Raw genomic sequence first — 56,007 nt, forward strand, 5'->3', positions numbered from 1 at the left:
TTCCTTCGTACTCACCCTCTCGGGCTTTCCTCCGGGCGCTTCCCTTCGGTGTTTCCGACTCTATCAGATCTTTCCGATCCGATTTCCTCGGTGCTTTCCAGGTTCCCGCTTCCGCGTTTCCCTTTCCGGCGGTTCCGACTCTATCAGATCCTTTTCGGCCTGATCCCCAGTCAGCGGGGTTTGTCTTCCCGGCCGTTGGGCCGTTCCGACGAGTGAGACTTTAGCGGATTCCCTGCTCCCGAGCGAATCGGGGGCTGCGTCCTTTCGAACGCGGATTCCTCATTCCGTGAATACACACGCCGACGACACGACGGCAGACGAATTGCACGACTGTCGTCGAGTTGCGGTTGGTACCTACGGAGTGGCTGTCCGGGGACCGACCGGAGTCGGCTCTCACGTCGGACAACTCGGAGAACACTACGGATCCCGCCGGGGTGTGTCAACTCGCTGCGGGAGGGGCCCCGAGGGCGTAGCCTGTTCGCCATGACGACGCGTACGTACACCCAGCAGTGGTGGCCCGCCTGACGGCGGCCGCCTCTCACGTACGCATACAACGGCCGCCGCCTCGGCGGCCGTTCTCGTTTCTCCCTCAGAGCTCCTGGGGCCGGCCGTCCGGGGACGGCGGCCACGACCAGGAGATGGAGTGGAGATGACACGGGTCTTCAGTGGGGTCAAGCCGACCGGGCACCTGACGCTCGGGAACTACCTGGGCGCCCTGCGCCGGTGGGCCGAGGTGGACCAGCACCAGGCGGACGCCTTGTTCTGCGTCGTCGATCTGCACGCACTGACCGTGGACCACGACCCGGCGCGGGTGCGCAGGCTCAGCCGGCAGGCGGCGACGCTGCTGCTGGCGTCCGGGCTCGATCCCAAGCGGCGCACGGTGTTCGTGCAGAGCCATGTGGACGAGCACGCGCGGCTGTCCTACCTGCTGGAATGCGTGGCCACCGACGGCGAGATGCGGCGGATGATCCAGTACAAGGAGAAGGCCGCCCGCGAGCAGGGGCGGGGCGGGAGCGTACGGCTGTCGCTGCTGACGTATCCGGCGCTGATGGCGGCGGACATCCTGGCGTACGACACGGACGAGGTGCCGGTCGGGGAGGACCAGACGCAGCACGTGGAGCTGGCCCGGGATCTGGCGGTGCGGTTCAACCATCGGTACGGGCACACGTTCGTGGTGCCGAGAGCGACCGCTCCGAAGGTGGCGGCACGGGTGATGAACCTGCAGGACCCGATGTCGAAGATGGGGAAGTCGGACGACTCCGGGCCGGGCATCGTCTATCTGCTGGACGAGCCGGAGGTGGTGCGCAAGAAGGTCATGCGGGCCGTGACCGACAGCGGGCAGGGCGTCGTCTACGACCGGGAGGAGCGGCCAGGCGTCGCGAACCTGCTGGAGATCCTGGCCGCCTGCGAGGGCGGGGATCCGGAGGCCCTGAGCGGTGCCTATGCGTCGTACGGCGCTCTGAAGAAGGACACCGCGGAGGCCGTGGTCGAAGTTCTCAGGCCGGTGCAGGAACGGCACAGGGAGCTGTGCGCGGATCCCGGTTATGTGGACGGGGTGCTGCGGGCGGGCGCGGAGAAGGCCAGGGAGATGGCGCGGCCGACGGTGGACGCGGCGTACCGGGCGATCGGGCTGTTGCCCGCCTGAAGGGGTCCGGAAGGGGCCGGCCCGGGCGGCAGCCGCCGCCCCGGGCGCCGGAGGGTCAGTTGTTGCCGGAGGCCAGCTCGCGGCTGCGGTCGCGGGCGGCTTCCAGCGCGGCGATGAGGGCGGCGCGTACTCCGTGGTTCTCCAGTTCACGGATGGCGTTGATCGTCGTGCCGGCCGGGGAGGTGACGTTCTCGCGGAGTTTCACGGGGTGTTCCCCGCTGTCGCGGAGCATCACGGCGGCGCCGATGGCGGACTGGACGATCAGCTCGTGGGCCTTGTCGCGGGGCAGGCCCAGGAGGATGCCGGCGTCGGTCATGGCCTCGACCAGGTAGAAGAAGTACGCCGGGCCCGAGCCGGAGAGGGCGGTGCAGGCGTCCTGCTGCGACTCGGGGACGCGGAGCGTCTTGCCGACGGCGCCGAAGATCTCCTCGGCGTGGGCGAGGTGGCCGGCGGTGGCGTGGGTGCCGGCGGAGATGACGGACATGGCCTCGTCGACGAGGGCGGGGGTGTTCGTCATGACCCGGACGACGGGGGTGCCCGCGGCCAGGCGCTCCTCGAAGAAGGAGGTGGGGATGCCCGCCGCTCCGCTGATGACCAGACGGTCGGCGGGAATGTGCGGGGCGAGTTCGTCGAGGAGGGTTCCCATGTCCTGCGGCTTGACCGTGAGGATCAGGGTGTCGGCGGTCTTGGCTGCCTCCGGGTTGGTCACCGGGGTGACTCCGTGGCGGGCACGGAGCTCCTCGGCGCGTTCGGGGCGGCGGGCGGTGACCAGGAGGTCGGAGGGGGCCCAGCCGGCCCGGATCATTCCGCTGAGCAGGGCTTCGCCGATCTTGCCGGTGCCGAGGACTGCGACTTTCTGGCTCATGGAACTCATCCTCGCACCGGCGGTGCGCGCGGCGGTGTGTTGTCCGTCAGACGGAACGGCGGGGCGGGCGGCGCCCGTGTGTCGCGCGGGGGCTATGCCGTGCGTCGCCGGAGGGTCGCCGCTCCCAGGCACAGGACCAGCAGGGCGCAGCCGGCCACGATCAGTACGTCCCGGACGAAGGTGGCCGTGACGTCGGTGTGGCGCATGACCTGGTTCATGCCGTCGACGGCGTAGGACATGGGCAGGACGTCGGAGATGGCCTCCAGGACGGGGTGCATGCGGGAGCGCGGGGTGAACAGGCCGCAGAGCAGGAGCTGGGGGAAGATCACGGCCGGCATGAACTGGACCGCCTGGAACTCGGAGGCCGCGAAGGCGGAGACGAAGAGGCCGAGGGCCGTGCCGAGCAGTGCGTCGAGGAGGGCCACCAGGAGGAGGAGCCATGTTGAGCCGGTGACCTTCAGGCCGAGGACCCAGAGCGCCAGGCCGGTGGCGAGGGCGGACTGGACGATCGCGATGACACCGAAGGCGAGGGCGTAGCCGGCGATGAGGTCGCCCTTGCCGAGGGGCATGGCGAGGAGGCGTTCGAGGGTGCCGGAGGTGCGTTCGCGCAGGGTGGCGATCGAGGTCACGAGGAACATCGTGATGAGCGGGAAGATGCCGAGCAGGGAGGCGCCGATGTTGTCGAAGGTGCGCGGGCTGCTGTCGAAGACGTAGCGCAGCAGGATCAGCATGACGCAGGGGACCAGCAGCATCAGGGCGATGGTGCGGGGGTCGTGGCGGAGCTGGCGCAGTACCCGGGCCGCGGTGGCGGTGGTGCGGGCGGCGCTGAGGGCGCGGGTCGGGGCGGGGGCCGCGGTGAGGGCGGGGGTGGTGCTGGTCATCGTGCTGTCTCCTTGGCGCGGCCTGCGGCGACCGCCTCGTCCACGAGGTGCAGGAAGGCCGCTTCGACGGTCTCGGTGCCGGTGCGGGTGCGGAGTGCCTGCGGGGTGTCCTCGGCGAGGATGCGGCCCTCGCGCATGAGGAGGAGGCGGTGGCAGCGCTCGGCCTCGTCCATGACGTGGGAGGAGACGAGGAGGGTGGTGCCGCGGGTGGCGGCGATGTCGTGGAAGAGGTTCCACAGGTCGCGGCGCAGCACGGGGTCGAGGCCGACCGTGGGCTCGTCGAGGACGAGCAGTTCGGGGGTGCCGAGGAGGGCGACCGCGAGGGAGACGCGGCTGCGCTGGCCGCCGGAGAGGTTGCCGGCGAGAGCGTCTCCGTGGCTGGTGAGGTCGACGTCGTCGATGGCTCGGGTGACGTTGTCGTGCCGGCGTTCGGCCGCGGCGTGGCCCGGGTCGAGGACGGCGGCGAAGTAGTCGAGGTTCTGGCGGACGGTCAGGTCGTCGTAGACGGAGGGGTGCTGGGTGACGTAGCCGATGCGGGTGCGCAGGGCGGGGTGACCGGCGGGGAGGCCGAGGACGTCCAGGGTGCCGGTGACGTTGGCCTGGGTGCCGACGATGGCGCGCAGGAGGGTCGACTTGCCGCAGCCGGAGGGGCCGAGCAGGCCGGTGATCCGGCCGCGGGGGACGGTGAAGTCCAGGCCGTGCAGGACGGTGCGGGGGCCGCGGACGGCGGTGAGGCCGTCCGCATGGACGGCATGGGCGTCGTAGCCGTCGTGGGCGGCGTGGGAGTGCGGGTCCGGTGGCCGGGAGGGGTCGTCGACATTATTCATCATGTGATGATTAAGGCGCGTCACGGCACCCTCGTCAAGGGGTGCCGTGGAGGTGGTGGGGGTCAGGGCTTGGTGGCGACGAGGAGGAGGACGTCGTAGGTCTCCTCGACGACGCCGTCGGGGAAGACGTTCAGCAGGTGGTCGCGCTCGGCGGCGAGGAAGGCGGTCTTGCGTTCCTCGGGGCAGACCAGGAAGACCGAGTGGCTGGCGATGTTGGCGAGGTGGGTGTCGAGGGGGACGCGGCGGCTCCAGCGCACCTCGCGGCGGATGAAATGGAGACGGCCGCTGGGGTCGGCCAGGTCGGTGCGGGCGGCGCGCTGTTTCTCGGCGGGGACGTCGATGCCGAAGAAGCGGCCGACGCGGCGGCCGGCCTCGGCGATCCACTCGATGTCGAGGGCGTCGGTGTTCCACCACAGCGCGAGCGCACCGCCGGGGCGCAGGACGCGCAGGGCCTCCGGCACGGACCGGGTGGTGTCGGTCCAGTGCCAGGCCTGGGCGTAGGTGAGGAGGTCGGCGGAGGCGTCGGCGAGCGGGAGGGCGTCGCCGTTGCCGCGCACGATCGGGATGCGGGGGTGGGCCCGTCGGAACTGGGCGGCCATGCCCTCACCGGGTTCGACGGCCAGCACCTCGGCGCCGCGCTCGTGCAGGAGGGCGGTCGCGATGCCCGTACCGGCGCCGATGTCCGCGACGCGCGCACCGGCGAGGGGACGGCCGGCCAGTTCCTCGACGGCGTCGAGAAGCGCGGGCGGGTAGGAGGGCCGGTTGGCGGCGTACTGGGCGGCGGCGGCGTTGAAGGAGTGGGCCCGGGCGGAGTGCAGCGGCACGGAGCCGTGCGCGGACGACGGGGAGGCCGGAGACGGCGACGATGCCTGGGGTGACGGGGATGCGGTCATACGGCCATGATCTGGCGGTGGTGCGGCCGTGGACAGCTCTTTTCCTGGCGGACGCCGGACGCGGGCGGAGGCGCCTGGCGCGGGAGGCCCGGTCAGGAGCGGCGGCGCTTCTTCGACGGGTTGCCCGAGCGGCGGCCGGCCTGGCGTTCGTGGCGCTCGCGGGCCTCCTGGTACTCCTGGCGGTGCAGGCCCTCGCCGGGGGCCTCGGTGAGGGAGCGGAAGAAGTAGGCGAGCAGGGAGCCGATGAAGCCGATGGCGAGCAGGCCGCGCAGGGAGGCCTGGCGCTCGGGGTCGGGGCGCTTGGTGAAGCCGTCCCAGGTGTGTCGGAAGGCGAGCGCGCTGCACACGGCGAACATGACGACGACCAGCAGCGTGACGAAGGCGCCGGAGCCGGCGATCTGGAGCCCCTCGTAGGCGAAGCGGAGCACGAAGCAGGCGGCCGCGGCGGCCAGCAGCGAGCCGACGGCGACGCCCGCACGGCGCGCCGCGTACCCGTCGTCGTGGCTCACCCAGCTGGTGCCGAAGAAACGCAGGGGCTCGGGCCGGGGACCGCCGGAGTCGGTGGGGGCCGTGGAGCCCGCGGTGGTGTCCGGGGTGCCGTTCTCGTCGCTCACGGGACGATTATGGCTCCGACGCGGCCGCGGGCTCCGGGCGGGCTCAGGCGCAGCGGGGGGCTACGTAGCCGTCGCTGCCGGTGTGCACGTAGGCGTCCGAGACGAACTGGCCGTTGCCGATGTTGTCCCAGATGTTCGACGTGCCGTAGTAGCCGGAGACCGTGGTCCCCGGGGTCTGGCAGTAGATGGCCACCTGCGCGCCCTCGGGCAGCACCCGGACGAGGCTGTAGCCGGTCCCGGGTCCGCTGCGGACGTTGAGGCGGACGCCGGGGGCGACCGAGTAGTAGCGCACGGCCGCTGCCGTGACCTGCGTCTGGGCCTCCTGCTCCGCGCCGTCGTCTCTGACGTCCTCGACACGCTCGACAGACATGCGAACCCTCCCCCGTCGAGCCCCATGGCCGTCATGGGGCTTCGTGGACTGCCTGGTTTTCCTTGGATCGTGCGATCGTGATCGCGCCATGGGACGCATGTACGCGATTCGCACGCGAACGCTAGCAAGCCGCCTCGGTCCTGTCCGAGTCTTCGACTAGGCTCCGTGCGTCGCGCGCGCGGACGAACAGCACGGGGGTGGTCCATGACGCCACAGCGCAACACCGGAGCGGGCGCGGAAGCGGAACTTCCGGAATACGCCGGGCACTACCGCCTGGAGTCGTGTCTCGGCTCGGGCGGCATGGGCGTGGTGCACCTGGCCCGCAGCACCTCGGGACTGAAGCTCGCGGTGAAGGTCGTGCACGCCGAGTTCGCCAAGGACCCCGAGTTCAGGGGGCGTTTCCGGCAGGAGGTGGCGGCGGCCCGGCGGGTCAGCGGAGCCTTCACCGCGCCGGTCGTGGACGCCGATCCGGAGGCCGAACGACCGTGGATGGCCACCCTGTTCATCCCTGGCCCCACGCTGTCCGAGCAGGTGAAGCAGCACGGTCCGATGGCACCGGCCCAGCTGCGGCGGCTGATGGCCGGACTCGCCGAGGCGCTGCGCGACATCCACCGGGTGGGCGTGGTCCACCGGGATCTCAAGCCGAGCAACGTGCTGCTCGCCGACGACGGGCCCAAGGTCATCGACTTCGGCATCTCGCGACCGAAAGACAGCGAACTGCGCACGGAGACCGGCAAGTTGATCGGCACGCCACCGTTCATGGCACCCGAGCAGTTCCGGCGGCCCCGGGAGGTCGGTCCGGCGGCGGACATCTTCGCGCTGGGCTCGGTGCTGGTGCACGCGGCGACCGGACGGGGGCCGTTCGACTCCGACAGTCCGTACGTCGTCGCTTACCAGGTCGTGCACGACGAGCCGGACCTTACCGGTGTGCCGGAGGACCTGGCGCCACTGGTGCTGCGCTGCCTCGCCAAGGAGCCCGAGGACCGGCCCACCCCGGACGAGTTGATGCGGGAACTGCGGGCGGTGGCGGCCTCCTACGACACCCAGGCGTTCGTGCCGGATCAGCGGGCGAGCGGGCCGTTGCGGCCGGAGCCCGAGCCCGTCGTCGGGCGAGCGGCGCAGAGGGGGCTCCTGCGGCGCTTGCGCACACGGACCGTCCTGGTGTCCGCGGCACTCGGTCTGCTCGTGGCGGGTGCCTTCGGCTCGGTCCAGCTGCTCGGCGACGACAGCCCCACGGCCTCCGGCACCGCGCCTCGAACCACGCCCGCCGGGTTCGAGGCGTGGCAGGAGAAACCGGTGTCCGCGCAGCCGGGGGTACCACAGTGCTCGTTCGGCACCGGCAGGTTGTTCTGCGCGCGCTCCGGCGTGGTCTTCGCCCTCGATCCGGCCGACGGCGCGGTGCTGTGGCGGCGCCCCATCACCGGGGCCGGCAGGCTGACGCCCGTGCTCTCGGGTGGCCTGGTGCACGTGGCCACGTCGGGCGGCCGGCGTCTGGCTGCGCTCGATCCCTCGTCGGGGAGGACACGCGGGGAGCGGGACATGCCCGCCCAGGGCGGGCGGGTCTTCGCGGGCGGCATGCTCCTGCTCGCCCGTGCCGACAGGACGGTCACCGGCGTGGAGAGCGCCTCGGGCTCGACCCGGTGGAGCCGGCGGATCGCGGGCTACAGCCTGCCGTCCCTCGCCTCGTTCCCCGGGAACCCGTCGGCGTATGCGACGAGCACCTCCGACGACGGGACCCGCACGCAGATCACCGCCGTGGACCCCGGGACCGGCGCCGTGCGCTGGGAGGCCCGGCTGCGGGGGTACCTGACGCCGGTCGGCGCCCAGGGCGGGTCCGTCTTCCTGCTCGACCTCGACAGGGTCACCGGAGACGCGAAGGCGGTCGTCCGGTACACGACCGCGTCCCGCAAGACGCGTCGGGTGGCGCTGCCCGTACGTCTCCAGGGTGCGCAGGCCGGCGTACGGGGCGGCGTCGTGAACCTCATGGCCTCCGGTGGGGCGTTGGAGGCAGTGGACACGGACGCCGGAAAGCAGCTGTGGCACCTGGAGTCGGCGGTGAGCCGCGGCTCGGCACCGGTCTCGGACGGCCGGCATGTCTACGTCGTCGCCGCCGACGGGCGGCTGCTCGCCGTGGACGCGCGTACGGGCCGACTCGTCGGGCAGACACCGCCACGGCTCGGCACCCACGCGGACAAGGTCGTGGGCGACTTGGCACCACCCGTCCTCGCCGCCGGTCACGTCTACGCCGGCGCACCCGACGGCACCGTCTTCGCCGTGGACGGGCGGGATCCGGCGAGCTGGTGAGACGCGACAAGGGCCGCCCCCGTGAGGGAGCGGCCCTTGTCGTCGGGTCGGCGGTGGTCAGCCCAGCTTCGTCACGTCCCGGACCGCGCCCTTGTCCGCGCTGGTCGCCATCGCGGCGTAGGCGCGCAGGGCGGCGGAGATCTTGCGGTCGCGGTTCCGGGGGGCGTAGGTGCCGTTCAGGGCCTGCTCGCGGCGGGAGAGTTCCTGCTCGTCCACCAGGAGTTCGATGGTGCGGTTCGGGATGTCGATGCGGATGCGGTCGCCGTCCTCGACGAGGGCGATCGTGCCGCCGGAGGCCGCCTCCGGGGAGGCGTGGCCGATGGACAGGCCCGAGGTGCCGCCGGAGAAGCGGCCGTCGGTGATCAGGGCGCAGGACTTCCCCAGGCCGCGGCCCTTCAGGTACGAGGTCGGGTAGAGCATCTCCTGCATGCCGGGGCCGCCCTTGGGGCCCTCGTAGCGGATGACGACGACGTCGCCCTCCTTGACCTGCTGGGTGAGGATCTTCTGGACGGCCTCCTCCTGCGACTCGCAGACGACCGCCGGGCCCTCGAAGGTCCAGATCGACTCGTCGACGCCGGCCGTCTTCACCACGCAGCCGTCGACGGCCAGGTTGCCCTTGAGGACGGCCAGGCCACCGTCCTTCGAGTACGCGTGCTCGACGCTGCGGATGCAGCCGCTCTCGGCGTCCTCGTCCAGGGCCTCCCAGCGCTTCGACTGGGAGAAGGCCTCGGCGGACCTCTCGCACCCGGGCGCCGCGTGCCACAGTTCCACCGCCTCGGGGGACGGGGAGCCGCCGCGGACGTCCCAGGTCTTCAGCCAGTCCGCCAGGGACGGGCTGTGCACCGCGTGCACGTCCTCGTTCAGCAGGCCCGCGCGGTGCAGTTCGCCGAGCAGGGCGGGGATGCCGCCGGCGCGGTGCACGTCCTCCATGTAGTACGTACGGTTCTTGGCGACGTTGGGCGCCACCTTCGCCAGGCACGGGACCCGGCGGGAGACCTCGTCGATCTGCTCCAGGCCGAAGGGGACGCCCGCTTCCTGGGCCGCCGCCAGCAGGTGCAGGATCGTGTTCGTGGAGCCGCCCATCGCGATGTCCAGGGCCATCGCGTTCTCGAAGGCCTGGAAGGTGGCGATGGAACGCGGCAGGACCGTGTCGTCGTCCTGCTCGTAGTAGCGGCGGGTGAGGTCCATGACGGTGCGGGCCGCGTCGACGTAGAGCTGCCGGCGGGCGGTGTGGGTGGCGAGGACCGAGCCGTTGCCCGGCAGGGAGAGGCCGATCGCCTCGGTCAGGCAGTTCATCGAGTTGGCGGTGAACATGCCGGAACAGCTGCCGCAGGTCGGACAGGCGTTCTCCTCGATACGGAGGATGTCTTCATCGGAGATCTTGTCGTTGACGGCTTCGGACATCGCGTCGACCAGGTCGAGGGTGCGGACGGTGCCGTCGACCAGGGTGGCGCGGCCGGCCTCCATGGGGCCGCCGGAGACGAAGACCGTCGGGATGTTCAGGCGCAGGGCCGCCATCAGCATGCCCGGGGTGATCTTGTCGCAGTTGGAGATGCAGACCAGGGCGTCGGCGCAGTGGGCCTCGACCATGTACTCGACGCTGTCGGCGATCAGGTCGCGGGAGGGCAGCGAGTACAGCATGCCGCCGTGGCCCATCGCGATGCCGTCGTCGACCGCGATGGTGTTGAACTCGCGCGGGATGCCGCCGGCCTCCTTCACCGCCTCGCTGACGATCCGGCCGACCGGCGCCAGGTGGGTGTGGCCGGGCACGAACTCGGTGAAGCTGTTGGCGATGGCGATGATCGGCTTCCGGCCGATGTCCGCACCGGGTACACCGGAGGCGCGCATAAGGGCGCGAGCGCCCGCCATGTTGCGGCCGTGGGTGACTGTGCGGGACCTCAGCTCGGGCATCGTCGCTCGCTCCTTCGGAGAGTTCTGCCTCGGGGTCCTGCCGGGAGACCGGCAGGCCGTGGCGTGGCATGGCATCGTGGCAGAGTTCTGACGAAGTCGAGCGTACGCCGGTCATCCACGAGGCGGGACGCGCTGTCCGGAATGCGGGACGCGTGTCTCGGGTGGGCCGGGTGGACGTGCCTCGGAGGGGCCGGACGGACGTGTGCCGGGCCGCCGGGTCACGGGCCTGCGAGGTGCCTCTGCACGGCCGGTGCCACACGGGCGATGATCTGCTCCACGTCCGCCGACGCCAGCGGCTCCAGCCTGATCACGTACCGCAGCATCGCGCACCCCACCAGCTGCGCGGCCGCCAGTTCGGCGGTCAGCTCCGCGTCCGGCTGCTCGAGCCGGCCGGCGAGGCGGCGCAGCAGCTGGGAGGCGACCAGGCGGCGGAAGACCGCGGCCGCGGTGTCGTTGTTCACAGCGGAACGGACGATCGCCAGCAGGGGCGTGCGGGTGGTGGGGTTCTCCCAGATGCCGAAGAAGAAGCGGGTCAGGCGTTCGCCGACCCCCTCCAGCGGGGCGTCGGCGATCATGTGCGACGCGCTCAGGGCGGGCGCGAAGGCCACCTCGATCGCCGCTTCGAACACCTGCTCCTTGGTGCCGAAGTAGTGGTGGACGAGGGCCGAGTCGACTCCGGCCGCCTTCGCGATGCCGCGCACGGACGTCTTCTCGTAGCCGCGCTCGGAGAACTCCTCGCGGGCCGCGGTCAGGATGCGGTCGCGGGTGTCCCCCGCCTCCTCCCGCCTGGGGCGCCCACGGCCCCGGCCGCTCCGGCCGGTCGTGCCGGATCCGGGGCCGGCGGTGCCGGAATTCCGGCCGGTCGTGTCGGTCATCGCCTGGGCACCCGCATCGCCGAGGCCAGGTGCAGCCGGGTGAAGGCCAGGGCCTCGGCGAGGTCGGACTCGCGCTCCGCGCTGGACATGGCCCGGCGGGTGTTGACCTCGATGACGACATGACCGTCGAAACCGGAGGTGGCGAGACGTTCCAGCAGCTCGGCGCAGGGCTGGCTGCCGCGGCCGGGCACGAGGTGCTCGTCCTTCGCCGAGCCCTTGCCGTCGGCGAGGTGGACGTGGCCGAGGCGGTCGCCCATGCGCTCGACCATCCCCAGCGCGTCGGTGCGGGCCGTGGCCGCGTGACTGAGGTCGATCGTGAAGTGGCGGTAGTCGTCCTTCGTGACGTCCCAGTCGGGGGCGTAGGCGAGCATCTCGCGGTCGCGGTAGCGCCACGGGTACATGTTCTCCACCGCGAACCGCACATCCGTCTCGTTCGCCATCCGCCAGATCCCGTTCACGAAGTCACGGGCGTACTGGCGCTGCCAGCGGAACGGCGGGTGCACGACGACGGTGCTCGCGCCGAGCTTCTCCGCGGCCGCCCGGGCGCGCTGGAGCTTGACCCAGGGGTCGGTGGACCACACCCGCTGGGTGATCAGCAGACAGGGGGCGTGCACGGCGAGGATCGGTATCCCGTGGTAGTCACTGAGCCTGCGCAGCGCGTCGATGTCCTGGCTGACCGGGTCGGTCCACACCATCACCTCGACGCCGTCGTAGCCGAGGCGCGCGGCGATCTCGAAGGCCGTCGCCGTCGACTCCGGATACACGGAGGCCGTCGACAGGGCGACCTTCGCATCCGGGATGCGCACGACGGGTTCCACCACGAGGGACAGGTTACGGGGTGCGGTTGGGTGACGCGGGGTGCCTGCTGGCCGGTGAGGTGTATGTCTCTATGCCGGGCTGCCGGGCCGCAGCCTGCGCCCCGCTCTCCACGCCACCGCCGGTCCCTATGCCGACCCCATGTGATCCAGGCGCCGGAGGATGACTCCCTCCCGCAGCGCCCAGGGGCAGATCTCCAGCCGTTCCACGCCGAAGAGGTCCATCGCGCCCTCGGCGACCAGGGCGCCGGCCAGCAGCTGGCCCGCGCGGCCGTCGGAGACTCCGGGCAGCTCGGCGCGCTCGTCGGTCGTCATGGCGGCCAGGCGCGGCACCCACGCCTCCAGGGACTCCCGCTTCAGCTCGCGCTGGACGTAGAGGCCCTCGGCGGAGCGGGCCGCCCCGGCGATGCGGGCGAGCTGGCGGAACGTCTTGGAGGTGGCGACCACGTGGTCCGGGGCGCCGAAGCGGCTGAACTCGCCGACCGTCCGCGCGATCTCCGCGCGCACATGGCGGCGCAGTGCCCTGACGTCCTCGGGGTCGGGCGGGTCGCCGTGCAGCCAGCCGGCGGTGAGGCGGCCCGCGCCGAGCGGCAGCGACACGGCCGCGTCGGGTTCCTCGTCGATGCCGTACGCGATCTCCAGCGAGCCGCCGCCGATGTCCAGGACCAGCAGCTTCCCGGCGGACCAGCCGAACCAGCGGCGGGCGGCGAGGAAGGTCAGGCGCGCCTCCTCCTCGCCGCTGAGCACCTGGAGCTCGACGCCGGTCTCGGCCCGCACGCGGGCGAGGACGTCGTCGGCGTTCCCGGCCTCCCGCACGGCGGAGGTCGCGAACGGCAGCAGGTCCTCCACGCCCTTGTCCTCGGCGGCCTGGAGCGCGTCCTGGACCACGGCGATCAGTCTGTCGACGCCTTCGGGGCCGATCGCGCCCTCCCCGTCGAGGAGCTGGGCGAGCCGCAGCTCGACCTTGTGCGAGTGCGCGGGCAGCGGGCGTGCGCCGGGGTGGGCGTCGACCACCAGCAGATGCACCGTGTTCGAACCCACGTCGAGGACACCGAGTCTCATGTACGGAACGCTACTGCCACCTGCGCCGCGCTCCACCCCGGATGCCCGGTCCGGTTCCGCCGCGGGCACCCGGTCCGGCTCCGTCCCAGGTGTCCGGTCCGCGGCGGTCCCGGTGCGGGTGCCGGGCGACTTACTCTGGACGCGTGCCAAAGACGAAAAAGGCGAAGACCGATAAATCGGCGGCCTCCGCGGGCTCGGGGAAGGCGGCGAAAGCCGTGCTGCCGGAGCCGAAGCGGAAGAAGCACTCGGAGCCCGACGAGAAGGGGCTGGACTTCGCGCGGGCGTGGGTGGAGTTCCCGGACCCTGCGGACGACGAGCAGGTCTTCCGCTGTGATCTGACATGGCTGACCTCTCGCTGGAACTGCATCTTCGGCAGCGGCTGCCAGGGCATCCAGGAGGGCCGCGCGGACGACGGCTGCTGCACGCTGGGCGCCCACTTCTCCGACGAGGACGACGAGCAGCGCGTCGCCGGGCATGTGGCCAGGCTCACACCCGACATCTGGCAGAACCACGCCGAGGGCACGAAGAACGGCTGGGTGACCGAGGACGAGGAGGGCTCCCGGCAGACCCGCCCCTTCCAGGGGTCGTGCATCTTCCAGAACCGGCCCGGTTTCCCCGGCGGCATGGGCTGCTCGCTGCACATCCTGGCGCTCCGGGAGGGCCGCGAGCCGCTGGAGACCAAGCCGGACGTGTGCTGGCAGCTGCCGATCCGGCGGACCTTCGAGTGGATCGACCGTCCCGACGACACGCGGGTGCTCCAGGTGTCTATCGGTGAGTACGACCGCCGGGGCTGGGGTCCGGGCGGCCACGACCTGCACTGGTGGTGCACCTCGGCGACGTCGGCGCACGGCGCGGGCGAGCCCGTGTACGTCTCCTACCGGGCGGAGCTGACCGAGCTGATGGGCAAGGCCGGTTACGACCGCCTGGTCGAGCTGTGCGAGGAACGGCTGGCCTCGCGGCGGCCGCTGTCGGCACCGCATCCGGCGGATCCCGCGTGATTCCGTCCGGTCCGGTCCCGCCTGGTTCCGTCCGGTCCCGCCTGATCCCGCCTGATCCCGTCTGACCCCGCGGACCGTACCCCCGGCTTCCGGCCAAGGGCTGTCCGGCGGGCTCCGCCGAGGCCTGTCCGACCGGATCGGCTAAGGCCTGTCCGGCGGGTTCGGCGCGCCGCCGCCGCTGTCCGGTGGCGGGGTGGGGCCGTCCGGGCCGGACGTTGACGATCCGGTGGGCGTCGGGCTCGGGGTGGGGCTGGACGACGGGCCGGGCGACGTGGACGGCGGGTCGCTCGGCGTCGGGCTGGAGGGGCTCGTGGGGACCGTCCGTGTGGGCGTCGGGTGCGGGGCGGTGGTCGGGGGCGGGTCGGCCGGGTGCGTGGTGGCCGGGGCGGAGGGGCGAGGTGCCGTGCCGTAGCCGTCGATGGAGACCACGGCTCCGGCGGGTGCGATCGCCACCCGCGCGCTCCAGTGGCCCGACGGCTCGCGCAGATGGTCGACGTACACCTTGATCGTCAACGACTCGCCGGGCTTCAGGGTCCCCGAGGAGCGGCTCAGGTAGAGCCAGGGCGCGCCCGTGGACGCCGACCAGCGGACCGGTGCCGGACCGGACGCGGTCAGGGTGACGAGTGTGGTGTCGCCGGCGCCGGTGGCGGTCACGGTCAGGTGGCCGGCCTTGTGCCCGGCGCCACCGCCCCGGACGCTGACGACCTCCACGGAGACATCGGGCCTCGCCCCGCCGAAGCCGGCGTCGGGTCCGGGGCGGGCGTTGCCCGCGTTCTCGTAGCCGTCGCGGGTCTCCTCGCCGGCCAGGGCGCCGTGGTCATGGGCCTCGCGCGCGGTGGCCGACGGGCCGCCCTGTCCCTCCCCGGTCGGGGTGCCCCGGTAGGCGGCCCACAGGGCCACTACGGGAGCGGCGACGACCGTGGCGACCACCGTCGTCGTGACGGCACGCGCGCGCAGACGGTCCCTGCGGGCCGCGCGGTCCTTGGGGTCCATCGGGAAGCCGCGCCGGTCGAAGCGGGGAACGGCGCTCCGCGCGCGCGGGTGGTGCGCCATGGCGACGTGCAGGGCCGTGCGGGGGGCCTGAAGGACGGGCAGCTCGGCGGGGGTGACGCTGGAGCCGGGCCACCGGCCGGGGATCGCGCGCTCGGCGGTACGGCGGCAGCGCGGACAGTCGTCGACGTGCCGGACGAGTTCGCGTCGCAGCGCGGCGCTGAGCACGAGCGGGCTGTCTCCGGTGAGCGCGCTCACGCCCGGGCAGCCGCCGGTCTCCACGACGGCGAGCGCCGCGCGGGTGCGCTCCACCTCGCAGGCCGCGGAGGCGAGCAGTTCGCGGGCGGCGGCGAGGTCCATGCCGAGGACCGCGGCGACCTCGTGGCCGGCGAGGCGGTGGCGTACGGCGAGTTCGAGGGCCTCGCGCTGCTCGGGGCTGGTGCCGGCGGCCTCCGGCCAGGCCAGCAGGGCCAGTTCGCTCCGCCGCTGCTCCCGGACGTCCTCGGGAAGGGGCGCGGCGGACGGGGCGGACGGGGCGGCCCGGCCCGTGCCCTGCCGCCCGTTCGTGCCCTGCCGGGAGCCGGGGCCCCGCCCGGCGTCGGCGTGGCGGCCCGCGGCGTGCGTGGCCTGACGTTTCTGCTTGGCCTCGGCCAGCTTGCGCAGGCATGCCCAGCGGGCCAGCGCGTACAGCCACGCCCGCCGGTCCTGCGGGCTCGGCACGACGCGCTGCCCGCGCCGCTCGGCGAACGTCAGCGCGTCCGCGAGGGCGGCGGTCGCCGTGTCGTGGTCGCACAGCACGGACAGGCAGTAGGTGAACAGGCCGTCGAGATGGGGTTCGAAGCGCGCGGGCGGGTGCTGCGCCAGGGTGCGCGCGGCAGCGCGGTCGCGCGCCTCGCGGTGCGCCCGGTGCGCACCGGTCGTACGGGTCGAGGTCTCCGGACTGCTGCTCATCACCCGTGCGACCGTAGGCGGCGAGGGTTCGTCCGTTCTTCCCCGTTGCGCACTTTTAATCCGTACGGGTGAAACGATCCCTCATAAGAGCGCAGGAGCCTTCCGCGGTCTTCCGCTCCGCGTCCGGGGCGGCCTGGGCCCCTGGTTGTCAGTGCCTGCGGCTACGGTTTCCCGCATGGCTGCCCGTACGAAGACCACCAAGGACCGCCCGTCCTACCGCTGCACCGAATGCGGCTGGCAGACGGCCAAGTGGCTCGGCCGCTGCCCCGAGTGCCAGGCCTGGGGCACGATCGAGGAGTACGGCACACCCGCGGTCCGTACGACGACGCCGGGCCGGGTCACCACCTCGGCCCTGCCCATCGGCCAGGTCGACGGCCGCCAGGCCACCGCCCGCACCACCGGTGTGCCCGAGCTCGACCGCGTCCTCGGCGGCGGGCTCGTGCCGGGGGCCGTCGTCCTCCTCGCCGGAGAGCCCGGCGTCGGCAAGTCCACGCTGCTGCTGGACGTGGCCGCCAAGGCGGCGAGCGACGAGCACCGCACGCTCTACGTCACGGGCGAGGAGTCCGCGAGCCAGGTCCGGCTGCGTGCCGACCGCATCGGCGCCATCGACGACCATCTGTACCTGGCCGCCGAGACCGACCTGGCCGCCGTCCTCGGCCACCTGGACGCGGTGAAGCCCTCGCTGCTCATCCTGGACTCGGTGCAGACGGTGGCCTCCCCGGAGATCGACGGCGCGCCCGGCGGCATGGCGCAGGTGCGGGAGGTGGCGGGGGCGCTGATCCGCGCCTCCAAGGAGCGCGGGATGTCCACCCTGCTCGTGGGTCATGTCACCAAGGACGGCGCGATCGCCGGCCCGCGCCTGCTGGAGCACCTGGTGGACGTGGTGCTGCACTTCGAGGGCGACCGGCACGCGCGCCTGCGCCTGGTCCGGGGGGTCAAGAACCGCTACGGCGCGACGGACGAGGTGGGCTGCTTCGAACTGCACGACGAGGGGATCACGGGCCTGGCCGATCCCAGCGGCCTGTTCCTGACCCGCCGCGACGAGCCGGTGCCGGGCACCTGCCTGACGGTGACCCTGGAGGGCCGCCGCCCCCTGGTCGCCGAGGTCCAGGCGCTCACCGTCGACTCCCAGATCCCCTCCCCGCGCCGTACGACGTCGGGCCTGGAGACCTCCCGGGTCTCGATGATGCTGGCCGTGCTGGAGCAGCGGGGCCGGATCAGCGCGCTGGGCAAGCGGGACATCTACTCCGCGACGGTCGGCGGGGTGAAGCTGTCCGAGCCGGCCGCCGACCTCGCCGTCGCCCTCGCCCTGGCGTCGGCGGCGAGCGACACACCGCTGCCGAAGAATCTCGTCGCGATCGGCGAGGTGGGCCTGGCGGGCGAGGTCAGACGCGTCACGGGTGTGCAGCGCCGCCTCGCGGAGGCCCACCGCCTGGGCTTCACGCACGCCCTGGTGCCGGGCGATCCGGGCAAGATCCCGCCGGGCATGAAGGTCCTGGAAGTGGCCGACATAGGGGACGCGCTGCGGGTGCTGCCGCGCTCGCGTCGCCGAGAGGCCCCACGGGAGCAGGAGGACCGCCGGTAGACTTTGCCCTGGTCTCGCCCGTCCGTACGAACCGAGTGTGCGAAATGGGAGCGCCTGGAGAACCTGCGACCAGTGAGCCCGTGGGGGCGCCCCGGAGGCGAACGAGCATCCAATAGCGGAGGAGTGCAGTGGCAGCCAACGACCGGGCGGCAGCTCCCGGAAAGTCCGGCGGGAGTTCCGGCGCCGATGGCCTGATGCGCGCCTCACTGAGCGCCGTGGCGCCCGGAACGGCCCTGCGGGACGGTCTGGAGCGGGTGCTCCGCGGCAACACCGGCGGGCTGATCGTGCTCGGCTCGGACAAGACCGTGGAGTCGATGTGCACGGGCGGCTTCGTCCTGGACGTCGAGTTCACGGCGACGCGGCTGCGGGAGCTGTGCAAGCTGGACGGCGGCATCGTGCTGTCCTCGGACCTGTCCAAGATCCTGCGGGCGGGCGTGCAGCTGGTCCCGGACCCCACGATCCCCACGGAGGAGACGGGCACGCGGCACCGCACGGCGGACCGCGTCAGCAAGCAGGTCGGCTTCCCGGTCGTCTCCGTCTCGCAGTCGATGCGGCTGATCGCCCTCTACGTCGACGGCCAGCGCCGGGTCCTGGAGGACTCCGCGGCGATCCTCTCCCGCGCCAACCAGGCCCTGGCCACCCTGGAGCGCTACAAGCTCCGCCTGGACGAGGTCGCGGGCACGCTGTCGGCGCTGGAGATCGAGGACCTGGTGACGGTCCGCGACGTCTCGGCGGTCGCGCAGCGCCTGGAGATGGTGCGCCGGATCGCCACCGAGATCGCCGAGTACGTGGTGGAGCTGGGCACCGACGGCCGCCTTCTGGCGCTCCAGCTCGACGAGTTGATCGCGGGCGTGGAGCCCGAGCGCGAGCTGGTCGTGCGGGACTACGTCCCCGAGCCCACGGCCAAGCGCTCCCGCACGGTCGAGGAGGCGCTGGCCGAACTCGACAAGCTCTCCCACGCCGAACTGCTGGAGATGTCCACCGTCGCCCGCGCCCTGGGCTACACCGGCTCGCCGGAAACGCTGGACTCGGCGGTCTCCCCCCGCGGCTTCCGCCTGCTGGCCAAGGTCCCGCGGCTGCCCGGCGCCATCATCGACCGCCTGGTCGAACACTTCGGCGGCCTGCAGAAGCTCCTCGCGGCCAGCGTCGACGACCTCCAGACGGTGGACGGCGTCGGCGAGGCCCGGGCCCGCAGCGTCCGCGAGGGCCTGTCGCGGCTGGCGGAGTCGTCGATCCTGGAGCGGTACGTCTAGGTACGCGGGCACGCAGGTACGTTCAGCCGGACGGTAAGCGGTCCGGCGGTGAGTCCCGGACCGCCGACGCCCCCTAGTCCGCCGACAGCACGAACGACGTCTGGAGCTTGCCGTACCCCGGCACCTTCGCCTCCACCAGGTACGTCCCCGCTCCGGCCGAGCCCGCCGGAGGCGTCGCGCACTGCGGAGCGCTCGGCTTGCGGTCCCAGCGCACGGTGTAGGTGATGGCGCTGCCCGCCGGCACCCGGTACAGCAGGTTTCCGGCCGTCTTCGGACAGTCGTCCGAGGACCAGTAGTCGGTGCTGCTGTCGGCCTTGCTGATCGTCAGCACCGCGGACTTCGGCCCGAGGTCGACCTTGCAGTCGGTACCGGAGGAGTTCTTCGCCGTCAGCTCGAAGGTCGGTGTCTGACCGGGCGCGTAGGTGTTGTGGACACTGCGCAGGCTCAACGAGACGGCCCCCGAAGCGCAGTTGGGAAGCGTGCTGCCGGCCGGCAGCACGGCGCCCGCACCGGCACCGGCACCGGCACCGGAACCCGAGCCCCCACCGGCACCGGAGCCGGAACCCGAGCCGTCCCCGCCCGGAGCGCCGGAAGCGGTGCCGCCGCCCGAGGCGGCCCCCGATCCGCCGGAGTCCCCGCCGCCGGAATCGTCACGTCCGCCGGGGTGTTGGCTGATCGCTGGACCGGAGCCGGAGGGCCCCGGGGTGATGGTGGAGGGGGTGGGATGCTTGCCGTCGGAGGCGCTGCCGCTGTTGTTCCGGCCCCCGCCGCCGCCCGAGGTGACGATCCAGACGACCAGCAGGGCCAACAGGGCGACCAGGGACAGCAGTACGACCCTCCGTCGCCAGTAGATGGAGGAGGGAAGCGGCCCGACCGGATTGCGCAGAGATCCCACGGCCCAAACTGTACGAGAGATCCCGGCCTTCCCCCGCCCCACCCGCCGCGCCGACCACAACTTTTCCGGATCATCATTCGAGCAACATCCGTACAGGCGGCCTCGTTTGCGGTCGCCGTAACCGAACAGTGACGGTCGGTGACGACACCGAGCCGCGCGGGGTCACGCGGCCGTCCATCCGCACGTGGCAGGATCGGAAGCGCCATGACTGCGCCCACACTGCCCCCGCACAGCCCCACCACCCCGGCCACCCCGGCCACCGACGCGGACGCCGACGCCGTCACCGACGACTGCGCCGTCGACGCCACCACCACCGGCGATGCCCCCGCCACGGCGTCCGGCACGTCCGGCGCCCCGCACGGCGCGCCCCTGCACACCCACGTCATCACCTGGTTCGACGCCAACGCCCGCGACCTGCCCTGGCGGCGCGCCGACGCCGGTGCCTGGGGGGTGATGGTCAGCGAGTTCATGCTCCAGCAGACGCCGGTCAACCGCGTCCTGCCCGTCTACGAACAGTGGCTCGAACGCTGGCCGCGCCCCGCCGACCTCGCCAAGGAGGCGCCGGGCGAGGCCGTCCGCGCCTGGGGCCGGCTCGGCTATCCGCGCCGCGCCCTGCGCCTGCACGGCGCCGCGGTCGCCATAACGGAACGGCACGGCGGTGACGTGCCCACCGAGCACGCGCAGCTGCTCGCCCTGCCCGGCATCGGCGAGTACACGGCCGCGGCGGTCGCGTCCTTCGCCTACGGGCAGCGGCACGCCGTGCTGGACACCAACGTCCGCCGGGTCCTGGCCCGCGCGGTCACCGGCGTGCAGTACCCGCCGAACGCCACCACCGCCGCCGAACGCCGCCTCGCCCGCACCCTGCTGCCGGAGGACGAGCGGACCGCGGCCCGTTGGGCCGCCGCCTCCATGGAGCTCGGCGCGCTGGTGTGCACGGCGAAGAACGAGTCGTGCGATCGCTGTCCGATCGCCGGGCACTGCGCGTGGCGACTGGCGGGCAAGCCGGAGCACGACGGTCCGCCGCGCCGGGGCCAGACGTACGCCGGTACCGACCGGCAGGTGCGCGGCAAGCTGCTCGCCGTGCTGCGGGAGGCTCATACGGCGGTGCCGCAGGCGGTGCTGGACCGGGTGTGGCACGAGCCGGTCCAGCGGGCCCGGGCCCTGGACGGGCTCGTCGCGGACGGTCTGGTGGAGCCGCTGCCGGGCGGTCTGTACCGGCTGCCTCTGACCTGACATCACGTCACCGACCGGGCTCCACAACGGCGGTGACGTCCTCGGGGGGCGTCGCGGGCGTCCGTGTCACACATCCGCGCGCCACCCGAGGGTTCAAATCCCCCCATATCAGGACCAATCGGAGCACCCCCTTACCCCGCCCCTGCGTCCGTTACACAACCGACGCACAGCCGAGGGCTAGCCGCAGGCTGCTTCGGACAACGCCGTGACAACCCCTCCGTACCTTCAGTTGCGTGCCCGACGGGCACCGGGCGGCTGCCGACCACAGCCGGCCCGTACACAGCGTGGGATCCGGCAGCAGGCGGGCCGGGAAAACGGGGAGCGGAGGCGGTTGATCATGGCGCAGGGTGAGGTGCTCGAGTTCGAGGAGTATGTGCGCACCCGGCAGGACGCGCTGCTGCGCAGCGCCCGCCGGCTGGTGCCGGACCCCGTCGACGCCCAGGACCTGCTCCAGACCGCGCTCGTGCGGACGTACGGCCGCTGGGAGGGCATCGCCGACAAGCGGCTCGCGGACGCCTATCTGCGCCGGGTCATGATCAACACACGTACGGAGTGGTGGCGGGCCCGGAAGCTGGAGGAGGTTCCCACCGAGCAGCTTCCGGACGCCAGCGTCGAGGACTCCACCGAGCAGCACGCCGACCGCGCGCTCCTCATGGACATCATGAAAGTTCTCGCTCCGAAGCAGCGCAGTGTCGTGGTGCTGCGACACTGGGAGCAGATGTCCACGGAGGAGACGGCCGCCGCCCTCGGCATGTCCGCGGGAACGGTCAAGAGCACGCTGCACCGGGCGCTCGCCCGGCTCCGCGAGGAGCTGGAGGCCCGCGATCTGGACGCACGCGCGCTGGAGCGTGAGGAGCGGGAGCGTTGCGCGGCCTGAGCGGTGCGGCCGAGGTCGGCCCGAGCGGCGGTGCCGAGACCGACCCGAGTGGTGGGGCTGGCGCCGGCCCGAGCGGCGGGGCCGGTCCCGGCGTCGAGCCCACCCCGGCCCGGGGGACCTTCCAGGCGGTGATCGCGGCGGTGGCCGTGCTCGCCGCCCTCGGCCTTTTGGTGTCCGCCTGCGGCACGGGCGGCACCGGCGCCCGCGACGAGGGGCCGGCCGACGCCAGCTCGGTGGCCGGCGCACCCTCGCCCAGCGCCTCCGCGAGCCCCGCCGACACCCCCCGGCCGGTGGACCCGGTCCGGCTCGTCAAGGACGACCCGAAGGTCTCGGCCGCCGTCAAGCGCGGTCTCAAGCCGTGCGCGGGCGACCAGTACCCCGTCGACGTGGCGTACGGCAAGCTGACCGGCGGCTCGGTCGACGATATCGTCGTCAACGTGCTGACCTGCGAGGACGCGGTGGGCATGGGCTCGTATGTGTACCGAGAGCGGGGCGACGGGTACGAGGACGTGTTCCGGGCCGAGGAGCCGCCGGTCTACGCCGAGATCGACCGCGGCGACCTCGTCGTGACCAAGCAGGTGTACGAGAAGGACGACCCGGTGTCGAACCCCTCCGGCGAGGATGTGATCACCTACCGCTGGACCGGGAGCGCGTTCACCAAGGAGTTCAGCACGCGCAACGAGTACAGCAAGGCCGTCGGAAAGGCCGCGTCGCCCGTTCCGTCCCCCGACAACTGACGCGAGACAATTCCGGTGGCGGGAACCGTTCGCCTCGGCGGTCCGATCCGCCGGCGGACCCCTCGCGGGTGAACGCATCACGCGCCGGACACGTCCACACAGTGGGCGCACCCTCTGAAGCACACAAGGACTGAGAGCACCGGGATGGCAGAGCAGACCCACGTCCTGTTCGTCGAGGACGACGACGTCATCCGCGAGGCCACACAGCTCGCCCTGGAGCGGGACGGCTTCGCGGTCACGGCCATGCCCGACGGCCTGTCGGGCCTGGAGGCGTTCCGGGCGAGGCGCCCCGACATCGCGCTGCTGGACGTCATGGTCCCCGGCCTGGACGGCGTCAGCCTGTGCCGCCGCATCCGCGACGAGTCGACGGTGCCGGTGATCATGCTGTCGGCGCGGGCGGACTCCATCGACGTCGTGCTGGGTCTCGAGGCCGGCGCCGACGACTATGTGACCAAGCCGTTCGACGGCGCCGTCCTGGTCGCCCGGATCCGCGCGGTGCTGCGCCGCTTCGGGCACGCGGGAGGCGGCCGCGCCGAGGCCGACGCCTCCGCGGTGGACGGCGGGATGCTGACCTTCGGCGACCTGGAGGTCGACACCGAGGGGATGGAGGTGCGCCGGGCCGGGCAGCCGGTGGCGCTCACCCCCACCGAGATGCGGCTGCTGCTCGAGTTCTCCGCCGCGCCGGGCACTGTCCTGTCCCGGGACAAGCTCCTGGAGCGCGTGTGGGACTACGGCTGGGGCGGTGACACCCGGGTCGTCGACGTCCATGTGCAGCGGTTGCGCACGAAGATCGGCCAGGACCGCATCGAGACGGTCCGTGGCTTCGGCTACAAGCTGAAGGCCTGAGCGGGGCGGCATGCGGGGGAACACGCGGCGCCTGCTTCCGGGGCGCCTGGAGCACGCGGACATCCGTACGGGGCTGAGGTGGAAGCTCAGCGCGGCCATCGCGCTGGTCGGCGCCCTGGTGGCGATCGCGCTCAGCCTGGTGGTGCACAACGCCGCCCGGGTGTCGATGCTGGACAACGCCCGCGACCTGGCCGACCAGCGGCTCCAGCTCGCGCAGAGCATCTACGACCGTCCCGGCCGGCGGCCGGCTCCTGCCACCTTCAAGATCGACGATCCGACGCTGCCCGCCGCGCTGCGGGAGAAGGTCGCGGACGGCCGGCGGGCCACGTTCGTCACCGACCACCCGGGCGGTGTGCCGGACATCTGGGCGGCCATGCCGATCAAGGGCGGGCACGTGCTCTCCCTGCACACGCACTTCACCGACCGCAGCACGGACATCCTCAAGGACCTCGACCAGGCCCTGGTGATCGGCTCCATCGCCGTCGTGCTGGGCGGCAGCGCGCTGGGTGTGCTCATCGGCGGCCAGCTCTCGGGCCGGCTGCGCAAGGCGGCGGCCGCCGCGAACCAGGTGGCCAAGGGCGAGTCAAACGTACGGGTCCGGGACGCCATCGGCGGGGTCGTACGGGACGAGACCGACGACCTCGCACGCGCGGTGGACGCCATGGCGGACGCGCTGCAGCAGCGGCTGGAGGCGGAGCGGCGGGTCACCGCGGACATCGCGCACGAGCTGCGCACTCCGGTGACGGGGCTGCTGACGGCCGCCGAACTGCTGCCGCCGGGCCGCCCCACCGAGCTGGTCCTGGACCGGGCGAAGGCGATGCGCACGCTGGTGGAGGACGTGCTGGAGGTCGCGCGGCTGGACGGCGCATCGGAGCGGGCCGAGCTGCAGGACATCGTGCTCGGCGAGTTCGTCGCCCGGCGGGTGGCGGCGAAGGACCCGGACGTCGAGGTGCGGGTGGTGCACGAGTCGGAGGTCACGACCGACCCGCGGCGTCTGGAGCGGGTGCTGTTCAACCTGCTCGCCAACGCCGCCCGGCACGGCAAGCCGCCGATCGAGGTGACCGTGGAGGGCCGGGTCATCCGGGTGCGCGACCACGGCCCCGGCTTCCCCGAGGCGCTGCTGGCGGAGGGCCCGAGCCGGTTCCGCACCGGCAGCGCGGACCGCGCGGGGCGCGGCCACGGCCTGGGCCTGACCATCGCCGCCGGCCAGGCCCGGGTGCTGGGGGCCCGCCTGACGTTCCGCAACGTACGGCCCGCGGGCGCCCCCGCGCACATTCCGGCCGAGGGCGCGGTCGCGGTCCTGTGGCTGCCGGAGCACGCCCCGACGAACACGGGCAGCTACCCGATGCTGCCGCAGCAGGTGCCCCAGCAGGGGAAGTGACAGACGCCGGGAGGCCCTAGGGGGCCCACTCCTTGTCCAGGTCCAGGCCACCGTCGCGCCGCTGGGTGAAGGAGAACCAGTTGCCGGAGTCGTCGCGGAAGAGCGCCTCGGTGCCGTAGGGGCGCTCCTGCGGCTCCTGGAGGAACTCCACCCCGCGGTCCTTGAGCTTCTTGTAGTCGCCGTGGATGTCGTCGGTGACCAGCACGCCGGCGCCGAGGGCACCCTTGGCGACCAGCTTCTTGACCATCTCGGCGGACTCGGGGTCCATCGCGGGCGGCCCGGGCACCATGAGGGTCAGCTCGACGTCGGGCTGGTCCGGGGAGCCGACGGTGAGCCAGCGCGCGCCGCCCTCTCCCATGGTCATGTCGGTGCGGACCTCCAGGCCGAGCTTCTGGGTGTAGAACTCCTTGGCGCGGTCCTGGTCGAGGACCCAGACGGTAGTGATGGCGATGCCCTTGATCATGGCTTCTCCGGGGGTTGCGAGGTGCTGTTGCGCTGCCACGGTAGGCAGGACGGCGCTCAGCCCGCTTCTCGGGAATTGCTCTCTCGCTCCCGGTCCGTGCCGGAGCGGAATCCGCCGGCCCAGAGCATGGCGTAGCAGCCGGGGATGAGGGCGGCGCCGCGGCCGACGTGCCGGGCGCGGTACTCGCTCGGGGTGAGCCCGGTCCACGCCTTGAAGCGGGACGAGAACGTGCCCAGGCTGCTGAAGCCGACCAGGTGGCAGATCTCGGTCACCGTGAGGTTCGCGGTGCGCAGCAGGTCCTGGGCCCGCTCGATGCGGCGGTGGGTGAGGTACTGGCGGGGCGTCTCGCCGTACGCCTCCTTGAAGGCCCGTATGAAGTGGTAGCGCGAGTAGCCGGCGTGAGCCGCCACCGTGTCCAGGTCGAGGTCCGGGTCCGCCCAGTCCCGGTCCATGGCGTCCTTGGCCAGGCGCAGCTGCCGCATCCTGCCCGCCACTGCTTCCATACGGCCGATGGTGGCACGGGGCACTGACAACGGCCCGCAGGCCGTGTCGGGGAAGACCTCCGGGAACGGGCCATGAGTCGTGACGGGAAGTCCCCCAGGCCGCTGGACCGTACGGCGAAGGCCCCCGGCTTGTGCCGGGGGCCTTCGTGATGGGGGATGTCCGGGGAGGCTCAGACGGCTTCCGCGACGCCCGCGGGGGCCGCCGCGTCGCTCGCGCCGTCCTCGGGCTTGGCCTTGGCCGGTCCCGCGCCCTTCAGCGGCACCTCCTTGACGAACACCGCGGCCACCAGGGCGACGATGCCGACCACGGCGCCCAGCAGGAACGCCGAGTGCGTACCGGCGGACACCGCGTGCTGGTAGGCCTCCCGCGCCGCCGCGGGCAGCATCTCCAGGTGCTTGGCGTCCAGCTGCGCGGACTGCTCCGTGATCTTCGAGCCCAGCGCGCCGGCCCGCTCCGACATGACGTCCTGGACCCGGTGGTTGAACAGCGCACCCATGATCGCCACGCCGAAGGACGAGCCGAGCGTACGGAACAGGGTGGTGGACGAGGAGGCCACGCCCATGTCCTTCATCTGCACGCTGTTCTGCGCGACCAGCATGGTGATCTGCATCAGGCAGCCCATGCCCGCGCCGAGGACGGCCATGTACAGGCCTGAGGTGAGGCGGGTGGTCCCGGTGTCCATCAGGGACAGCAGATACAGGCCGACGACCATCAGCACGCTGCCGACGATCGGGAAGACCTTGTACCGGCCGCTGTTGGTGGTGACCCGGCCCGCGATCATCGACACGACCAGCATCGCGCCCAGCATCGGCAGGAGCAGCAGACCGGAGTTGGTCGCGGAGGCGCCCTGCACCGACTGCTGGTACAGCGGCAGGAACAGCACCGCGCCGAACATCACGAAGCCGGTGATGAAGCCGATCAGCGACATCAGGCTGAAGTTGAGGCTGCGGAAGATGTGCAGCGGCACGATCGGCTCGGCGGCCCTGGTCTGCCAGAAGACGAACCCGACCAGCGCGGCCACGCCGATCGCGATGAGCTCCATGATCCGGGCGGAGGTCCAGGCGTACTCCGTGCCACCCCAGGTGGTGACGAGCACGATGGAGCTGATGCCCAGGGTCAGCAGCGCGGCGCCCAGGTAGTCGACGCGTGCCTGTGCGCGCTTCTTCGGCAGGTGCAGTACGGCGCTGACCGCCACGAGTGCCACCGCGCCGAGCGGCAGGTTGATGTAGAAGGCCCAGCGCCAGCCCCAGTTGTCGGTGATGGTGCCGCCGACCAACGGGCCGCCGATCATCGCGAGCGCCATGACGCCGGCCATCATGCCCTGGTACTTGCCGCGCTCCCGGGGCGGGATCAGGTCGCCGATGATGGCCATCACGCCGACCATCAGACCGCCCGCGCCGAGGCCCTGAATGGCGCGGAAGCCGATCAGCTCGCCCATGTTCTGCGCCATGCCGCTCAGCGCGGAGCCGGCCAGGAAGATCACGATCGACGTCATGAAGGCGCCCTTGCGCCCGTACATGTCGCCGAGCTTGCCCCACAGCGGCGTGGCGGCGGCGGTCGCCAGGGTGTAGGCGGTCACCACCCAGGACAGGTGCTGGAGGCCCCCGAGCTCGCCCACGATCGTCGGCATCGCGGTGCCCACGATCATGTTGTCGAGCATCGCGAGCATCATCGCGATCATGAGCGCGAGCAGGACGACCCGCACACTCTTGGGTTGTTTGCCGGCTGGGCCGGTCTCCGTCTCGGATATCGGTGCGTCCGCCATGGTTCCTGTTCCCCCAGCTACCCTTCTGCTACTTACTTGCCGCCCGGCAAGTTACTACACTCTGGAAGGTAGAGGTTTACTAGCCGGGCGTCAAGTAAGTTTCCGCCGACCGGCCGGCAGGTAGTGTCAAGGAGCGCGAGGAGTACGAAGGATGGGCGGCACGATGGACGGCACGAAGCAACAGCGCCGCGGAAACACCCGCCAGCGCATCCAGGACGTGGCGCTCGAACTCTTCGCCGAGCAGGGTTACGAGAAGACCTCGCTGCGCGAGATCGCCGAGCGCCTGGACGTCACGAAGGCTGCCCTGTACTACCACTTCAAGACCAAGGAAGAGATCATCGTCAGCCTCTTCGAGGATCTGACGCAGCCGATCCAGGACCTGATCGAGTGGGGCCGGCAGCAGCCGCACACCCTGGAGACCAAGCGGGAGATCATCCGCCGCTACAGCGACGCGCTCGACGGCGCGGCACCGCTGTTCCGTTTCATGCAGGAGAACCAGGCGACGGTCCGGGAACTGCGCATCGGCGACACCTTCAAGAGCCGGATGACCGGCCTTCGGGACATCATCATCGACCCGGAGTCGAGCCTGACCGACCAGGTCCGGTGCATCAGCGCCCTGTTCACGCTGCACGCGGGCATGTTCGTCATGCAGGACATGGAGAGCGACCCGGAGGAGCGGCGCAAGGCCGTCCTCGAGGTCGCCATCGACCTGGTGACACAGGCCGACCGGGGGTCGCGCGGGCACTGAAGACCCGCAACGCGACATACGCACAGCACAGGACAGCGCACCGCCGCCCCGCTCGTTTCAGCGGGGCGGCGGTGCGTGCGGGGTGGGCGTCAGCCGATCGACCGGTCCGGCCGGGGTCTTCGCGCCGGGCCTCGGGCCTTGGGTCAGGCCCTTGTGCAGGCCTTCGCTCAGACCTTCACGCCGTGGGCGCGCAGGAAGGCGACCGGGTTGACCGCGGAACCGTAGTTCGGGGTCGTGCGGATCTCGAAGTGCAGGTGCGGGCCGGTGGTGTTGCCGGTGTTGCCGGACAGGGCTATGTGCTGACCGGTGGCGACGACCTGGCCGACCTTCACGTCGATGCGCGAGAGGTGGGCGTACTGGGAGTACGTGCCGTTGCCGTGCTTGATGACGATGGCGTTGCCGTACGCGGGGCCGTCGCCGCCGCCGTTGGGGCCGGCCTTGACGACAGTGCCGCCGTGCGCGGCGACGACCTCGGTGCCGACCGGCACGGCGAAGTCCTGGCCGCTGTGCTTGTGCATCCAGTGGCTGCCGCCCTGGTCGAAGCTGGCGGTGAGGGTGTAGTTCTTCACCGGGTCGACCCAGGCGGCGGCCGACTTGGCGACGGTGGCGGTGGGAGCCGCCGCGGTCTCGGCGGCGGACGCTACTCCCGCACCCACGACGGCCGAGACCCCCAGGCCGGCGGCCAGGACGGCGGCGCGGGTACGGAGCTTGGTCGCACGGGCGGAACGGGACGTGGCGCGCAGGATCATCGAAACCTCAGGGTGTGGGGGACATGAGAACCACCCGGAGGATCGTGTCTTTGCCGGGCGGGCACCACCTTGGTAACCCGCCCGGTCACCCGCCCTCAAACCCCCCTACTACGACGCAATATAGTAATAGCCCCCAGTGACTTACATCTCTTGACAGCTCTCCTATTTGGGACAAAACCGCAGTAAAGACCCCATGTGAGGGCATTCTTTGAGCCTGAATGCCCGATTTACTAGAGCCTGTCCCTTACTAAGTCTGCTCGTACAGGACGAAACGCTTGTGCCCCATGTCACCGGCGGGCACCCCCAGGGCCCACTTCCCTGTGACCGGCCTCATGTGACCCCCGTCTCAGCAAGGTTACCGTCCAGTAATCAGACCGTTCCCCTCCCGCCACCCTGCAGCATGAGCATGCTCACAACAAAGAGCTGCGTTACGGACGCGAGAGGACCCTCATGACCACAGGCACCTGGACGCGCCGCATCGGCATGACCGCCGTCGCCACGGCCGCCGCCACGGCACTGGCCGCCCCCGTGAGCGCGCAGGCCGCACCACAGGGTCCTGCCGCCGCCGCGGCCGCCGTCACGGCCACGGCCACGGCCGCGAAGGTCGACTACGCCACCTGGCAGCGGGACTGCCAGACCGTGATGGACCAGGCCCTGCCCTATCTGCGGCAGCGCGTGGCGAACGGCGCGCCGGGCGAGAAGCAGGCCATCGTGCTCGACGTGGACAACACGGCCCTGGAGACCGACTTCGGCTTCAGCTGGCCCCAGCCGGCCAACAAGCCGGTGCTGGCGGTGGCCCGGTACGCCCAGGAGCACGGCGTCGCGCTCTTCTTCGTCACCGCCCGCCCGGGCATCATCAAGGCCCCCACCGAGTACAACCTCGAACACGACGGCTACGACGTCGACGGCCTCTACGTCCGCGGCCTGCTCGACCTGTTCGAGGACGTCGCCGACTACAAGACCGCCCAGCGCGCCGCCATCGAGTCCCGGGGCTACACGATCATCGCCAACATCGGCAACAGCCCCACCGACCTGACCGGCGGCCACGCCGAGAAGACCTTCAAGCTGCCGGACTACGACGGTCAGCTCTCCTGAGCGCCCGCCCCTGAGGAAGCACAGCGAAAAGGGGGCTGCCCCGGGACCGAGGTCCCGGGGCAGCCCCCTTTCGGTTCAGGCCGAGCGCGGCGCTTACGCGTCCTTGCTCAGGTTCGGGCCGGCTCCGCCGGCCGCCTGCTCGATCGGCGGGACGTCCGGCAGGGCCGACTTCTCCTCGCCGCGGAAGGTGAAGGTCTGGCTGTCGCCCTCGCCCTCCGTGTCGACGACCACGATGTGACCGGGGCGCAGCTCGCCGAAGAGGATCTTCTCCGACAGCGAGTCCTCGATCTCCCGCTGGATCGTCCGGCGCAGCGGCCGGGCGCCCAGGACGGGGTCGTAGCCCTTCTTGGACAGCAGCTCCTTGGCGGACTGGGAGAGCTCGATGCCCATGTCCCGGTCCTTCAGACGCTCGTCCACCTTGCTGATCATCAGGTCGACGATCCGCAGGATGTCCGCCTGCGTCAGCTGCGGGAAGACCACCACGTCGTCGACGCGGTTGAGGAACTCGGGCCGGAAGTGCTGCTTGAGCTCGTCCTGGACCTTGTTCTTCATGCGCTCGTAGTTGGTCTTCGTGTCACCCGAGGCCGCGAAGCCCAGGTTGAAGCCCTTGGAGATGTCCCGGGTGCCGAGGTTGGTCGTCATGATGATGACCGTGTTCTTGAAGTCCACGACCCGGCCCTGGGAGTCGGTCAGGCGACCGTCCTCCAGGATCTGCAGCAGCGAGTTGAAGATGTCCGGGTGGGCCTTCTCCACCTCGTCGAACAGGACGACGGAGAACGGCTTGCGGCGCACCTTCTCGGTCAGCTGGCCGCCCTCCTCGTAGCCCACGTAGCCGGGAGGCGAACCGAAGAGACGGGAGACCGTGTGCTTCTCGCTGAACTCCGACATGTCGAGGGAGATCAGCGCGTCCTCGTCACCGAAGAGGAACTCCGCGAGCGCCTTGGACAGCTCGGTCTTACCGACACCGGACGGGCCGGCGAAGATGAACGAGCCACCCGGACGCTTCGGGTCCTTCAGACCGGCACGCGTACGGCGGATCGCCTTGGACAGCGCCTTGACGGCGTCGTTCTGGCCGATGACCCGCTTGTGCAGCTCCTCCTCCATGCGGAGCAGGCGGCTGGACTCCTCCTCGGTCAGCTTGAAGACCGGGATGCCCGTGGCCGTGGCGAGGACCTCGGCGATCAGCTCGCCGTCGACCTCGGCGACGACGTCCATGTCGCCGGCCTTCCACTCCTTCTCCCGCTTGGCCTTGGCGGCCAGGAGCTGCTTCTCCTTGTCGCGCAGGGAGGCGGCCTTCTCGAAGTCCTGCGAGTCGATCGCGGACTCCTTGTCCCGGCGGACGGCGGCGATCTTCTCGTCGAACTCGCGCAGGTCCGGCGGAGCGGTCATCCGGCGGATGCGCATCCGGGAACCGGCCTCGTCGATCAGGTCGATCGCCTTGTCCGGCAGGAAGCGGTCGGAGATGTACCGGTCGGCCAGGGTGGCGGCCTGGACCAGGGCCTCGTCCGTGATCGAGACGCGGTGGTGCGCCTCGTACCGGTCGCGCAGACCCTTGAGGATCTCGATGGTGTGCGGCAGGGACGGCTCGGCGACCTGGATGGGCTGGAAGCGGCGCTCCAGGGCCGCGTCCTTCTCCAGGTGCTTGCGGTACTCGTCCAGAGTGGTGGCACCGATGGTCTGCAGCTCACCGCGGGCCAGCATCGGCTTCAGGATGGAGGCCGCGTCGATGGCGCCCTCGGCGGCACCCGCACCGACCAGCGTGTGCAGCTCGTCGATGAACAGGATGATGTCGCCGCGGGTGCGGATCTCCTTGAGCACCTTCTTCAGGCGCTCCTCGAAGTCACCGCGGTAGCGGGAGCCAGCGACCAGGGCACCGAGGTCCAGGGTGTAGAGGTGCTTGTCCTTGAGGGTCTCGGGCACCTCGCCCTTGACGATGGCCTGGGCGAGGCCCTCGACGACGGCGGTCTTGCCGACGCCGGGCTCACCGATCAGCACCGGGTTGTTCTTGGTACGGCGGGACAGCACCTGCATGACCCGCTCGATCTCCTTCTCGCGCCCGATGACCGGGTCGAGCTTGGACTCACGAGCGGCCTGGGTGAGGTTCCGGCCGAACTGGTCGAGGACCAGGGACGTCGAGGGGGTGCCCTCGGCAGGGCCGCCGGCGGTGGCGGTCTCCTTGCCCTGGTAGCCGGAGAGCAGCTGGATCACCTGCTGCCGCACCCGGTTCAGATCTGCGCCCAGCTTGACCAGGACCTGGGCGGCGACGCCCTCGCCCTCACGGATCAGGCCGAGCAGGATGTGCTCCGTGCCGATGTAGTTGTGGCCCAGCTGAAGCGCCTCGCGGAGCGAGAGCTCCAGGACCTTCTTGGCACGGGGGGTGAAGGGAATGTGACCGGACGGCGCCTGCTGGCCCTGGCCGATGATCTCCTCCACCTGCTGGCGGACCGCCTCGAGCGAAATCCCGAGGCTCTCAAGGGCCTTGGCGGCGACACCCTCACCCTCGTGGATCAGGCCCAGGAGGATGTGCTCGGTGCCGATGTAGTTGTGGTTGAGCATCCGGGCTTCTTCCTGAGCCAGGACGACAACCCGCCGCGCGCGGTCGGTGAACCTCTCGAACATCGTTAATCGCTCCTCAGAGCGGTCAGGCAGTGGGGGGAACTTCCCCTCCCTGTCCTTCCGCAGCTTAGTCCCGCAAGCGGGGACCGCTCATTCCAACTGCCGACACCGTCGATGGCCTCCTGACCCCGAACGCCGACATCTGCTCCAACCCGATGGTGCGAGACGATGTTCCCGCAGGCCAGGCAGTTACCCCAGTCGCCAGTACGCCCATGGCGAACGTGAGACTCCTTTGCCCGGCTGTGGCCTGCGTGTCGCCCCCTCCCACTAGGCATGTCTTACCCGCTGGGACTGACACTCCATGCGGCGCGCACACGGTTCCCTCCGCTATGGGCGAACAACCTTGCGCCCCTTTCCACCTCCACGCGCCCCGCCGTTCGAAACTGTCCGCATTCGTGAAGCAACCCAGCGTAACCATGGTCGCCTTCCGACGGTTGCACCTGACATGGTCGGCAGCCTCCCCACGCTTCCTGTTCCGGTCCTGTCCGCTCCGGTCCCGTTTGTCCCGGTCCCCTCTGTTCCTTTTTCCCCGCCTGTCCCGGTTCCCTCGCCCCGTCGGCCGCTCGGTGCGGGTGGCGGCAGGGTGCGGGACTGGTACGAGAACGAACTGGGGTGGGCCACGGTGCCCGGAACACCGCTGCGCCTGGTCGTGGGGCGCCGCTTCGACGTCCTGGACGTCCCGGTCGAGGCCGGACGTGCGGCGCTGCGCCATCTGGGGCCTGCTTCTCCGGTGGCCGTGCACGGGGACCGGATGCGGCTGCTGGTCGCCGCGGGCAGCGCGGAGGAGCTGCCTGGGCTGCTGGAGTGGCTGGAGTGGTCAGCGGTGGACCTGGATCTGGTGGCGCTGGGCGCGGGCGCGCTGATGGAAGCGCCACAGCCGCCCTTCGCGGGGCAGGCCGGAGCACGGCTGCCCGGAACACTGCCCGGAGCGCGGCCACCCGCCCGGGGCCGCTCCGGTTCGCAGGGGGCCGCCGTGTGGTTGCGGCCCCCCGGGCCGGGATGCGAGACCGGGGCCTCGCTGCCGACGCTGTCGGCCATGGGGGGCGATGGAGACGCCCCCGATCTCGTGCGGGTCGTGGAGACGGTGGCGACGCACTGCCTCCGGCTCCGGCTGCGGCGCGCTCACACACGGCCGCCGGCCTTCTCCTAGGGGGTCGGCCCGTGGAGCTGGGGTGACTGCCTCGCTGTGGATCTGGATGCCGGCCTCGTAGGCCGCCCCGCCCGTCAGGCGTTGGCCTTCTCGTAGGCCTCGCGGATGGACGCGGGGACACGGCCGCGGTCGTTGACCTCGTAGCCGTTCTCCTTCGCCCAGGCACGGATCTGCGCCGTGTCCTGGCTGCCGCCGGCAGCGGCGGCGCGCGCCTTTCCACGTCCGCCGGAAGCGCGGCCCCCGGTACGACGGCCGCTCTTGACGTACGGCTCGAGAAGGCCGCGGAGCTTGTCCGCATTGGTGGTGGTGAGATCGATCTCGTAAGTCTTGCCGTCCAACGCGAACGTCACGGTCTCGTCCGCCTCGCCGCCGTCGAGGTCGTCGACAAGAAGGACCTGAACCTTCTGTGCCACCGGATTTCCTTTCATCGATAACGTGAGGGTCGGGGTTGGTCGGCGTCCGCCGTTTCGCCGCCCCTTGATATATGCAGTACTGCAGTACGTCGGAAAGCAAACCGCTTTTGCGGGAAAAACACAAACCCCTGGGAGAGACCGGACCCTCGGCCCCGACCGGAAACATGCGCGTTTCGGACATAGGGGTTCCCCGGGGGTTCGCTCGGGGTTCCTCCGGGTTCCCTCCGGCTTCCTGCGGAGGTCCGCGGCGATCACAGATGCAGAAGCATCCGGCTGTTGCCCAGGGTGTTCGGTTTCACTCGTTCGAGACCGAGGAACTCCGCGACGCCCTCGTCATAGGAACGCAGCAGCTCGGCGTAGACGTCGGTGTCGACGGGCGTCTCACCGATCTCCACGAAGCCGTGCTTCCCGAAGAAGTCGACTTCGAAGGTCAGGCAGAATACGCGGCGAACGCCGAGCCAGCGTGCGGTCTGCAGCAACTTCTCCAGCAACTGATGGCCGACGCCGGCGCCCTTGAGGCCCGGCTTCACCGCGAGAGTGCGCACTTCCGCCAGGTCTTCCCACATCACGTGCAGGGCGCCGCAGCCGACGACCTCGGCGTTGTCGTCCCGTTCGGCCACCCAGAACTCCTGGATGTCCTCGTAAAGCGTCACCGTCGCTTTGTCGAGCAGGATGCCGCCGCGGACGTAGGCGTCCAGCAGCCGGCGCACGGCCGGGACATCGCTGGTCCGGGCCCGCCGGACGGTGATGGCTTTTGCGGAGACTTCGGGTCGCGCTGCGGACATGAGCGGACGCTATCGCCCGCGGCCGCCCTGTGCCGAGCCGGGGTTCTGGTCGCCGGTTTCGGTGGCATCGGCGGATTCGGCGGGCCGGGAGGTTTCGGGGGGCGGGGCGGCTTCGGCGGTATCCGGGACTTCGCCGACGACTTCGGTCGTCTCTGCGGGCGCTTCTTCGCCGGGCCCTTCGGCAGGTTCTCCCGAGGACTCCGCGCGGGGCTCTTCCGCCGTGCCTTCCGAGGTGCCTTCGACGACCCGCAGGGCATCGCGCAGAGCGCGCCGCTGTTCGTCGCTCATCATGCCGAAGAAGGCGACGAGAGCGGCGGCGGGGTTGTCGCTCTGGGACCATGCGTCGTTCATCAGTGCGGCGGCGTAGGCGGCCCGGGTGGAGACCGCCTCATATCGGTAGGCCCGGCCCTCCGCTTCGCGGCGTACCCAGCCCTTCTGATGGAGGTTGTCCAAAACGGTCATCACCGTGGTGTACGCGATGGACCGTTCCTTCTGAAGGTCTTCCAGGACTTCTCGAACGGTCACCGGGCGGTTCCACTTCCATACCCGCGTCATGACCGAGTCTTCGAGTTCTCCCAAGGGGCGAGGCACAACTCCGACCATAGTGGGAGATGCCGGTTACTGCGTACCGGACGTGCGCTTCATCGTGCGAATGCGAACAAAAAGGGCGCACAACTCGGTGGCGGTGCTCTCCGTGGGCCATCGAGTCGTGCGCCGGGAAGGGGCGGGTCAGGCCTCGGTGGAGGTGCCGCCCGCGGCCGACGGGCCGCTCTGCACGCGCGCCATGGCGGCGTCCACGGCGGCGTCCTCCTTGGCCTTGGCGGCCCCGCCCTGGGTCTTCACGATCACCCTGACCAGGGCGATGAAGAACGCGGCCATGACGACCGGCGGAACGAGTGCGGAGACGTAGTCCATGGCTCCAGGGTAGCCACGGGGCCGGGACAAACAGGGGCGGGGTGGTCCGGAGGCACTACACCGCGGCGAGTCGCTGCTGCGGCGGGCTCTGCGGGGTCTGCGGGTCTCCGGACGGCGGGCTGGGCCTGCGGCGCGGAAACACCTCGCCCGGGGTGGGAACGGGGCGGCGGGCCGGTTTCGGCGCCCCCGGGGCGGGCGCCGGTTCGGGCCGGGCCGGGGCGGGGCGCTCGCCGGGCTTGGGCGCGGGCGCCGGCTTGCGGGAGGGTTCCTTGCCGGTCTCGCCGCCCTGAGCGCCCCTGGCTCCCGGCAGACCGCGCGGGAGGCCCTCGGGAACGACCCTGAGGGGCCTCAGAGGGCTGCGGGAGGCCGGCACGGTGTGTGCGGGGGCCGGGGTGGCCGGGGTGACGCCCTGCGCCCGGCAGCGGCGCAGGAGGGCAGCGGCGGCCGGGCTGCCGCGCAGGGCGCCCAGCGCGGCGAGGTCGTCGGGGCCGGGCCGGTACCCGGCGCCCAGCGCCTCCTCCAGGAGCGCGCAGTAGCCGGCGGCCGCGCCGGGCAGGGCGTCGCGGTAACGAGCGAGATCGGCCAGCAGGAACGCGCGCAGCCGGGCACCCTCGCGCATCGCCTCGTCGAGCGACTCGGCGAGGCGGAGGCAGTCCTGCACGTCCTCGGCGCAGGCGGGACGCAGATGAAGGGCAACGGCGAGGGCACGACGGAGCACACGCAGCTCCTCCGCACCGAACGCCACGCCGCCGCGAGTTCCGTATGGCATGGGCATACGGCGACCATACGCGCTAATCAGACAAATTCGACATAAGCCACGGGCGTGGCGCCCGGCTACGTCCCCCGGGGGCCGGCCAGGCTCCTGGCCGACCCCCGGGTCGGAGGCGGGGCGGTGCTACATGCGGGAGATGTTGCGCTCGTAGACCAGGCGGAGGCCGATCAGGGTCAGCCAGGGCTCGTGTTCGTCGATCACGGACGACTCGCCGAGCACCATCGGGGCCAGGCCGCCGGTGGCGATCACGGTGACGTCGTCGGGGTCGTCGGACAGCTCGCGGGCCATCCGGCCCACCACGCCGTCGACCTGCCCGGCGAACCCGTAGACGATGCCCGCCTGCATCGCCTCGACCGTGTTCTTGCCGATCACGCTGCGCGGCCGGGCCACCTCGATCTTGCGCAGCTGCGCGCCCTTGACGCCGAGGGCGTCGACGGAGATCTCGATACCGGGGGCGATGACGCCACCGATGTACTCCCCGCGCGCGGACACCGCGTCGAACGTCGTCGCCGTACCGAAGTCGACGACGATCGCCGGGCCGCCGTAGAGCTCGACGGCGGCGACCGCGTTGATGATGCGGTCGGCGCCGACCTCCTTGGGGTTGTCGGTCAGGATCGGCACGCCGGTCTTGACGCCCGGCTCGACGAGGACGGCCGGTACGTCGCCGTAGTAGCGCCGCGTCACCTCGCGCAGCTCGTGCAGCACCGACGGCACGGTCGCGCAGATCGCGATGCCGTCGATGCCGTCGCCCAGCTCCTCGCCGAGCAGCGGGTGCATGCCCATCAGGCCCTGAAGGAGCACCGCCAGCTCGTCGGCCGTGCGGCGGGCGTCGGTGGAGATGCGCCAGTGCTCGACGATGTCCTCGCCGTCGAACAGGCCGAGGACCGTTTGCGTGTTGCCTACGTCGATGGTCAGGAGCATGGCCGGTGCTACTCCGCCTCGCGCAGGTCCAGGCCGATGTCCAGGATCGGCGAGGAGTGGGTGAGGGCCCCCACGGCCAGGAAGTCGACACCGGTCTCGGCGTACGCCCGGGCGTTGTCCAGGGTGAGCCGGCCCGACGCCTCCAGCTGCGCACGTCCGTCGACGATCGCGACGGCCTCCTCGCACTCGATGGGCGTGAAGTTGTCCAGCAGGATCAGGTCGGCGCCCGCGTCGACGACCTCCCGAAGCTGGTGCAGGGTGTCGACCTCGACCTCGATCGGCACGTCCGGGAAGGCCTCCCGTACGGACTTGAAGGCCGCCGCGACGCCGCCGGCCGCGACCACGTGGTTGTCCTTGACCAGCGCCGCGTCCGACAGGGACATGCGGTGGTTCACGCCGCCGCCGCAGCGGACGGCGAACTTCTCCAGGGAGCGCAGGCCGGGCGTCGTCTTGCGGGTGTCGCGCACCTTGGCCCCGGTGCCCTCCAGGACGTCCGCCCACGCGCGCGTGGCGGTCGCGATGCCGGACAGCCGGCAGAGCAGGTTCAGGGCGCTGCGCTCGGCGGTCAGCAGGTCACGCGTGCGCGTGGTGACCGACAGCAGCTTCTGCCCGGCCTCCACGCGGTCGCCGTCCAGGACGTGCCGCTCCACCTCGAACTCGTCCGTGCAGACGACCGAGAGGACCGCCTCGGCGACCCGCAGACCGGCCACCACGCCGGCCTCGCGTGCCGTGAAGTCACCGGTGGCCACGGCGTCCTCGGGGATGGTCGCCACGGTCGTGACGTCCACGCCGTGCGCGAGGTCCTCCTGGATGGCGACGTTCGCGAGGTCCTCGACCTCGACGGGGTCGAGGCCGGCGTCCACCAGCAGCTGGGCGAGCGCGGGGTCGAGCCCGCACTCCAGGTACTCCTCGTCTCCGTCCGCGCCGCAGGCACAGCCGTCGCCGCAGCCGCCGTTCGAGGCGAGGGGAAGGTCGTCGGTGCTCACTTGTGTCACTGCTCCTGGGGACGGCGGGGCGCGGAGGCCTCGGTGCGGGTCGGGGGGAAGTGGGCGGTCGCCGTGGTGTCCACGGTGGGCGTCCGGTCGGGGTTCAGACGTACGACGATGTGGCGGCGCCAGTGGGTGTCATCGCGCTCGGGGCGGTCCTCGCGCCAGTGGCAGCCGCGGGTCTCCTCACGCAGCCGTGCGGCGGCGACCAGGACGCGGGCCACGCACAGGAGGTTGGTGGCCTCCCAGGTGTCCACGCCCGGCTCGGCGGTCTTGCCGTTCTCGTCGAGGGCGCCACGGGCCTCGGCGTGCAGCTGTTCGAGCTGGTCGGCCGCCCTGGCCAGGGACTCGGCCGAGCGCAGCACACCCGCGCCCTCGCTCATGATCCGCTGGATCGCGAACCGGGTCTCGGGGGCGAGCAGGGGGTGCGCGGGCTGCTCGGAGTACGGGACGGGCTGCGGCACGCGCGCGTGCAGGCCGCTCTCCGACCGCTCGCGGGCGATGTCGGCGGCGATCCGCTCGGCGTAGACCAGCCCCTCCAGCAGGGAGTTGGAGGCGAGCCGGTTGGCACCGTGCACACCGGTGCAGGCGACCTCTCCGCACGCGTACAGGCCGGGCACGGTGGTCCGGCCGTGGGCGTCCGTGCGCACGCCTCCGGAGGCGTAGTGGGCCGCCGGGGCGATCGGGATGGGGTCGGTGACCGGGTCGATGCCGTGGGCCCGGCAGGCGGCCAGGATCGTCGGGAAGCGCTGCTCCCACATCTCGGCGCCGAAGTGCCGGGCGTCGAGGAACATGTGCTCGGCGTCCTGCTCCAGCATGCGGCGCAGGATGCCCTTGGCGACGATGTCCCGGGGCGCGAGCTCGGCCAGCTCGTGCTGTCCGACCATGAAGCGCACGCCGTCGGCGTCGACCAGGTGGGCGCCCTCGCCGCGCACCGCCTCGGAGACGAGGGGCTGCTGGCCCTCGGCGTCGGGGCCGAGGAAGAGCACCGTCGGGTGGAACTGGACGAACTCCAGGTCGGAGACCTCCGCGCCCGCGCGCAGGGCGAGCGCCACGCCGTCACCGGTGGACACGGACGGGTTCGTGGTCGCGGAGAAGACCTGGCCCATGCCGCCGGTGGCGAGGACCACGGTGGGCGCGTGGACGGCGCCCACGCCGTCGTGCTGGCCCTCGCCCATGACGTGCAGGCTCACGCCGGCGGTACGGCCGTCGGCGTCCGTGAGCAGGTCCAGGACGAGCGCGTTCTCGATCGTGCGCAGTCCACGCGCGCGTACGGCCTCGACGAGCGCCCGGGAGATCTCCGCGCCGGTCGCGTCACCGCCCGCGTGCGCGATACGGCGGCGGTGGTGGCCGCCCTCACGGGTGAGCGCCAGCCCTCCTTCGGAGGACTCGTCGAAGTGTGCGCCGGTGTCGATCAGCCGGCGTACGGCGTCGGGGCCCTCGGTGACGAGGATCCGTACGGCCTCCTCGTCGCACAGGCCGGCGCCGGCCACCAGGGTGTCGTCCAGGTGCTGTTCGGGGGTGTCGCCCTCGCCGAGGGCCGCGGCGACGCCGCCCTGGGCCCAGCGGGTGGATCCGTCGTCGAGGCGGGCCTTGGTGACGACCACCGTGTCCAGGCCGGCGGCCTCGCAGCGCAGGGCGGCGGTGAGGCCGGCGACGCCGGAGCCGACGACCACGACGTCCGCGGCGATCGACCACCCGGGCGCGGGGGCGTGCAGTCGTATGCCTGTGCTGGTCACGAGGCGGCTCCGAGGGTTCCGTGAGTTGCGTGGGATGTGCGGGGTTCGTGGGCCCCGAAGGTGAGGGGCAGGTTGTCGATCAGCCGGGTGGACCCGACCCGGGCGGCGACGGCGAGGACCGCCTCGCCGGTGAAGTCGTCCCCTATCTCGGTGAAGTCGGAGGGGTCGACCAGGGCCAGGTAGTCGAGCTCCAGCGGCGGGTCGAGACGGACGGCGTCGTCGAGGACCAGCCGGGCTGCCGCGCGGACGGCCGCTGCCGCCCCGGGGGACGCCTTGGCGACGGCGGCGGCGTCGGCCGCCGCGCGGGACTCCCCCAGCGCGCTCAGGGCCTCGGCACGCGCGCGTGTGGAGGGCACTTCGCGGGCCCGCGCGCGCAGCGCCTCCTGGGCGGCATGCCGGTCCCGGCCCGCGAACAGGGCCCGGGACAGGGCGAGGGCGGTGTGCCGCTCCTGCGGGGACAGGTAGCGGTTGCGGCTGGACAGGGCCAGGCCGTCGTCCTCGCGCACGGTCGGTACGGCGATGACGTCCACGCCGAAGTTGAGATCGCGCACCATGCGCCGGATCAGGGCGAGCTGCTGGGCGTCCTTCTGACCGTACAGGGCCACGTCGGGGCGGGTGAGGTGCAGCAGCTTGGCGACGACGGTGAGCATGCCGTCGAAGTGGCCGGGCCGAGAGGCGCCCTCCAGGCGTTCGCCCATGGGGCCCGCGGAGACGCGGACCTGGGGCTCGCCGCCGGGGTAGACCTCCTCCACGGACGGCGCGAACACGACGTCGGCGCCGGCCTGCTCGGCGACCTTCAGGTCCGCCTCCAGGGTGCGCGGGTAGCGGTCCAGGTCCTCGCCCGCGCCGAACTGCAGCGGGTTGACGAAAACGGTGACGACGACCTCGCCCTCGGCGCCGGCGATCTCGCGCGCGGCGCGGATCAGGGTGGCGTGGCCCTCGTGCAGGGCGCCCATGGTCATCACGACGGCACGGCGGCCGCCACGCGCGCGTGCGTGCAGCTCGTCGGCGGTGCGCAGCAGAGCTGTGGTCATCGGGCGTCTCCGTTCTCGGGCGCCGGGGTCACCGGGCGGCCCTCCTCTGCGTTCACCGGTGCCACCCGGTTCGTCGAGTGCCCCGTGCCGGTGGGTGCCATCCGGTCCGCCATGTCCGCGGGTGCCGGCCGGGCGGTGGTGCCCGCGGTCTTCGGCCGCCGCGGGCGCGTCGTGTTCCCCGCGCGGGTCATCGGGCGTCCCCTTCGCCGTCGTCGGGCCGGTCGGTCCCGTCGGAACCGTCCGGGCCTTCGGAGCCGTACGTGCCCTCGGAGCCGGTGGTGCCGCTTGTGGCGGCGGTGCCGGGTGTTCCGTCGGCGAGGACGCCCAGCAGGTCCTCGGCCAGTTCCGGCTTCAGCAGGCCGTGGGCGAGTGCGCGGTCGGCGGTTGCGCGGGCCATCGCCAGGTAGCCGGCGACCGTCTGCGGGGCGTGCCGGCGCAGCTCGGCGACATGGGCGGCGACCGTGCCCGCGTCCCCGCGCGCGACGGGACCGGTCAGGGCCGCGTCGCCGGAGCGCAGGGCGTTGTCCAGGGCGGCGCCGAGCAGCGGGCCGAGCATCCGGTCGGGCGCCTCGACGCCCACCTCGCGCAGCAGCTCCATGGACTGGGCGACCAGCGTCACCAGGTGGTTCGCGCCGAGCGCGAGTGCCGCGTGGTACAGCGGCCGCATCTCCTCGGCGATCCACTCGGGCTCGCCACCCATCTCGATGACCAGCGCCTCGGCGGCCAGCCGCAGTTCCTCGGGGGCGGTGACGCCGAAGGAGCAGCCGGCCAGCCGCTGCACGTCCACGGGTGTGCCGGTGAAGGTCATCGCCGGGTGCAGGGCCAGCGGCAGCGCGCCCGCGCGCAGGGCGGGGTCCAGCACCTTCGCGCCGTATCGCCCGGAGGTGTGCGCGAGCAGCTGTCCGGGCCGTACGGCGCCGGTCTCGGCGAGGCCGGCGACGAGTCCGGGCAGGGCGTCGTCGGGGACGGTCAGGAGCACCAGCTCGGAGCGTTGCAGCACCTCGGCGGGGGTCACCAGGGGCACGTCGGGGAGCATCAGCTCGGCCCGGCGCCTGGAGGCGTCGGAGACCCCGGAGACGGCCACGGGGCGGTGCCCGGCGAGCTGGAGGGACGCGGCGAGCGCGGGGCCCACCCGGCCGGCGCCGACGACGCCGACGGTGAGCCGCGCGGGGCGGTCCCTGGGGTCTGGCTGTTGGCTTGTACTCACGCGACGGTGGCCTTCCCGTTCCAGTCCGCTCGGGGTACCGGACGATTTCTCGTCATGTTAACGCTATCCGTTCCGGAGGCGTTCGGCCGTCCACAGGCTGTGGGCTTCCCCACGGCCGCCGGCACGGGAAACCAGGTGCCCGCCCCGGCCGGCGCGCGGGATGATCTCGGCATGAGCGATACCGCGGCGCAGGACGAGCAGGAGACCGAACAGCTGTCGGAGGAGGAGGGGCGCAGGCAGCTGCGGGAGCGGCGCATCGCAGCCTGCCGGAGCGCGCCGCGGGCGCTCGCGCGCCACGGCTTCCTGGGCACCCTTCGGCAGCGCCTGGCGCTGCTGGAGACCGCGGAGGACGTGTACGACCTCGACCAGCGGTCGGACCTGTACGGCAACGGCGTCGTGGAGGCCCTGGAGGAGAAGGTCGCCGGGCTGCTCGGCACCGAGGCCGCCGCGTTCTTCCCGACCGGCACGATGGCCCAGCAGGTCGCCCTGCGCTGCTGGGCGGGCCGCACGGGCAGCCCGGCCGTCGCCCTGCACGCGCTGTCCCACCCCGAAGTGCACGAGCGGAATGCGTTCAGCCAGGTCAGCGGCCTGCGAACGGTACGGGTGACGAGCGAGCCCCGGCTGCCGACCGGCGACGAGATACGTGGCCTCGACGAGCCCTTCGGGACGCTGATGCTCGAACTGCCCCTCAGGGAAGCCGGTTTCCTGCTGCCCTCCTGGGAGGAGCTCTCGGAGGTCGTCGAGGCCGCGCGGGAGCGCGACGCGGTGGTCCACTTCGACGGGGCCCGTCTGTGGGAGTCCACCGTCCACTTCGGCCGCCCCCTGGCGGAGATCGCGGGCCTGGCCGACAGCGTCTACGTGTCGTTCTACAAGGGCCTGGGCGCCTTCGGCGGCGCGGCCCTCGGCGGTCCGAAGACGCTGGTGGACGAGGCGAAGGCCTGGCGGCACCGGTACGGCGGCATGGTGTTCCAGCAGTTCCCCACGGCGCTGTCGGCGCTGATCGGCCTGGAGCGCGAGCTGCCCCGGCTGCCCGGCTACGTGCGGCACGCGCGCGTGGTGGCCGCCGCGCTGCGCGAGGGGTTCGCGACGGCGGGGCTGCCCTGGGCGCGCGTCCACCCCGAGGTGCCGCACACCCACGACTTCCAGGTCTGGCTGCCGTACGAACCGGACATCGTCGAAAGAGCGGCCGTCCGGACCACCGAGGAGACGGGGACGGCCCTGTTCGAGAACGGCTGGCAGCAGGCCGGTCCGGGCATGGCCCGCACAGAGGTCCATGTACGGGCCGCCGGGCTGGAGTGGACGGCCGGGGACGTGAAGACGGCGGCCGGGGAGTTCGTCTCCCGGCTGGACGCAGAGGTCAAGAGCTAGAGCGGGCGAGCCCACCGGCGCAGGAACCGGAGCGGATGCCTGCGGACCGGGCGGCCCGCCAGAACCGCCCGGAACCGCCGGTGGTCGCGCAGCTCGCGCACGACGTGCCAGTCGTTGAGGCCGGGCGCGGGCGGGACGGGCTCGCCGTGCTGCCGGGCGCGGTGGGTGTCGAGGAGGTACTGCTGCGTGATGCTCATGGCTGTGCCGCCTTGTCGGGACGGGATGGATCGGGCTCCGCGGCTGCCCCGGACGTCGTCCCAGAGTGCGCCGGTGTCCGGACGGAGTCCCGTCGATTGACGGCCGTCGTCAAACGGGGCGGCGTTGTCGGTGGCGGCGTGCACCATGGGGGCATGAGCGTGCGCATCGACATCGCGGGTCTGCGGCCGGAGAGGATCGCCGTCGTGCCCTCCCCCCTGGCCGAGCTCGGCATGGCGCTGCACGCGTTGTCCGAGCCCGGGCACCACCCGCGCCTCCAGGGCTGGGCCACGGGGGTGACCGCCCGGCTCGACTCGCACCTGGCCGACCGGATGTGCGAGGCGGACTTCCTGTGGCGGACGACGTTCTCCGACCTGTTCATGCCGTTCGCGGGCGTCCCCGGCGGGTCCGCGCTGCCGGGCCAGACCCTCGCCGAGGACATGGATCTGCTCGACAAGCTGTCCGACGAGCAGTTCGTGGACGCGGCCCTGGAGTTCACCTGCGCCCTGCCCTACGGCAGTCCGGGCGCCGGCCCGCTCACCGACGCCGCACTGCGCCGCCGCGCCCTGGAGCTGGCCGCCGCGCGCGGGCCCGCACAGGTCCGCTTCAGCGAGCGGCTGCTGACCGACCCGCCCCGGATCCGGGCCTGGCTGCGCCAGTTCCTCCAGGACTGCGACGAGGCCTTCTTCGCGGAGACCTGGTCCCGGCTGGGCCACCAGCTCGCGGCGGACGCCCGCCACAAGACGGAGCTGCTGCGCCGCAAGGGCCTGCCCGAGGCGCTCGCCGCGGTCTCCCCCGCCGTGTCCCTGGACGAGGCGGCCGGCCGGATCACCGTCGACAAGCTCGGCGAGGGCCGTACGGCCACGGCGGACGGCGGCCTGCTGCTCGTGCCGACCAGCCTGGGCTGGCCCCACCTGATGGTCCTGCACCGGCACGGCTGGCAGCCGGTGCTGCACTACCCGGTCGGCTCCCCGGAGCTCGCCGCCCCGCCCTCGGTGGAGCAGCTGACCCTGCGGATGGCCGCGCTGTCCCACCCGGTGCGGATGCGGCTGTGCCGCAGCCTGGCCCGCAGCGCCTTCACCACCAGCGAGCTGACCCAGGTGCACGGCATGACCGCACCCGAGATATCGCGGCATCTGAGCGTCCTGAAGAAGGCGGGCCTGGTCACCACCCGGCGCCGCGGGCGGTACGTCTACCACCAGCTGGACGTGGCGATGGTGGCCCGGCTGGGCAGCGACTTCCTCGAGGGGATACTCCGCTAGCGCCGCAGTCGGTCAGCTCCGCCTTCGGCCGGTTCCGCCGTCAGTCGAAACGGATGTGCCGGAGGCTCACTCCCACCTGCCGCACCCGGGTACGCACCCGGCCCTCCGTGTTGGGCCGCAGGGTCAGCCCGGCGAGCACCGCGATCCGGTCCGCGATCTTCGGCACGCTCGAGTGGTCGGTCCACAGGTGTTCGGCGAACTCCGGCTCGCGCAGCCGCTCGAGGCAGTGGTCGAGCTGCCGGACGGCCCAGCTCTCCCTGCGCAGCCCGGCGTTCTTCCCCGCCGCGAACTGAAGGAGGTGCCCCAGGCCGCGTTCGTTCAGCCGCTTCAGCACGGTCTCGCGCTCCGCGAGAAGGGCGAAGTGCCGTACGTCATGACCCAGTTCGCGCAGCCGTCCCACGGTCTCGGCGAAGTGGCCGGAGTCGGTGACGGTCATGGGGGCGATCACCACGCCGTCGTGCTTGGTCAGGGCCAGGTCGAGGACCTCGACGACGCCCTGCCGCCAGGACGCCAGGTCCTGGAAGTCGCCGCGCAGCTCGGGCGGCATCATGCGGCGCAGCCCGAAGCCGGGGTGTTCGGGATCGCAGATGACGCTGCCCGGCAGACGGCGCTGGATCTCGTGTGCGGTCTGTGTCTTGCCGCCCCCGAAGGGGCCGTTGATCCACAGGAGCATGCGCAGACCCTACCGACGGCCGGCACTTCCGGCAGCCGGTCCGTCCCCTCAGCCGTGCCCGCCGGCCCGGACCAGGCCCGTCTCGTAGGCGAGGACCACCACCTGCACCCGGTCCCGCAGGTTCAGCTTGGTCAGGATGCGGCCCACATGGGTCTTCACGGTCGCCTCGGAGAGCACCAGCCGGGCGGCGATCTCGCCGTTGGACAGGCCCTGCGCCACCAGCACCATGACCTCTCGCTCCCGCTCGGTGAGCCGCTGGAGCTCCTTGTGCTGGGGCTCCTTGCCTGCGGTGGGCAGCATCGGCGCGAACCGGTCGAGCAGGCGGCGTGTGGTGGAGGGCGCGACGACGGCGTCGCCGCTGTGCACGGCGCGGATCGCGGCGAGCAGATCGCCGGGCGGCACGTCCTTGAGCATGAACCCGGAGGCGCCCGCCTTCAGCCCGGAGAAGGCGTACTCGTCGAGGTCGAAGGTGGTCAGGATCAGCACCTTCGGCGGATTCGGCTCCGAGCAGATGCGGCGCGTGGTCTCCACACCGTCCAGCTTCGGCATGCGCACATCCATCAGCACCACGTCGACCGCGGTCGCCCGCAGCACCTGAAGGGCCTCGACCCCGTCGCCCGCCTCCGCGACGACCTCCATGTCCGGCTGGGCGGCGAGCACCATCCGGAACCCGGTGCGCAGCAGCACCTGGTCGTCGACGAGCATCACGCGGATCGTCATCGGGTCCTCTTCCGTCTTCTTCAGCTACTCGGGGGGCGTGCGAGGTGGCAACAGGGGGTTCGCCGGGCGTCAGTGCACCGGTTTGAGCGGCAGCAGGGCACTGATGCGGAAGCCTCCACCGGGGCGCGGGCCCGCGTCCAGGGTGCCGCCGACCATGCCGACGCGTTCCCGCATGCCGATCAGGCCGTGGCCCTGCCCGTCGGCGCCGCCGTCCTCGTACAGCTCGTGCGGGGCGCCCTTGCCGTCGTCCTCGACGAGCAGGCCCAGGCCGTCGTCGAAGTAGACCAGGCGCACGCTCGCACCCGCGTCCGGCCCGCCGTGCTTGCGGGTGTTGGTCAGGGCCTCCTGCACGATGCGGTACGCGGTCAGCTCGACGCCGCTGGGCAGGGGGCGCGGGGTGCCCTCGATCCGGAAGTCGACGGGCAGTCCCGAGCTCCGGCACTGCTCGACCAGCTCCTTGATCTGCTCCACGTCGGGCTGCGGCACGTACTCGCCGCCCTCCTGGTGCTCGCCGGTGCGCAGCACGCCCAGCAGACGGCGCATCTCGGCGAGCGCCTGGCGGCCGGTGGAGGAGATGGTCTCCAGGGCATTCTTCGCCTGGTCGGGGGCGGCGTCGAGGACGTAGGCGGCGCCGTCGGCCTGCACCACCATCACCGACACGTTGTGCGCCACCACGTCGTGCAGTTCGCGCGCGATCCGGGCGCGCTCGGCGGCCACCGCGACCTTGGCCTGCGCCTCGCGCTCCTTCTCCAGGCGGGCCGCGCGCTCCTCCAGCTGGGCGAAGTAGGCGCGGCGGGTGCGCATGGAGTCGCCGAGCACCCAGGCGAGGGCGAAGGGGACCGTCTGGAAGACGGCTATCGCGGCCTGCCCCGCGAAGGTGTCGTGCACGGCCGGCCAGCGCATCTGCGCCAGGGTCGCCGCGAACAGGCTGACGACGAGCGCGAGCCGGGAGGCCCAGCGCGCGCCGATCGCGGCCACCGTGTAGGTGATCACCAGCATGGCGAAGTCGGCGGCCGTCGTCTCGATGTCCAGGACCAGCTGGGCCAGCCCGGTCGCGAAGGCCAGCAGCAGCATCGGCTCCGGGAAACGGCGGCGCAGCGCGACGACGACGCACAGGACGGCGGACACCGCGAGCCCCGGGCCGATGGGCATGTGATGGCCAGGCGCCCCGTTGATGCTGAACACGCTCACGCCGGAGATCCCGAACAGGACGACGGCCCAGAAGGCGTCGACCCATGTCGGGTGCCTGCGGAGGAAGTCATAGAGGCGCTGCACGTAACCCAGAGTAGGGAAGCGGGATAGGTGCAGGGGTCAACCGGAGGGCCGATCCGGACCCGGCTCTCGTACTCCCCAAGGTGGAGGCACTGATCACCTGTGCCCCTAGTCTGGCGGTGTGACGAACGGGACAGCGGACGGCTCCACGACGCGCGCGACGGGCCACACGGGTGACCGCGCGGCGGACCGTACGGCTGACGGCGCGGCCGGCGAGTGGCGCGGCTGGCGGGCGGCAGCCGAGGAGGCCCTGTACGGGCCGGACGGCTTCTACCGGCGTCCCGAGGGGCCGGCCGGGCACTTCCGTACGTCCGTGCACGCCTCGCCGCTGTTCGCGGCGGCCGTGGCGCGGCTGCTGTGCCGGGTCGACGAGCTGCTGGGGCGCCCGGCGGAGCTCGGTTTCGTGGACATGGCGGCCGGGCGGGGCGAGCTGGCCGCCGGGGTGCTCGCCGCGCTGCCCGCCGAGGCGGCCTCCCGCGCGCGTGTGTATGCCGTCGAGATCGCCGGGCGGCCGACGGGCCTCGATCACCGGATCGAGTGGCTGAGCGAGCCCCCGGAGCGGCTCACCGGGCTGCTCTTCGCCAACGAGTGGCTGGACAACGTGCCGGTGGAGGTGGCCGAGGTGGACGCGGCGGGCGTGCCCCGGCACGTCCTCGTCCGGCGGGACGGCACCGAGCGGCTCGGGGAGCCGGTGTCGGAAGCGGAGGCCGCGTGGCTGGCGCGCTGGTGGCCGCTGCCGCCCGAGCCGGGCCTGCGCGCCGAGATCGGGCTGCCCCGGGACGCCGCCTGGGCCGCCGTGGTCTCCCGGGTCGAGCGGGGCCTCGCGGTCGCCGTCGACTACGCGCACCTGGCCGGGGCCCGGCCGCCCTTCGGGACGCTCACCGGCTTCCGTGAGGGGCGGGAGACGGCACCCGTGCCGGACGGCTCGTGCGACATCACGGCGCACGTCGCCCTGGACGCGTGCGCCGTCGCGCTCCCCGGCGCACGCCTGCGCTCCCAGCGCGAGGCGCTGCGCGCCCTCGGGGTCAGCGGCGCACGCCCTCCCCTCTCGCTCGCCTCCACGCGCCCCTCGGAGTACGTACGCGCCCTCGCGAGCGCCGGTGAGGCCGCCGAGCTCACCGCGGCGGGCGGCCTCGGCGACTTCGGCTGGCTGCTCCAGCCGGCCGGGATCGCGGACCCGCTCCCCGGAACCACCGACCCGCTGCCCGGAAACACCGACCAGTCGTACGGAAAAACCGACCCGGCATCCGGATGAGCGACCGCGCCGGGAGGCCGGCGCCCTACTTGTCGATGTCCCCGACCACGAAGAACATCGACCCCAGGATCGCCACCATGTCCGCCACCAGCGTCCCCGGCAGCAGCTCGGTCAGGGCCTGGATGTTGTTGTACGACGCCGAGCGCAGCTTCAGCCGGTACGGGGTCTTGTCGCCCTTGCTGACCAGGTAGTAGCCGTTGATGCCGAGCGGGTTCTCGGTCCACGCGTAGGTGTGCCCCTCGGGGGCCTTCAGCACCTTCGGCAGCCGCTGGTTGATCGGGCCGGGCGGCAGCTCGGCCAGCCGGTCCAGGCAGGCGTCGGCCAGGTCCAGCGCGTTGTGGGTCTGCTCCAGCAGGCACTCGAACCGGGCGAGGCAGTCGCCCTCCCGCCGGGTCACCACCTTGAGCGTGTCCGCCAGCTCCCCGTACGCCAGATACGGCTCGTCGCGGCGCAGGTCGAAGTCGACGCCCGAGGCGCGCGCGATGGGTCCGCTCACGCCGTAGGCGTGCACGGTCTCCGGCGCCAGCTCACCCACGCCCCGCGTGCGCCCCCGGAAGATCTCGTTGCCGAGCACCAGGTCGTCGAAGACGTCCATGCGCGACCGCACGGCGGCCACGGCGGCACGCGCGCGCGTGGCCCACCCGGCGGGCAGGTCCTCCTTGAGGCCGCCGACCCGGTTGAACATGTAGTGCATCCGGCCGCCGGAGACCTCCTCCATGACGTTCTGGAGGACCTCCCGCTCCCGGAAGGCGTAGAAGACCGGCGTGATGCCGCCCAGCTCCAGCGGATAGGAGCCGAGGAACATCAGGTGGTTGAGCACCCGGTTCAGCTCCGCGAGCAGCGTGCGCGTCCACACCGCGCGCGCGGGGACCTCCATGCCGAGCATCCGCTCCACGGCGAGGACCACGCCCAGCTCGTTCGAGAAGGCCGACAGCCAGTCGTGCCGGTTGGCGAGCATGATGATCTGGCGGTAGTCCCGCGCCTCGAACAGCTTCTCCGCGCCGCGGTGCATATAGCCGATCACCGGCTCCGCGCGCCTGATGCGCTCGCCGTCCAGCACCAGCTTCAGCCGCAGCACGCCGTGCGTGGACGGATGCTGCGGTCCGATGTTGAGCACCATGTCGGTGCTCTCCGCGGCGCCGCCGATCCCGACCATGGTCTCCGTCGTAGGAGTCATGGACACAGTCTTACGTACGTACGCTTGCCGCATGGAAACGGGGAGCCTGGACGACGGGCGGGCGGCAGGGGACGAGCCCGGGTGGACCGCGCTGCCGCCGGGACTGCTGCGGATGCGCCGGCTGCTGCTGGTGGTGTGGCTGGGCCCGCTCGCCCTGGCCGTGGGGGTGCTGCTCGGTGCCCTGGCCGGGCCCGTCTGGTCGGCGTTCGCACTGCTGCCGCTGGCGCTGCTGGGCTGGGGCTGGGTGCTGCTGGGCCGCAACTGGCGCTCCTGGCGCTACGCCGAGCGCGCCGACGACCTGCTGATCAGCCGGGGTGTGCTGTGGCGCGAGGAGACCGTCGTGCCGTACGGGCGGATGCAGCTGGTCGAGGTGACCTCCGGGCCCGTGGAGCGGCACTTCGGGCTGGCCACCGTACAGCTGCACACGGCGGCCGCCGCGACCGACGCGACCATTCCCGGCCTCGACCCGGCCGAGGCGGAACGGCTGCGCGACCGGCTGACGCGGCTCGGCGAGGCACGATCGGCGGGCCTGTGACGACGGACAGGGGCGACGGGGCCGACGTCGAGGCCGCGGACAGGGACAACGGGGCCGGGGACCGGGACGGGGCCGGGGACCGGGACGAGGCCGGGGACCGGGACGAGCCCGGTGTGATCGAGCGGCGGCTGCATCCCGTGACGCCGCTCCGGCGGGCGTGGGCGCCGGTCGCCGTGCTCGCCGGATGGGCGGTGCACGACCCCAGCCAGGCGCAGCAGCAGCTGACGAAGCTGACGACGACCATGCTGCTGGCCGGGCTCGCGGTGCTCCTCCCGGCGGCCGCGCTGTACGGCTTCCTGTCCTGGTGGTTCACGCACTTCGCGGTGACCGACACCGAACTGCGCATCCGCACCGGCCTGTTGTTCCGCCGCACCGCGCACATCCGGCTGGAGCGGATCCAGGCCGTCGACGTCACCCGGCCGCTGCTCGCGCGCCTCGCGGGGGTGGCCAAGCTGAAGCTGGACGTCATAGGGACGGACAAGAAGGACGAACTCGCCTTCCTCGGCGAGGACGAGGCCCGCGCCCTGCGCGCCGAACTGCTCGCGCGGGCCGCCGGTTTCGCCCCCGAGACCGCGCACGAGGTCGGCGAGGCGCCCGCGCGGGAGCTCGTCCGCGTACCCGCGCGCGTGATCGCGCTCTCGCTGCTGCTGATCGGCGCGACCTGGGGCTCGCTGCTCACCGCGGTCGTCGTACCGCCGCTGGTGTGGCTGGGCACCCACAGTCTGTGGACGGTGCTGGCCGTCGCGGTGCCGCTGTTCGGCGGGGCCGTGACGAGCAGCGCCGGACGCTTCGTCGGCGCCTACGACTGGACGGTGAGCGAGTCGCCCGACGGGCTGCGCATCGACCGGGGCCTGCTCGACCGCACGCACGAGACGGTGCCGCCGGGGCGGGTGCAGACCGTACGGATCGTGGAGCCGCTGCTGTGGCGGCGGCTCGGCTGGGTGCGGGTGGAGCTGGACGTGGCCGGGTCGTCGAACTCCGTGCTGCTGCCGGTCGCTCCGCGCGGGATCGCCGAGTCGGTGATCGCGCGTGTCCTGCCCGGGGTGACGGTGCCGGACGCCTCCTTGCTGGTACGGCCCCCGCGGCGCGCCCGGTGGTGCACGCCGGTGTGGTGGCGCGGCCACGGGATCGCCGTCACCGACGCGGTGTTCGCCGCGCGGCACGGGCTGCTGCGGCGGCGGCTCGCGCTCGTCCCGCACGCCAAGGTGCAGAGCGTACGGCTCACGCAGGGGCCCTGGGAGCGGGTGTGGCGGGTCGCCGACGTGCACGTGGACACGGGCGCGAACAAGACCGTCACGGCACGCCTGCGGGACGCCGAGGAGGCGGCCCGGCTGCTGCGGGCACAGGCGGAGCGGTCGCGGACCGGACGGCGCGAGGCCCGGCCGGACCGGTGGATGCAGCGGTGACGCATGGGTGACGGGACGCGGTGCTGAGGCAGTGATGACGCAGCGGTAAGGGGCGTGGCCCAGGTGCCACGCCCCTCGCTCTCGCCGCTCTGTTCGGTTCTCCGGTGGGCTGCCCGCCTCAGGACGCCGCGGTGCGCAGACCCTGGATGTCGATCTGCTCTGTCTCGTCGTGGGCCGTCAGGTCGATGACCTGACCCACGCCATGGGCCTCGCCACCGGCCCGCTTGTACTGCGACTCGGACTCGGCCTTGTGCAGGGCGAGGGCCTCCTGGCCCACGACGTCGGCCAGGTCCTCGTTCTGCACGGCCTCCAGGGCGGTGGACGGCGACCCCGTCTTCGTGTTCTTGGTGCCGAAGAAGTCGAACCCGCCTTCGACCACCGGGCGCCGCGCGGGCGCGGCCGGCACGACGGCCACGGCGGTCGGCACGGTGAAGTGGCCGGCGGGCCGCTGTCCGGCGGCCCTGCCCGGCGCGGGCGGCTCGGGCGTCGCCATCGCTGTCTCGGCACCAGCGGTCGTCGCCGTGGTCGCCTCGGTCGTCGGGGTGGCGGCCGCGTGCTCGTGCGCGTCGGCCGCCTCCGGCTGCCCCTGTGGTTCGTCCTCCGGCGCGGCCTCCGCGTCGCCGTCGGCGGCCGTGCCGGCTGCCGCACCGGCGACCGCTGCTTCCTTCGCGGGCTCGGCGTCCCCGGCGAACCGCGACAGCGCGGCACTGGCACGCAGGAACAGCTCGGAACCCTCCGGGGAGAACACCCTCGGAGTCGCTGCCACGCGCTCCTCCGCCACGGCACCCGTGGCGCCTGCGGCCTCGGCCTCTGCGGCCTCCGTGGCCTCTGCGGCCTTGACGTCTTCCTCGGCCTCCGTGGCGGTCGTCGCGGCCGCCCGGTCGGCCTGCGCCGCCGGCAGCGCGCGGGCGTCGGGCGCGGCCTCCAGCTCCAGCAGGCGGCGGCCCTCCAGGGCGCTGGCGCGCTCGGTCTCCGCGGTGGCGTACCGGCGCAGCAGGGCCGCGTGCTCGTTGCGCAGCCCCGCGAGCTCCTTGCGCTTGGCCCGCAGCTTGTGCTCGAGGCGGACGCGGAGTTCGCGCGACTCCTCCAGGTCGGACTCGAGTTCGGCGACGCGTTCCTCGAAGCGCCACTCGTCGCTCGCCCGCGCGCGCGTGAGGTCGGCGACCGCGCGGCCGGCCTGGGCGTCCCAGCGGCGCATGACGACCGCACCGGTGAGCGCGGTCAGCGCGGCGGCCGCGGCGAGGGACCGCAGCACCACCGGTGCCGTGAACACCCAGGGACCCAGGGCGCAGACGAGGGAGACGCCGGCGATCGCCGAAGGAGGCAGCAGCCTGTGCAAGGGCGGGGAATGGCGGTGACGTCCACGTGGCATGGCCAGAAACTTACCGCGCGTAGGCGAATCGTGGTGCCCCGCCCCGCAAAAAGACGGCCATGGGATCCCGGCCCTTTTTCCGCTCTTCTCCGCGGGCCCGCTTCCGGCCTTCTCCGACAGCCCGCACTCCCCTCTCCAAGATCATTTTCAGCGGTCGCTCAGCCGCCCGCTGAGCCACTGGAGCATCGCCGGGATCTCGCGCTTCCAGGTGTTGAAGTTGTGGCCGCCGCTGTCCAGGACGATCGAGGCGATACGTGTCTTGTTCGTCGCCCTGACGGCGTCTATGAACTTGAGCGTCGCCTTGTAGTCGTTCTCGCCGTGCCTGCTGCTCGTGACGAGCAGTGAAGTGTCGGGGGCGGGCAGGTGCTTGATGCTCCACATCAGGTCGGCGCGATTCTTCAGATTCCTGTTCCCGTGGAAGAGATCACCGGTGGTCGGATCGAGCGCTGCCTTGTAGTACGGCGACAGTCCCGCGCCCGCCGCGTACACGCCGGGATGGTGCATGGCGAGTTTCACCGCGCAGTAACCACCCGTGGAATCTCCGGCAATGCCCCAGCTGCCCGGCTTTTTTCCGACCCGGTAGTGGGCGAGGACGGCCTCGGGAAGATCCCTTGCGAAGAACGACTCGGTCTGCGGGCCGCCCGGGATGTCCACGCACTCCGTGTCGCGCGGCGGCGCCACGGTGGGCCGCAGCATCACCAGGATCATCGGCTGCATCCGCCCGTCCTTGGCCAGATTCAGTGCCGTACGGGGGTAGTTGAGCTTGCTGACGAGCGACTGGGCGATGCCCGGATACCCGGTGAGGACCACGGTCGCCGGGAAGGTGCGCGTGCGGTACTGCGGCTGGAAGTACTCCGGCGGCAGGTAGATGAAGGCGGAGGTGGCGATATGGGTCGTACGGCCCACGATGTCCACCTTCTGGATCTGGCCGGACATTTGCGGCCGGGATCCGCCGGTCACCTTCATCGCCTGGGTGGCGACCACCTGGAGCGGACCGCCGGTGGCGCCGTTGGTCGAGTGGTCGACGACGACGCCCTGGTCGGTCTCCTGTCCGAACAGGTCCGCCCAGCTCGCGTAGAAGCCGAAAGCCTGGTTGGTGGCGAGGCCGACGCAGGCGAAGATCACCGTCTGCGTGGCCAGCAGGATGCCGACGCGCCCGCTGACGGCCCGCCAGTTGCGGCGCGCCAGGCGCGGCCACAGCCACACCGTGGCGACGAACAGCAGCAAGGCGAGCGCGACCGCCAGTACCAGCACTTTTTTGCTCGTGAGACCCATGGGCTCTTTCCTGCCTGCACTTCCCCCGGGGCCGCCGACGCATCCTTGGCGAGGGTTTGCCCCGGGCTTTCCCTGGCCTTTGACCCGGTTTTCCGGTGGGGGAGTGAACCTCTCTCCCCCAGACACCGTCCTAGAGGGCGCAATGTCGCCGGATGCCCCGATCGGCACCGGATTCAAGGTCTCTCGCAGAACTACGGGATGCGATGTCTGTCAGGATAGATGGGGAAATGTCGGGCGAGGTTCCGGGTCGATCCCCTCGGATGCGCCGCATACTCCGCGGTCCGCGCCCCGAGGCCGTCCCCTCTCTCGTCGGCAGGGCCGCCGCCGTCGTGGGTCTCCTGGACATTGCGGCGGGTGTCTTTCCGCGCTTCCGGCACAGCCGGATGCACGCCCTCGCCGAGGTGCTGCCCGGATCCTTCGGCCCGTTCGCCGCGGCGCTGTCCCTCAGCGCGGGCGTGCTGTTGCTGCTGCTCGCGCACGGGCTCAAGCGGCGCAAGCGGCGGGCCTGGCGCGCCGCCGTGGCGCTGCTTCCGGCGGGCGCGGCGGCCGAGTTCGTCTACCGGCACTCCGTGGCCGGTCTGATCATCTCACTGGCGCTGCTGGCGCCACTGCTGGCCCACCGCAAGGAGTTCGCGGCCCTGCCGGACCCGCGCAGCCGGTGGCGGGCGCTGGCCAACTTCGTGCTGATGAGCGCGGGTTCGCTGGCGCTGGGCATGCTCATCGTGAGCGTCCACGCCCATCGCATGGTCGGCAACCCGAGCGTGGCCGATCGGCTCACCCACGTCGTCTACGGTCTGTTCGGCTTCGAGGGGCCGGTCGACTACCAG

The 56,007-nt window shown here is 72.0% G+C and carries 53 protein-coding genes (1 of these 53 only partly in view); 19 read left to right on the forward strand and 34 right to left on the reverse strand.

Annotated elements, in window-relative coordinates:
• The first annotated feature begins 649 nt into the window (after positions 1–649).
• Complete coding sequence (trpS, locus tag IE318_RS36100) at positions 650–1,645, forward strand: tryptophan--tRNA ligase (RefSeq protein ID WP_189907173.1); 996 nt, start codon at positions 650–652, stop codon at positions 1,643–1,645.
• A gap of 55 nt (positions 1,646–1,700) precedes the next feature.
• On the opposite strand, the gene proC is transcribed toward trpS, so the two are convergent.
• From proC to IE318_RS36130, 6 genes are all read right to left on the reverse strand, one after another.
• Positions 1,701–2,510 (reverse strand): pyrroline-5-carboxylate reductase, encoded by an 810-nt coding sequence (gene proC, locus IE318_RS36105; protein WP_030177449.1) that lies wholly within the window; start codon positions 2,508–2,510, stop codon positions 1,701–1,703.
• A gap of 92 nt (positions 2,511–2,602) precedes the next feature.
• Complete coding sequence (locus IE318_RS36110; RefSeq protein ID WP_189907175.1) at positions 2,603–3,391, reverse strand: ABC transporter permease; 789 nt, start codon at positions 3,389–3,391, stop codon at positions 2,603–2,605.
• Entirely contained in the window at positions 3,388–4,221 is an 834-nt protein-coding gene (locus tag IE318_RS36115; protein ID WP_229903985.1) for an ABC transporter ATP-binding protein, read from the reverse strand. The genes IE318_RS36110 and IE318_RS36115 overlap by 4 nt, the downstream gene beginning before the upstream one ends.
• Before the next feature lie 59 nt (positions 4,222–4,280).
• Positions 4,281–5,111: a class I SAM-dependent methyltransferase gene (locus IE318_RS36120; protein WP_189907177.1), complete on the reverse strand. Its 831-nt coding sequence runs from the start codon at positions 5,109–5,111 to the stop codon at positions 4,281–4,283.
• 92 nt (positions 5,112–5,203) lie between these two features.
• Positions 5,204–5,725 carry a tripartite tricarboxylate transporter TctB family protein gene (locus tag IE318_RS36125; protein WP_189907178.1) on the reverse strand — a complete coding sequence of 174 codons (522 nt, stop codon included), beginning with the start codon at positions 5,723–5,725 and terminating at the stop codon, positions 5,204–5,206.
• A 43-nt stretch (positions 5,726–5,768) separates the two neighbouring features.
• The gene (locus IE318_RS36130) at positions 5,769–6,095 is read right to left on the reverse strand and encodes an SH3 domain-containing protein (protein WP_189907179.1); all 327 of its coding nucleotides are present in this window, start codon (positions 6,093–6,095) and stop codon (positions 5,769–5,771) included.
• Positions 6,096–6,299: 204 nt separating this feature from the next.
• On the opposite strand from IE318_RS36130, the gene IE318_RS36135 reads away from it, so the two are divergent.
• Positions 6,300–8,399 carry a serine/threonine-protein kinase gene (locus IE318_RS36135; protein ID WP_189907180.1) on the forward strand — a complete coding sequence of 700 codons (2,100 nt, stop codon included), beginning with the start codon at positions 6,300–6,302 and terminating at the stop codon, positions 8,397–8,399.
• A gap of 57 nt (positions 8,400–8,456) precedes the next feature.
• Here IE318_RS36135 and ilvD read toward each other — a convergent pair whose 3' ends face one another.
• From ilvD to IE318_RS36155, 4 genes are all read right to left on the reverse strand, one after another.
• On the reverse strand, positions 8,457–10,310 hold the full coding sequence (ilvD, locus tag IE318_RS36140) for a dihydroxy-acid dehydratase (protein WP_189907181.1): 1,854 nt from the start codon (positions 10,308–10,310) through the stop codon (positions 8,457–8,459).
• 218 nt (positions 10,311–10,528) lie between these two features.
• A complete protein-coding gene (locus tag IE318_RS36145; protein ID WP_189907182.1) occupies positions 10,529–11,185 on the reverse strand; it encodes a TetR/AcrR family transcriptional regulator in 657 nt (218 codons plus the stop codon).
• Entirely contained in the window at positions 11,182–12,006 is an 825-nt protein-coding gene (locus IE318_RS36150) for a sugar phosphate isomerase/epimerase family protein (protein ID WP_030177434.1), read from the reverse strand. The genes IE318_RS36145 and IE318_RS36150 overlap by 4 nt, the downstream gene beginning before the upstream one ends.
• A 123-nt stretch (positions 12,007–12,129) precedes the next feature.
• Complete coding sequence (locus tag IE318_RS36155) at positions 12,130–13,062, reverse strand: Ppx/GppA family phosphatase (protein WP_189907183.1); 933 nt, start codon at positions 13,060–13,062, stop codon at positions 12,130–12,132.
• 143 nt (positions 13,063–13,205) lie between these two features.
• Between IE318_RS36155 and IE318_RS36160 the strand changes: the two genes are divergently transcribed.
• Positions 13,206–14,060: a DUF3109 family protein gene (locus IE318_RS36160; RefSeq protein ID WP_030177432.1), complete on the forward strand. Its 855-nt coding sequence runs from the start codon at positions 13,206–13,208 to the stop codon at positions 14,058–14,060.
• A gap of 141 nt (positions 14,061–14,201) precedes the next feature.
• Here the strand turns inward: IE318_RS36160 and IE318_RS36165 are convergent, their stop codons facing one another.
• A complete protein-coding gene (locus IE318_RS36165) occupies positions 14,202–16,001 on the reverse strand; it encodes a BACON domain-containing protein (protein ID WP_189907184.1) in 1,800 nt (599 codons plus the stop codon).
• Positions 16,002–16,176: 175 nt separating this feature from the next.
• On the opposite strand from IE318_RS36165, the gene radA reads away from it, so the two are divergent.
• Positions 16,177–17,586: a DNA repair protein RadA gene (gene radA, locus IE318_RS36170; RefSeq protein WP_189907185.1), complete on the forward strand. Its 1,410-nt coding sequence runs from the start codon at positions 16,177–16,179 to the stop codon at positions 17,584–17,586.
• Positions 17,587–17,714: 128 nt separating this feature from the next.
• The gene (disA, locus tag IE318_RS36175; RefSeq protein ID WP_030177427.1) at positions 17,715–18,839 is read left to right on the forward strand and encodes a DNA integrity scanning diadenylate cyclase DisA; all 1,125 of its coding nucleotides are present in this window, start codon (positions 17,715–17,717) and stop codon (positions 18,837–18,839) included.
• 73 nt (positions 18,840–18,912) lie between these two features.
• Here the strand turns inward: disA and IE318_RS36180 are convergent, their stop codons facing one another.
• A complete protein-coding gene (locus IE318_RS36180; RefSeq protein WP_189907186.1) occupies positions 18,913–19,734 on the reverse strand; it encodes a hypothetical protein in 822 nt (273 codons plus the stop codon).
• Between the two features lie 204 nt (positions 19,735–19,938).
• Here IE318_RS36180 and IE318_RS36185 point away from each other — a divergent pair, with 204 nt between their 5' ends.
• The 5 genes from IE318_RS36185 (at position 19,939) to cseC (ending at position 24,808) form a co-directional block, all read left to right on the forward strand.
• The gene (locus tag IE318_RS36185; protein WP_229903986.1) at positions 19,939–20,967 is read left to right on the forward strand and encodes an iron-sulfur binding domain-containing protein; all 1,029 of its coding nucleotides are present in this window, start codon (positions 19,939–19,941) and stop codon (positions 20,965–20,967) included.
• 337 nt (positions 20,968–21,304) lie between these two features.
• The gene (locus IE318_RS36190) at positions 21,305–21,844 is read left to right on the forward strand and encodes a SigE family RNA polymerase sigma factor (protein WP_030177423.1); all 540 of its coding nucleotides are present in this window, start codon (positions 21,305–21,307) and stop codon (positions 21,842–21,844) included.
• Between the two features lie 128 nt (positions 21,845–21,972).
• Positions 21,973–22,581 (forward strand): hypothetical protein, encoded by a 609-nt coding sequence (locus IE318_RS36195; protein WP_051844602.1) that lies wholly within the window; start codon positions 21,973–21,975, stop codon positions 22,579–22,581.
• A 144-nt stretch (positions 22,582–22,725) separates the two neighbouring features.
• Positions 22,726–23,427, forward strand: a complete 702-nt coding sequence (gene cseB, locus IE318_RS36200) for a two-component system response regulator CseB (RefSeq protein WP_030177421.1) — start codon at positions 22,726–22,728, stop codon at positions 23,425–23,427.
• A 10-nt stretch (positions 23,428–23,437) separates the two neighbouring features.
• Positions 23,438–24,808 carry a two-component system sensor histidine kinase CseC gene (cseC, locus tag IE318_RS36205; protein ID WP_189907187.1) on the forward strand — a complete coding sequence of 457 codons (1,371 nt, stop codon included), beginning with the start codon at positions 23,438–23,440 and terminating at the stop codon, positions 24,806–24,808.
• Between the two features lie 16 nt (positions 24,809–24,824).
• Here cseC and IE318_RS36210 read toward each other — a convergent pair whose 3' ends face one another.
• The 3 genes from IE318_RS36210 to IE318_RS36220 form a co-directional block, all read right to left on the reverse strand.
• On the reverse strand, positions 24,825–25,271 hold the full coding sequence (locus IE318_RS36210) for a VOC family protein (RefSeq protein WP_189907188.1): 447 nt from the start codon (positions 25,269–25,271) through the stop codon (positions 24,825–24,827).
• A 56-nt stretch (positions 25,272–25,327) separates the two neighbouring features.
• A complete protein-coding gene (locus IE318_RS36215) occupies positions 25,328–25,774 on the reverse strand; it encodes a helix-turn-helix transcriptional regulator (RefSeq protein WP_229903987.1) in 447 nt (148 codons plus the stop codon).
• A 170-nt stretch (positions 25,775–25,944) separates the two neighbouring features.
• On the reverse strand, positions 25,945–27,540 hold the full coding sequence (locus IE318_RS36220; protein WP_189907189.1) for an MDR family MFS transporter: 1,596 nt from the start codon (positions 27,538–27,540) through the stop codon (positions 25,945–25,947).
• 151 nt (positions 27,541–27,691) lie between these two features.
• On the opposite strand from IE318_RS36220, the gene IE318_RS36225 reads away from it, so the two are divergent.
• On the forward strand, positions 27,692–28,288 hold the full coding sequence (locus tag IE318_RS36225) for a TetR/AcrR family transcriptional regulator (RefSeq protein WP_189907190.1): 597 nt from the start codon (positions 27,692–27,694) through the stop codon (positions 28,286–28,288).
• A gap of 167 nt (positions 28,289–28,455) precedes the next feature.
• On the opposite strand, the gene IE318_RS36230 is transcribed toward IE318_RS36225, so the two are convergent.
• The gene (locus tag IE318_RS36230; RefSeq protein ID WP_189907191.1) at positions 28,456–29,037 is read right to left on the reverse strand and encodes a M23 family metallopeptidase; all 582 of its coding nucleotides are present in this window, start codon (positions 29,035–29,037) and stop codon (positions 28,456–28,458) included.
• A 450-nt stretch (positions 29,038–29,487) separates the two neighbouring features.
• On the opposite strand from IE318_RS36230, the gene IE318_RS36235 reads away from it, so the two are divergent.
• A complete protein-coding gene (locus tag IE318_RS36235) occupies positions 29,488–30,132 on the forward strand; it encodes an HAD family acid phosphatase (protein WP_189907192.1) in 645 nt (214 codons plus the stop codon).
• Positions 30,133–30,225: 93 nt separating this feature from the next.
• Here IE318_RS36235 and IE318_RS36240 read toward each other — a convergent pair whose 3' ends face one another.
• The gene (locus IE318_RS36240) at positions 30,226–32,751 is read right to left on the reverse strand and encodes an ATP-dependent Clp protease ATP-binding subunit (protein WP_030177407.1); all 2,526 of its coding nucleotides are present in this window, start codon (positions 32,749–32,751) and stop codon (positions 30,226–30,228) included.
• Between the two features lie 442 nt (positions 32,752–33,193).
• Here IE318_RS36240 and IE318_RS36245 point away from each other — a divergent pair, with 442 nt between their 5' ends.
• Entirely contained in the window at positions 33,194–33,898 is a 705-nt protein-coding gene (locus tag IE318_RS36245) for an SCO3374 family protein (protein WP_229903988.1), read from the forward strand.
• A gap of 74 nt (positions 33,899–33,972) precedes the next feature.
• Here IE318_RS36245 and IE318_RS36250 read toward each other — a convergent pair whose 3' ends face one another.
• The 10 genes from IE318_RS36250 to IE318_RS36295 form a co-directional block, all read right to left on the reverse strand.
• On the reverse strand, positions 33,973–34,311 hold the full coding sequence (locus IE318_RS36250; protein ID WP_030177402.1) for a histone-like nucleoid-structuring protein Lsr2: 339 nt from the start codon (positions 34,309–34,311) through the stop codon (positions 33,973–33,975).
• 251 nt (positions 34,312–34,562) lie between these two features.
• A complete protein-coding gene (locus IE318_RS36255) occupies positions 34,563–35,096 on the reverse strand; it encodes an amino-acid N-acetyltransferase (RefSeq protein ID WP_189907193.1) in 534 nt (177 codons plus the stop codon).
• Between the two features lie 9 nt (positions 35,097–35,105).
• Positions 35,106–35,651, reverse strand: coding sequence for a BlaI/MecI/CopY family transcriptional regulator (locus IE318_RS36260; RefSeq protein WP_229903989.1), 546 nt, complete (start codon positions 35,649–35,651; stop codon positions 35,106–35,108).
• A 174-nt stretch (positions 35,652–35,825) separates the two neighbouring features.
• Positions 35,826–36,011 (reverse strand): hypothetical protein, encoded by a 186-nt coding sequence (locus tag IE318_RS36265; RefSeq protein ID WP_030177398.1) that lies wholly within the window; start codon positions 36,009–36,011, stop codon positions 35,826–35,828.
• A 55-nt stretch (positions 36,012–36,066) separates the two neighbouring features.
• Positions 36,067–36,786, reverse strand: a complete 720-nt coding sequence (locus IE318_RS36270; RefSeq protein WP_189907195.1) for a serine/threonine-protein kinase — start codon at positions 36,784–36,786, stop codon at positions 36,067–36,069.
• 120 nt (positions 36,787–36,906) lie between these two features.
• Complete coding sequence (locus IE318_RS36275) at positions 36,907–37,704, reverse strand: type III pantothenate kinase (protein ID WP_030177395.1); 798 nt, start codon at positions 37,702–37,704, stop codon at positions 36,907–36,909.
• A gap of 8 nt (positions 37,705–37,712) precedes the next feature.
• On the reverse strand, positions 37,713–38,690 hold the full coding sequence (gene nadC / locus IE318_RS36280) for a carboxylating nicotinate-nucleotide diphosphorylase (protein WP_189907196.1): 978 nt from the start codon (positions 38,688–38,690) through the stop codon (positions 37,713–37,715).
• Positions 38,691–38,695: 5 nt separating this feature from the next.
• Complete coding sequence (locus IE318_RS36285; protein WP_189907197.1) at positions 38,696–40,429, reverse strand: L-aspartate oxidase; 1,734 nt, start codon at positions 40,427–40,429, stop codon at positions 38,696–38,698.
• Positions 40,426–41,463 (reverse strand): pantoate--beta-alanine ligase, encoded by a 1,038-nt coding sequence (gene panC / locus IE318_RS36290; protein ID WP_189907198.1) that lies wholly within the window; start codon positions 41,461–41,463, stop codon positions 40,426–40,428. The genes IE318_RS36285 and panC overlap by 4 nt, the downstream gene beginning before the upstream one ends.
• Before the next feature lie 187 nt (positions 41,464–41,650).
• A complete protein-coding gene (locus tag IE318_RS36295) occupies positions 41,651–42,670 on the reverse strand; it encodes a Rossmann-like and DUF2520 domain-containing protein (RefSeq protein WP_189907199.1) in 1,020 nt (339 codons plus the stop codon).
• Positions 42,671–42,841: 171 nt separating this feature from the next.
• On the opposite strand from IE318_RS36295, the gene IE318_RS36300 reads away from it, so the two are divergent.
• On the forward strand, positions 42,842–44,038 hold the full coding sequence (locus IE318_RS36300) for a threonine aldolase family protein (protein WP_189907200.1): 1,197 nt from the start codon (positions 42,842–42,844) through the stop codon (positions 44,036–44,038).
• On the opposite strand, the gene IE318_RS36305 is transcribed toward IE318_RS36300, so the two are convergent.
• A complete protein-coding gene (locus IE318_RS36305; RefSeq protein WP_189907201.1) occupies positions 44,035–44,235 on the reverse strand; it encodes a hypothetical protein in 201 nt (66 codons plus the stop codon). The two genes, IE318_RS36300 and IE318_RS36305, sit on opposite strands and share 4 nt — an antisense overlap.
• A 153-nt stretch (positions 44,236–44,388) precedes the next feature.
• Between IE318_RS36305 and IE318_RS36310 the strand changes: the two genes are divergently transcribed.
• Positions 44,389–45,495 (forward strand): DUF5937 family protein, encoded by a 1,107-nt coding sequence (locus IE318_RS36310; RefSeq protein WP_189907202.1) that lies wholly within the window; start codon positions 44,389–44,391, stop codon positions 45,493–45,495.
• Positions 45,496–45,535: 40 nt separating this feature from the next.
• On the opposite strand, the gene IE318_RS36315 is transcribed toward IE318_RS36310, so the two are convergent.
• The 3 genes from IE318_RS36315 to IE318_RS36325 form a co-directional block, all read right to left on the reverse strand.
• Complete coding sequence (locus IE318_RS36315; RefSeq protein ID WP_189907203.1) at positions 45,536–46,168, reverse strand: AAA family ATPase; 633 nt, start codon at positions 46,166–46,168, stop codon at positions 45,536–45,538.
• 48 nt (positions 46,169–46,216) lie between these two features.
• Entirely contained in the window at positions 46,217–46,888 is a 672-nt protein-coding gene (locus IE318_RS36320; protein WP_030177381.1) for a response regulator, read from the reverse strand.
• 69 nt (positions 46,889–46,957) lie between these two features.
• Positions 46,958–48,163, reverse strand: a complete 1,206-nt coding sequence (locus IE318_RS36325; protein WP_189907204.1) for a sensor histidine kinase — start codon at positions 48,161–48,163, stop codon at positions 46,958–46,960.
• Positions 48,164–48,410: 247 nt separating this feature from the next.
• Here IE318_RS36325 and IE318_RS36330 point away from each other — a divergent pair, with 247 nt between their 5' ends.
• On the forward strand, positions 48,411–49,415 hold the full coding sequence (locus tag IE318_RS36330) for an SAM-dependent methyltransferase (protein ID WP_229903990.1): 1,005 nt from the start codon (positions 48,411–48,413) through the stop codon (positions 49,413–49,415).
• A gap of 25 nt (positions 49,416–49,440) precedes the next feature.
• On the opposite strand, the gene IE318_RS36335 is transcribed toward IE318_RS36330, so the two are convergent.
• Entirely contained in the window at positions 49,441–50,592 is a 1,152-nt protein-coding gene (locus IE318_RS36335; RefSeq protein ID WP_189907206.1) for an NADH-quinone oxidoreductase subunit D, read from the reverse strand.
• Positions 50,593–50,623: 31 nt separating this feature from the next.
• Here IE318_RS36335 and IE318_RS36340 point away from each other — a divergent pair, with 31 nt between their 5' ends.
• Together IE318_RS36340 and IE318_RS36345 are read left to right on the forward strand one after the other, a co-directional pair.
• Positions 50,624–51,127, forward strand: a complete 504-nt coding sequence (locus IE318_RS36340; protein ID WP_189907207.1) for a PH domain-containing protein — start codon at positions 50,624–50,626, stop codon at positions 51,125–51,127.
• Positions 51,124–52,533 carry a PH domain-containing protein gene (locus IE318_RS36345; protein WP_189907208.1) on the forward strand — a complete coding sequence of 470 codons (1,410 nt, stop codon included), beginning with the start codon at positions 51,124–51,126 and terminating at the stop codon, positions 52,531–52,533. The genes IE318_RS36340 and IE318_RS36345 overlap by 4 nt, the downstream gene beginning before the upstream one ends.
• A gap of 118 nt (positions 52,534–52,651) precedes the next feature.
• Here the strand turns inward: IE318_RS36345 and IE318_RS36350 are convergent, their stop codons facing one another.
• Positions 52,652–53,905 (reverse strand): hypothetical protein, encoded by a 1,254-nt coding sequence (locus IE318_RS36350; RefSeq protein ID WP_189907209.1) that lies wholly within the window; start codon positions 53,903–53,905, stop codon positions 52,652–52,654.
• 147 nt (positions 53,906–54,052) lie between these two features.
• The gene (locus IE318_RS36355) at positions 54,053–55,180 is read right to left on the reverse strand and encodes an alpha/beta hydrolase (RefSeq protein WP_189907210.1); all 1,128 of its coding nucleotides are present in this window, start codon (positions 55,178–55,180) and stop codon (positions 54,053–54,055) included.
• A gap of 227 nt (positions 55,181–55,407) precedes the next feature.
• On the opposite strand from IE318_RS36355, the gene IE318_RS36360 reads away from it, so the two are divergent.
• Positions 55,408–56,007, forward strand: the 5' portion of a protein-coding gene (locus IE318_RS36360) for a phosphatidylglycerol lysyltransferase domain-containing protein (RefSeq protein ID WP_189907211.1). 1,212 nt of this gene lie beyond the right edge of the window; 600 of the gene's 1,812 nt are visible here — the first part of the coding sequence; it begins with the start codon at positions 55,408–55,410; its stop codon lies off the right edge, out of view.

It is taken from the genome of Streptomyces spiralis (assembly GCF_014654675.1).
Lineage (GTDB): Bacteria > Actinomycetota > Actinomycetes > Streptomycetales > Streptomycetaceae > Streptomyces > Streptomyces spiralis.

Excerpts from the sequence above, each read along its gene's own strand:
- IE318_RS36275 (WP_030177395.1), bottom strand. The coding sequence starts at position 37,704 with ATGCTCCTGACCATCGACGTAGGCAACACGCAAACGGTCCTCGGCCTG.
- IE318_RS36120 (WP_189907177.1), bottom strand. The coding sequence starts at position 5,111 with ATGACCGCATCCCCGTCACCCCAGGCATCGTCGCCGTCTCCGGCCTCC.
- IE318_RS36240 (WP_030177407.1), bottom strand. The coding sequence starts at position 32,751 with ATGTTCGAGAGGTTCACCGACCGCGCGCGGCGGGTTGTCGTCCTGGCT.
- IE318_RS36135 (WP_189907180.1), top strand. The coding sequence starts at position 6,300 with ATGACGCCACAGCGCAACACCGGAGCGGGCGCGGAAGCGGAACTTCCG.
- cseB (WP_030177421.1), top strand. The coding sequence starts at position 22,726 with ATGGCAGAGCAGACCCACGTCCTGTTCGTCGAGGACGACGACGTCATC.
- IE318_RS36215 (WP_229903987.1), bottom strand. The coding sequence starts at position 25,774 with ATGGAAGCAGTGGCGGGCAGGATGCGGCAGCTGCGCCTGGCCAAGGAC.
- IE318_RS36310 (WP_189907202.1), top strand. The coding sequence starts at position 44,389 with ATGAGCGTGCGCATCGACATCGCGGGTCTGCGGCCGGAGAGGATCGCC.
- IE318_RS36355 (WP_189907210.1), bottom strand. The coding sequence starts at position 55,180 with ATGGGTCTCACGAGCAAAAAAGTGCTGGTACTGGCGGTCGCGCTCGCC.
- IE318_RS36190 (WP_030177423.1), top strand. The coding sequence starts at position 21,305 with ATGGCGCAGGGTGAGGTGCTCGAGTTCGAGGAGTATGTGCGCACCCGG.
- IE318_RS36255 (WP_189907193.1), bottom strand. The coding sequence starts at position 35,096 with ATGTCCGCAGCGCGACCCGAAGTCTCCGCAAAAGCCATCACCGTCCGG.
- IE318_RS36235 (WP_189907192.1), top strand. The coding sequence starts at position 29,488 with ATGACCACAGGCACCTGGACGCGCCGCATCGGCATGACCGCCGTCGCC.
- IE318_RS36300 (WP_189907200.1), top strand. The coding sequence starts at position 42,842 with ATGAGCGATACCGCGGCGCAGGACGAGCAGGAGACCGAACAGCTGTCG.
- IE318_RS36260 (WP_229903989.1), bottom strand. The coding sequence starts at position 35,651 with ATGACGCGGGTATGGAAGTGGAACCGCCCGGTGACCGTTCGAGAAGTC.
- IE318_RS36320 (WP_030177381.1), bottom strand. The coding sequence starts at position 46,888 with ATGACGATCCGCGTGATGCTCGTCGACGACCAGGTGCTGCTGCGCACC.
- cseC (WP_189907187.1), top strand. The coding sequence starts at position 23,438 with ATGCGGGGGAACACGCGGCGCCTGCTTCCGGGGCGCCTGGAGCACGCG.
- IE318_RS36230 (WP_189907191.1), bottom strand. The coding sequence starts at position 29,037 with ATGATCCTGCGCGCCACGTCCCGTTCCGCCCGTGCGACCAAGCTCCGT.
- IE318_RS36245 (WP_229903988.1), top strand. The coding sequence starts at position 33,194 with ATGGTCGGCAGCCTCCCCACGCTTCCTGTTCCGGTCCTGTCCGCTCCG.
- IE318_RS36210 (WP_189907188.1), bottom strand. The coding sequence starts at position 25,271 with ATGATCAAGGGCATCGCCATCACTACCGTCTGGGTCCTCGACCAGGAC.
- IE318_RS36110 (WP_189907175.1), bottom strand. The coding sequence starts at position 3,391 with ATGACCAGCACCACCCCCGCCCTCACCGCGGCCCCCGCCCCGACCCGC.
- IE318_RS36350 (WP_189907209.1), bottom strand. The coding sequence starts at position 53,905 with ATGCCACGTGGACGTCACCGCCATTCCCCGCCCTTGCACAGGCTGCTG.
- IE318_RS36145 (WP_189907182.1), bottom strand. The coding sequence starts at position 11,185 with ATGACCGACACGACCGGCCGGAATTCCGGCACCGCCGGCCCCGGATCC.
- IE318_RS36335 (WP_189907206.1), bottom strand. The coding sequence starts at position 50,592 with ATGACTCCTACGACGGAGACCATGGTCGGGATCGGCGGCGCCGCGGAG.
- IE318_RS36130 (WP_189907179.1), bottom strand. The coding sequence starts at position 6,095 with ATGTCTGTCGAGCGTGTCGAGGACGTCAGAGACGACGGCGCGGAGCAG.
- ilvD (WP_189907181.1), bottom strand. The coding sequence starts at position 10,310 with ATGCCCGAGCTGAGGTCCCGCACAGTCACCCACGGCCGCAACATGGCG.
- panC (WP_189907198.1), bottom strand. The coding sequence starts at position 41,463 with ATGACCACAGCTCTGCTGCGCACCGCCGACGAGCTGCACGCACGCGCG.
- IE318_RS36270 (WP_189907195.1), bottom strand. The coding sequence starts at position 36,786 with ATGCCCATGCCATACGGAACTCGCGGCGGCGTGGCGTTCGGTGCGGAG.
- proC (WP_030177449.1), bottom strand. The coding sequence starts at position 2,510 with ATGAGCCAGAAAGTCGCAGTCCTCGGCACCGGCAAGATCGGCGAAGCC.
- trpS (WP_189907173.1), top strand. The coding sequence starts at position 650 with ATGACACGGGTCTTCAGTGGGGTCAAGCCGACCGGGCACCTGACGCTC.
- radA (WP_189907185.1), top strand. The coding sequence starts at position 16,177 with ATGGCTGCCCGTACGAAGACCACCAAGGACCGCCCGTCCTACCGCTGC.
- IE318_RS36315 (WP_189907203.1), bottom strand. The coding sequence starts at position 46,168 with ATGCTCCTGTGGATCAACGGCCCCTTCGGGGGCGGCAAGACACAGACC.
- IE318_RS36265 (WP_030177398.1), bottom strand. The coding sequence starts at position 36,011 with ATGGACTACGTCTCCGCACTCGTTCCGCCGGTCGTCATGGCCGCGTTC.
- IE318_RS36340 (WP_189907207.1), top strand. The coding sequence starts at position 50,624 with ATGGAAACGGGGAGCCTGGACGACGGGCGGGCGGCAGGGGACGAGCCC.
- IE318_RS36155 (WP_189907183.1), bottom strand. The coding sequence starts at position 13,062 with ATGAGACTCGGTGTCCTCGACGTGGGTTCGAACACGGTGCATCTGCTG.
- IE318_RS36185 (WP_229903986.1), top strand. The coding sequence starts at position 19,939 with ATGACTGCGCCCACACTGCCCCCGCACAGCCCCACCACCCCGGCCACC.
- IE318_RS36165 (WP_189907184.1), bottom strand. The coding sequence starts at position 16,001 with ATGAGCAGCAGTCCGGAGACCTCGACCCGTACGACCGGTGCGCACCGG.
- IE318_RS36225 (WP_189907190.1), top strand. The coding sequence starts at position 27,692 with ATGGGCGGCACGATGGACGGCACGAAGCAACAGCGCCGCGGAAACACC.
- IE318_RS36220 (WP_189907189.1), bottom strand. The coding sequence starts at position 27,540 with ATGGCGGACGCACCGATATCCGAGACGGAGACCGGCCCAGCCGGCAAA.
- IE318_RS36115 (WP_229903985.1), bottom strand. The coding sequence starts at position 4,221 with ATGATGAATAATGTCGACGACCCCTCCCGGCCACCGGACCCGCACTCC.
- IE318_RS36305 (WP_189907201.1), bottom strand. The coding sequence starts at position 44,235 with ATGAGCATCACGCAGCAGTACCTCCTCGACACCCACCGCGCCCGGCAG.